Consider the following 56664-nt stretch of genomic DNA (forward strand, 5'->3'; position numbering starts at 1 on the left):
TCGCCGGGCCGGGCGGCGTCGGGGTGCGGCCCGGCGGGACGCGGCCCGCCGCCCTCGCCGTCCGGCCCGCCGGCCGCGGCGTACGAGGCCACCCCGGCGGCCGTGACGGCGGCCAGGGCGGCCGCGGTGAGCAAGGACCTGCGGGACGCTTGGTACGACACGGCCGGACCCTACTGCCGCACCGCGCCCGCGCCGGCGCGGACACTCGGGAGGTCCCCCGGAAGGGGTGCCGCGTACGCCCAGTGCTCCTGCAGGGTCCGTACGGCCTCGGTGATCGCCGGCCGGCGGGCGGCCCCCGTCCGCCACACGGCGTACAACCTGCGTACGGGGCCCGGTTCCAGCGGCACGGCCACCGCCCCCGGCGGCAGCGCCCCCGTGCCCAGCCGGGGTACGACGGCGACCCCGAGCCCGGCCGCGACCAGCGCGACGATGGTGTGGTTCTCCTCGGCCACGTGCGCGATGTCGGGCTCGAACCCGGCGGCGCGCAGCGTCCGCATCAGCCAGTCGTGGCAGACCCGGCCGGGCGGCTGGCAGACCCAGCGCTCGCCGCCGAGATCCGCCCGGCGGATGACCGCCCGCCGCGTGAACGGGTGGTCCTGCGGTACCACCAGGTCGCAGCGGTCGTCCCCGATGACCGCCTGCTCGACGCCCTCCGGGGCCGGCAGCGGGGCGATGTCCCAGTCGTGGGCCACCGCCAGGTCGGTGACTCCGCGGGCCACCAGGTCCACCGACAGGTGGGGGTCGACCTCGGTGAGGCGTACGTCCAGCGCGGGATGCCGGCGCGCGAGATCGGCGAGCGCCCCGGGCATGAGCCCGCGCGCCGCCGAAGCGAAGGCGGCCACCCTCAACAGCCCGCTCGGCTGCCCGCGGCGCTCCTCCAGGGTGGTCTCGGCACGCTCCACGATCGACAGCAACTCCTGTGCGGTCTCGGCGAGATGCCGGGCCTCCTCGGTGAGCGCGACCCCGCGCCCGCGCCGCTCCAACAGGGTGGTCCGGGTCTCCCGCTCCAGCTTGGCGATCTGCTGGGACACGGCGGAGGGGGTGTAGCCGAGGGCGGCCGCCGCGCCCGCGACCGAGCCGTGGACGGAGACGGCGTGCAGGGCGCGCAGCCGGGAGAGGTCGAGCATGCGGCCCATCGTAGGCACCGCCGGGCCGCGAGGCACCCGTAAGCGATGCTTCAACCATTCCGGAAGAGATCCGCGCTGGTGCTACATGGTCACGGCGCCGATGCTCGAAGCATGCGTCCCGTTCACACCGCACTCGCCGTACTCGTCGCCGCCGTCTGGGGCTTCAACTTCGTCGTCATCGAGATCGGCCTCGGCCACTTCCCGCCGCTGCTCCTGTCCGCCCTGCGCTTCCTCGTCGCCGCGCTGCCCGCCGTGTTCTTCGTCGGCCGGCCCAAGACCGCCTGGAAGTGGATCATCGCGGTCGGGACGGCCCTCGGCATCGCCAAGTTCGGCCTGCTGTTCACCGGCATGGCCGCCGGGATGCCCGCCGGACTCTCCTCGCTCGTGCTCCAGGTGCAGTCCGTCTTCACCGCGGTCCTCGCCTCCCTCGTCCTGCGCGAGCGGCCCGGGCGGGTCCGGATCGCCGGCATGGCCGTGGCCCTCGCCGGGATCGCCGTCGCCGCCGTGGACGGGGGTACCTCCGGGCCGGTGCTCGGCTTCACCCTGGTCGTCGCGGCCGCCGCCTGCTGGGGCGTCTCCAACGTGCTGACCCGCAAGGCGTCCCCGCCCGACGCGCTGAACTTCATGGTCTGGGTGTGCACCGTCCCGGTACTGCCGCTGTTCGCCCTCTCGCTGCTGCTGGAGGGGCCCGAGCGCGACCTGGCCGCGCTGCGCGGGCTGGACTGGTCCGGGGCCGCGGTCATCGCGTACGTCGCCTGGGTGTCCACCGTGTTCGGGTTCGGCGCCTGGAACCACCTGCTCAGGCGCTACCCGGCCTCTTCGGTCGCGCCGTTCTCGCTCCTGGTGCCGGTGTTCGGGATGTCCTCGGCGGCGCTGGTCCTGGGCGAGGGCGTCTCGGGGCTGCGCTGGGTGGCGGCGCTGCTGCTGGTCGGCGGGGTGGGCATGACCTCGCTGGCCCCCGCCCGCGCGGGCGCCCGTACGAAGGCGGCGGAGGACGGCGGTGCTGCGGCGGGCGGTGCGGCGGCCGTCAGTGCGGGGAGTCCTCCTGCAGCGGCAGCCGCCAGTCCTGCCCCGTGAGGCTGACGCCGTACGAGCGGTGCGGGCGCTCGGCCACGAGGGTGAATCCGGCGCGCTCGTAGAGGGAACGGGCCGAGGTCAGCACGTCGTTGGTCCACAGCACCAGTTCGCGGTAGCCGACGGAGCGGGCGAACGCGACGACCGCGTCGACCAGGAGGGACCCGACGCCGTGGCCCCGGCCCTCCGGCTCCACGAGCAGCAGCCGGAGCCGCGCCGTGCCGGGCGAGCCGTCCTCGCGGACGCACATCACCGACCCGACCGGGCGGCCGTCCAGCTCGGCGATCCAGACGCGCTCCAGATACGGGTCGTGGTCCTCGGCGAAGTCCGCGACGATCCGGGCCACCAGGCCCTCGAAGTCGGTGTTCCAGCCGTACTCGGCGGCATAGAGCGCGCCGTGCCGCTGCACGATCCAGCCCAGCTCCCCGGGCTCGGGGTCCCGCAGCCGTACCGCTGCGGGGGAGTTGTCGGCAGGGGGCTCCATGGAGCCCCAGGGTAGCGGGCTACTTCTTGCCGCCGCCCAGGATCTGGCCGAGCAGGTCGCCGAGTCCGCCGCCCTCCGCCGGGGCGGCGCCGGGAGCGGCACCCGGGGCTCCGGCGGCCGCGCCCTTGCCGGCCGCCGCGCGCTTGGCGAAGACCGCCAGGAGGACCGGGATCAGCAGCTCGATGACGCGGGAGACGGTGGCCGCGGGGATGCCGGTCTTCTTGGACACCGCCGCGGCCACCGGCTTGCCCACCTTGGCGAGGACCCCGGCCATCAGGCCCCCGCCGAGCAGCCCGCCGCCGAGGGTGGCCACGCCCTGCAGCGGGGGTTCGGCCGCCTCCGCGACCGCCTGGCGGACCTCGTCGCCGTCCTCGTCGTCGGCCTCGACCTTCTCCTGGAGGCCGCCGGTCATGGCGCCGACCGTGGTCGCGACGGTGTCGCGGGCCCCCGACTCGTCGGTGCCGAGCAGGCCGGCGATCTCGCTCAGCCGGTCCGGGCCCAGCTCGCCGAGCACGTCGTCCTGGAATGAAGATTCGCTCATGCCTGAAACGCTACTTCTGTGGTGATTCACTGGCACTTCGGATAGGCAGCGAATCCCGCCAAGGTATTGGAAACGTAAAGTTCCGATTCCGCGTGCAACCCCTGGGCGGGACAGTGGGTCGTATGGTGCGTCGGCACTTCCGGGGAGGGATCTGGGGGGATCGGGAAGTCCGACACGGGAGGGGTAACCGTGAGGGGGTCCGGCCGCGAGGCCGGACCCCCTTCTGGGTTCCCGGGGGTTGTCCACAGGCCTGACGGGCTGTCGGCGCCGCGCGGTAGCTTCGTGCCATGACAACCAACGGGGCGGTGCAACTCGCAGTGGTCGAGGGGGTGCTCGAGCGCATCACCTACGCCAACGAGGAGAGCGGGTACACGGTCGCCCGCGTCGACACCGGCCGCGGCAGCGGGGACCTGCTCACGGTCGTCGGCTCCCTGCTCGGTGCCCAGCCCGGCGAATCGCTGCGCATGGAGGGCCGCTGGGGATCCCACCCCCAGTACGGCAAGCAGTTCACGGTGGAGAACTACCGCACCGTGCTCCCCGCGACCATCCAGGGCATCCGCCGCTACCTCGGCTCCGGCCTGATCAAGGGCATCGGCCCGAAGATCGCCGACCGGATCGTGGAGCACTTCGGCACCGACACCCTCGACGTGATCGAGGAGGCGCCCAAGCGGCTGATCGAGGTGCCCGGGCTCGGCCCCAAGCGGACCAAGCTGATCGGCGCCGCCTGGGAGGAGCAGAAGGCGATCAAGGAGGTCATGGTCTTCCTCCAGGGCGTCGGAGTCTCCACCTCCATCGCGGTCCGGATCTACAAGAAGTACGCCGACGCCTCCATCTCGGTGGTCAAGAACCAGCCGTACCGCCTCGCCGCCGACGTGTGGGGCATCGGCTTCCTGACCGCCGACCGGATCGCCCAGGCCGTCGGGATCCCGCACGACAGCCCCGAGCGGGTCAAGGCCGGGCTCCAGTACGCCCTGTCCCAGTCCACCGACCAGGGGCACTGCTTCCTGCCCGAGGAGCGGCTCATCGCCGACGGGGTCAAGCTGCTCCAGGTGGACACCGGGCTGGTCATCGAATGCCTGGCCGAGCTCGCCGCCGATCCGGAGGGCGTCGTACGGGAATCCGTACCGGATCCGCAGGGCGGGCCGGACCCGCTGACCGCCGTGTACCTGGTGCCCTTCCACCGGGCCGAGTTGTCACTGGTCGGCCAGGTGCGGCGGCTGCTGAACGCCGAGGACGACCGGATGCCGGGCTTCCAGGACGTGGACTGGGACAAGGCGTTCGGCTGGCTGGCCGGGCGCACCGGGGCCAAGCTGGCGCCCGAGCAGCGGGACGCCGTGATGCTGGCGCTGACCCGCCGGGTGGCCGTCCTGACCGGCGGGCCGGGCTGCGGGAAGTCCTTCACCGTCCGCTCGATCGTGGAGCTGGCCCGGGCCAAGAAGGCCAGGGTCGTGCTCGCCGCGCCCACAGGCCGGGCCGCGAAACGGCTCGCGGAGCTCACCGGGGCGGAGGCCTCCACCGTGCACCGGCTGCTGGAGCTCAAGCCGGGCGGGGACGCGGCGTACGACCGGGAGCGCCCGCTGGACGCTGACCTGGTCGTCGTCGACGAGGCTTCGATGCTGGACCTGCTGCTGGCGAACAAGCTGGTCAAGGCGGTGGCACCGGGTGCGCACCTGCTGCTCGTCGGGGACGTGGACCAGCTGCCCTCGGTCGGCGCGGGCGAGGTGCTGCGGGACCTGCTGGCCGAGGGCGGTCCCGTCCCCGCGGTCCGGCTGACCCGTATCTTCCGGCAGGCCCAGCAGTCGGGCGTGGTCACCAATGCCCACCGGATCAACACCGGGGTGCCGCCGATCACCGACGGGCTGCCGGACTTCTTCCTGTTCCCGGAGGAGGACACGGAGGAGGCCGGGCGGCTCGCCGTGGACGTGGCGGCCCGGCGGATTCCGGCCAGGTTCGGACTCGACCCGCGCCGCGACATCCAGGTGCTCGCGCCCATGCACCGAGGCCCGGCCGGCGCGGGGAACCTCAACGGACTGCTTCAGCAGGCCATCACGCCGGCCCGGCCGGACCTGCCCGAGAAGCGGTTCGGCGGGCGGGTCTTCCGCGTCGGCGACAAGGTCACCCAGATCCGGAACAACTACGAGAAGGGCGCCAACGGAGTCTTCAACGGCACGGTCGGCGTGGTCACCGCCCTCGACGTGGACGAGCAGCGGCTGACGGTGCGCACGGAGGAGGACGAGGAGGTCGGCTACGAGTTCACCGAGCTGGACGAGCTGGCGCACGCGTACGCCGTCACCATCCACCGCTCCCAGGGGAGTGAATATCCGGCGGTGGTGATCCCTGTCACCACCGGGGCTTGGATGATGCTCCAGCGCAACTTGCTCTACACGGCGGTGACCAGGGCGAAGAAGCTGGTCGTGCTGGTCGGGTCCCGCAAAGCCCTCGGCCAGGCCGTGCGTACCGTTTCCGCAGGTAGGAGGTTCACGGCGGTCGCGCCCAGGCTGTCCGGCCGGATACCGGTGGGAAACATCACCTAAATGATCGATCATTTTGGGTTCCCGCGCCGGTGTGGAGGGGGCAGGATGAGCAGGTTGAAGGCACTCAGTGCCGTCAAAAGGACCAAAGGCCGACCCCGAGTGCACTCTCCTGCGCCAAATGGGGGAAGGTAGAGGCAGTCAGGGCACCTCGAAGAAGAGGCACTACGTCGGTGAGGGATGACGTGAGCGACAACTCTGTAGTACTCCGGTACGCGGACGGTGAATACACCTACCCGGTGGTCGAAAGCACCGTCGGTGACCAGGGCTTCGACATCTCGAAGCTGAGGGCCCAGACCGGGCTCGTCACCTTGGACAGCGGCTACGGCAACACCGCCGCCTACAAGTCCGCGATCACCTACCTCGACGGTGAGCAGGGCATCCTGCGTTACCGCGGTTACCCGATCGAGCAGCTGGCCGAGCGTTCGACCTTCATCGAGGTCGCGTACCTGCTGATCAACGGTGAGCTGCCGACCGTCGACCAGCTCGCGTCTTTCCGCAACGAGATCACCCAGCACACGCTGCTGCACGAGGACGTGAAGCGCTTCTACGACGGCTTCCCGCGTGACGCGCACCCGATGGCGATGCTGTCCTCCGTGGTCAGCGCGCTGTCGACGTTCTACCAGGACAGCCACAACCCGTTCGACGAGAAGCAGCGGCACCTCTCGACGATCCGTCTGCTGGCCAAGCTCCCGACGATCGCGGCGTACGCGTACAAGAAGTCGGTCGGCCACCCGGTCGTCTACCCGCGCAACGACCTCGGCTACGTCGAGAACTTCCTGCGCATGACCTTCTCCGTGCCGGCCCAGGAGTACGACCTGGACCCGGTCGTGGTCTCCGCGCTCGACAAGCTGCTGATCCTGCACGCGGACCACGAGCAGAACTGCTCGACCTCCACCGTGCGTCTGGTCGGCTCCTCGCAGGCGAACATGTTCGCCTCGATCTCCGCCGGCATCTCGGCCCTGTGGGGTCCGCTGCACGGTGGCGCCAACCAGTCCGTCCTCGAGATGCTCGAGGGCATCAAGAACGACGGCGGCGACGTCGACGCCTTCATCCGCAAGGTGAAGAACAAGGAAGACGGCGTCCGCCTCATGGGCTTCGGGCACCGCGTCTACAAGAGCTTCGACCCCCGGGCGAAGATCATCAAGGCGGCGGCGCACGACGTCCTCTCCTCGCTCGGCAAGAGCGACGAGCTGCTCGACATCGCGCTCAAGCTGGAAGAGCACGCGCTGGCCGACGAGTACTTCGTCTCGCGCAACCTCTACCCGAACGTGGACTTCTACACCGGCCTGATCTACCGGGCCATGGGCTTCCCCACCGAGATGTTCACCGTGCTCTTCGCGCTCGGCCGCCTTCCCGGCTGGATCGCCCAGTGGCACGAGATGATCAAGGAGCCGGGTTCCCGCATCGGCCGCCCGCGCCAGATCTACACCGGCGAGGTCCTGCGCGACTTCGTCCCGGTCGAGGCCCGCTGACCCGAGGCACCTCGAGCAAGCGAAAAGCGCCCCGCCGTCGATCCCCCCACGGGTCGACGGTCGGGGCGCTTTCCTGTCCCCGGAACGGATTCCCCCCACGGGACCCGAGCCGGGGTGTCGGCGAGGAGCGCACGCGCGGTGCGCTCCGATTGGGTGTCTGCCGGGACCCGCACGGGTCGGGAGGGCCGCTCAAAGCACCCCGTTGGGCACGCGTCCCGGCCGGCTGATGCCCCGGACGTCCCCCAAGACCCCCGTGAACGTCCCCCAAGACGTTCCCGGCATCGCCCCATTAGACCCACTGCAGTGCCGGATGGTTACGTTGCAATCACTGTGATCTGCGTCTCCCGTGAAGAAAGTGTGGTCAAGCTGGGGAGAAGATCCATCAGCGGAAGGTTCGCAACCGGAGGCTGTTGCTCACCACGAAAACGGAGGAGAACGCCATCGCGGCCCCCGCAATCATCGGGTTGAGCAGGCCGGCGGCCGCGAGCGGCAAGGCCGCCACGTTGTAGCCGAAGGCCCAGAACAGGTTGCCCTTGATGGTGGCCAGGGTCCGGCGGGAGAGCCGGATCGCGTCCGCCGCCACCCGCAGGTCCCCCCGTACGAGGGTCAGGTCGCCCGCCTCGATCGCGGCGTCGGTGCCGGTCCCCATGGCCAGGCCCAGATCCGCCTGCGCCAGCGCGGCCGCGTCGTTGACCCCGTCGCCCACCATGGCCACCGTCCGGCCCTCGGCCTGCAGTCGGCGTACGACGTCCACCTTGTCCTGCGGGAGGACCTCGGCGATCACCTCGTCGATGCCGACCGCGCGGGCCACCGTCTCGGCGACGGCCTTGTTGTCGCCGGTCAGCAGTACTGGGGTCAGGCCCAGCGCCCGCAGCCGCGAGACCGCCTCGGCGCTGGTCTCCTTGACGGCGTCGGCGACGGTAAGGACCCCGCGGGCCGCCCCGTCCCAGGCCACCAGGACGGCGGTGCTGCCCGCTGCCTCGGCGGCCGCCTTGGCCTCGGCGAGGCCGGCGGGCAGCTCGATCGACCAGTCCGCCAGCAGCTGCTCGCGGCCGACCAGGACGGCGTGCCCGTCGACGACGCCCCGGACGCCGAGGCCGCCGAGGTTCTCGAAGCTCTCCGGGACCGACAGCCCCCCGGTGAGGTCGTTGGCCGAAGCCGCCACCGCCCGGGCGATCGGGTGCTCCGAAGCGTGCTCCAGCGAGCCCGCCAGGCGAAGGAGCTCGTGGGAGTCCACGCCTTCGGCGGGGATGGCTCCGGTCAGGGTCATCCGGCCGGTGGTGACCGTACCCGTCTTGTCGAGCACGACCGTGTCCACGCGGCGGGTGGACTCCAGCACCTCGGGGCCCTTGATCAGGATGCCGAGCTGCGCGCCCCGCCCGGTGCCGACCATCAGTGCGGTCGGCGTGGCCAGGCCCAGGGCGCAGGGGCAGGCGATGATCAGGACGGCCACGGCGGCGGTGAAGGCGGCGGTGGGGTCGTCGGTGATCAGCAGCCAGGTGACCCAGGTGCCGAGCGCCAGCACCAGCACGACCGGTACGAAGATCCCGGAGATCCGGTCGGCGAGGCGCTGCACCTCGGCCTTGCCGTTCTGCGCGTCCTCGACGAGCCGGGCCATCCGGGCGAGCTGGGTGCCCGCGCCAATCCGGGTGGCCTCGACGACGAGGCGGCCCGAGGCGTTGACGGTGGCGCCGGTGACGGAGTCGCCCACGGCGACCTCGACCGGGACGGACTCGCCGGTCAGCATCGAGGCGTCCACGGCGGAGGCGCCCTCGACGACCGTGCCGTCTGTGGCGATCTTCTCCCCGGGCCGGACCACGAACCGGTCGCCGACCGCGAGCTGCGCCACCGGGATCCGTACCTCGGCGCCGCCGCGCAGGACGGCGACGTCCTTGGCGCCGAGCTCCAGCAGGGCCTTCAGGGCGGCGCCCGCCTTCCGTTTGGCGCGGGCCTCCAGGTAGCGGCCGAGCAGGATGAAGCCGACGACTCCGGCGGCCACCTCCAGGTAGATCGAGGAGGAGCCGTCCGAACGGGAGATGGTGAGGTCGAAGCCGTGGCGCATGCCCGGCATCCCGGCATGGCCGAAGAACAGGGCCCACAGCGACCAGGCGAAGGCGGCGAGCGTGCCGACCGAGACCAGGGTGTCCATGGTGGCGGCGCCGTGCCGGGCGTTGGTCCAGGCGGCCTGGTGGAAGGGGAGGCCGCCCCAGACGACCACGGGGGCGGCCAGGGTCAGCGAGAGCCACTGCCAGTTGTCGAACTGGAGGGCCGGGATCATCGAGAGCAGGACGACGGGCAGGGCCAGGGTGGCCGAGACCAGCAGCCGCTGGCGCAGTGCGGCCAGTTCGGGGTCGCGCGGGGCCCCGGTCCCGGGCTCGGGGCGCCCGGTCTCCGGTTCCTGCTCCGGTTCCGGTGGCGGGGGCTCCTCGGCGGTGTACCCGGTCTTGACGACGGTCGCGATCAGGTCGGCGACCTGGACGCCGTTCCCGTACGAGACGCGGGCCTTCTCGGTGGCGTAGTTCACCGTCGCGGTGACCCCGTCCATCCGGTTCAGCTTCTTCTCGATGCGGGCGGCGCAGGAGGCGCAGGTCATCCCGCCGATGGTCAGCTCGACCTGGGCGGCTTCGGCCGCCGCTATGGGCCCGTCGTGCACTGTGCTGCTGCTCATGTCCGGCTCCAGGGGGAGGGCCGGGTCGTACGGAACCAGTATCAGCTGGCCGGCACGGCCCGGCGGGGTACTGCGAAGGAGGAGGGGCGCGGGGCGCTCAGCCGGCCTGGCCGGCGAACTCGTACCCGGCCTCGTCCACGGCGGCGCGCACGTCCACCTCGGCGAGCGGGGCGGCGGAGACCACGGTGACCTCGCCGGTCGCGGCGACGGCCTTGACCGAGCTGACGCCGGGCAGGGCGGAGATCTCGGTGGTCACCGCGCCCTCGCAGTGGCCGCAGGTCATGCCGGTCACCCGGTAGACGGTGGTGGTCTGGGTGTCCGTCTCGGCGGTCATGTCGTTCTCCTCTTCAAGGGCGTATCCGGTCGCCGGGGGCGGCGGTGTCGCGGATGTTCTCACTCCACCGTCCTCCCGACACCCGAAGACTATACCCCTAGGGGGTATCAATGCGAGTGTCCGGAGCGGTGTCGGGAGTGGCGCCCGGAGTGGTGTCCGGAGAGGTTTCCGGGTCAGTGGGGGTGGGAGGCGGCGAGCATCGGCTCCAGGTAGCGCAGCAGTACGGTCTTCAGCTCGGCGACGTACGCGGCGCGCTCGGCGCCCTCGCTCGCCAGGATCAGGTCGAGGGCCGCCTTGAAGATGCCCAGGACCATGCCGGAGACGCGGGTGAGCTCCTCGGGCGAGCCGTCCGGGCAGAAGGTGCGCAGGATGCCCTGGACCCGCTCCAGCAGGCCGGAGTGGAGCTCCTCGCGCTCCTGGGTGATGCCGGGGATGCCGGAGCCGTGCATGAGGGCCCAGAAGGCCGGGTTCTCGCAGTTGAAGGCGATGACCGGATCCAGGACGGCGTCGAGCAGCTCGGGCAGGGGCTTGTCCAGGTTCTCGGGGAGGAAGGCCTGGCCGTGCATGTCGCGGGCGCGCCGGAGCAGCTCGTCGCCCAGGTGGACGGCGATGGCCTCCTTGTTCGGGAAGAACTGGTAGAGCGTGCCCGGTGAGACCTCGGCCTCGCGGGCGATGGCGTTGGTGCTGGCCGCTGCGTAGCCGGTGCGGCAGAACACGCTGGCGGCGGCGTCCAGGAGCTGGGCGATCCGGCGCTCGCCGCGGGCCTGCCGCCGCGGGGCGGCCGCCTTCTCGGCGGCGCGCTCGGCCGTCTTCCCGGTCGTCATCCCGGCCGCTGTGCTCTTGGTGGCCTTTGGGGCCTTCGCGGCGTTTTCGGCCTGGGGCCTCTCGGGCATGTCCCGTCCTTCGCTTCCCGTGGGTGATTGACAAATGCGAGAGGTCGCTCGCATTCTTGGAAAACGCGAGCGAGTGCTCGTGTTTGCCAGTCTAAGTTGTCTGGCAATCACGGTGAAGGGGACACCGAGTCATGTCCGAAGTCAAAAGACCGCCGTCGTCAGGGGAGAGCGGACGGTGGACCCGGATCGTCACGGCCCGGCCGCGGCTCTCGCTGCTGCTCGCCCTCGTGGTCACGGCCCTGGCCGTCCTCGCGGGCGGCGGCGTCGCCGACCGGATGGGCAGCGGCGGCTGGGAGGACCCGGACGCCCGGTCCACCTATGCCGCCGAGGTCCTGGAGCGCGAGTTCCCGGGCTCCCAGCCCAACCTCCTCCTGCTGGTGGACGCCGCCGGACCGGGGGCGGCCGGGGTGGACGATCCGGCCGTCGCGGCCGAGGCCGAGCGGCTGACCGCGCAACTCGCCTCCGAGCAGGGGGTGGCCGGGGTCGGCTCCTACTGGCGCACTCACCTGCCCGCGCTGCGCTCCGAGAACGGCCGGCAGGCACTCATCGCCGCCCGGGTGCTCGGGGACGAGAAGACCCGCGCCGCCGTGCTGGAGCGGATCGCCCCGCGCTACCGGGGCGGTCACGGGCCGGTGAGCGTCTCCCTCGGGGGGCCGGTCGCCGTCCAGCGCGAGGTGACCACCACCATCCAGGAAGACCTGCTGCGCGCCGAGGTGATCGCCCTGCCGGTGACCCTCGTCCTGCTCGTCATCGTCTTCGGCAGCGCCGTGGCCGCACTGCTGCCGCTGGGCGTGGGCATAGTCGCCATCCTCGGCACCAATGCCGTGCTGCGCGGTCTCACCGAGTTCACCGACGTCTCCGTCTTCGCCCAGAACCTGACGACCGCGCTCGGCCTCGGTCTCGCCATCGACTACGCCCTGTTCATCGTGCGGAGGTTCCGCGAGGAGCTCGCCGCCGGGCGGGATCCGGTGGCGGCCGTGGGAGCCACCCTGCGCACCGCCGGGCGCACGGTGCTGTTCTCGGCGCTGACCGTGGCCGTCTCGCTCTCGGCGATGCTGTTCTTCCCGATGTACTTCCTGCGCTCCTTCGCCTACGCCGGGGTCGCGGTGGTCCTGCTCGCGGCGGCCGCCGCCCTCATCCTGCTGCCGGCGGCGCTGGTGCTCCTCGGGGAGCGGGTCAACTCCTTCGACCTGCGGCGGCTGTGGCGGCTGCGGCGCGGCCGGTCCGGGGCGGGCGCCGGGAAGCCGGACGCGGCCCCCGGGGGTGAGACGGGGCGGGGCTGGGCGCGGACGACCGCGCTGGTGATGCGCCGGGCCCCGCTGTTCGCCATCGCCACCACGGCCGGACTGCTGTTCCTCGGGCTGCCCTTCCTCGGGGTGAAGTTCGGCACCGTGGACGACCGGCAGCTGCCCGAGACGGCCACTTCGCACCTGGTCCAGCAGCAGATCCGCGACGGCTTCCCGGGCAGCCCCGGGGCCGGGCTGACCGTGCTGGCCGAGGGCGCGGCCGGTCCCGCCGACCTCGCCGCCTACCGGGAGCGGCTCGCCGCCCTGCCCGGGGTGCGGGTGGACGGGCCGGTCGGCTCCCCGGCCCGGCCGGGTTACGCCTACTTCTCGGTGGTCACCGATGGCGAGCCGGTGGGGCAGCAGGCCCAGGACCTCGTCGGCGTGGTGCGGAAGGTGGACGCACCCTTCGACACCGCGGTGACCGGCCAGGCCGCGGTCCTCGTCGACGCGCAGAAGGCGATAGCGGAGAAACTGCCGGCCGCGCTGGCCCTGGTGGTCCTGGCCACGCTGCTGCTGGTGTTCCTGCTCACCGGGAGCGTGCTGATACCCGTCCAGGCGGTCCTGCTCAACGCGCTGAGCCTGACGGCGATGTTCGGGGCGGTGGTGTGGGTCTTCCAGGACGGGCACCTCTCCGGGCCGCTCTCCTTCACCTCCACCGGGGACATCGAGACCACCCTGCCCGTGCTGATGTTCTGCATCGCCTTCGGACTCTCCATGGACTACGGGGTGTTCCTCATATCCCGCATCAAGGAGGAGTACGAGCGGACCGGTGACCACGAGGGGGCGGTGCGGACCGGTCTGGTCCGCACGGGCGGGCTGATCACCGCGGCGGCCGTGATCCTGGCGGTGGTGATGGTGGCCATCGGCAGCTCCCGGGTGACCAACACCAAGATGCTGGGGCTCGGGATCGCGCTGGCCGTGCTGATGGACGCCCTGGTCGTACGGAGCCTGCTGGTACCGGCGGTGATGAAGCTGACGGGGAGGGCCACCTGGTGGGCGCCGGGCCCGCTGCGGCGGCTGCACGAGCGGTTCGGGCTGAGTGAGGGGGAGTCCGCGCCGACGGCGCCGCAGGCGGCGGGGGAGGCGCCGGGGGAGACCCCCGAGCCGGACCGCATACCGGCGGGCAGCCGCTAGGGGGTGTCTTCTGCGGGCCCGGCCCCGGCCCCGGCGCCGCGTCCGGCCCCGGCGCCGCGTCCGGCGCCGGGGCCGCCGCCGGGGGTCAGTCCTCGCGGCGGCCCCGGTTGCCGGGGCGGCGGGCCACCCAGGTGCGGATCGTGTCGGCGTACCAGTAGGGCTTGCCGCCTTCCACGTGGTCGGGAGCGGGGAGCAGCCCGTGCTTGCGGTACGAGCGCACCGTTTCCGGCTGGACCCGGATATGGGCGGCGATCTCCTTGTACGACCACAGCTGTCGGTCGCTCATCCACGACACCTCCTTGTCCACGGCGCGGGGCCGGCCGGGAGGCCGTCGGGGGAGCCGACGCGTGGACAGTGACGATCAATCGGGTTGTGCCCGGAGAACGACAGAGGTGAAGGCGGGAGAGGTCTTGTCGACGGACTGTGACGGAATGCCCGCGAAATGGGTATATCCGTGACACAAGTGCGACGGCTGTGACACATGCGGCACAACGGGGAGGAGCGGGGGAGGGTTCAGCGGTAGAGGGCGGGTCGCTCCACCAGCTCCACCGGGGTCCGTACTCCGCTGTGCGCGGCGGTGAGCCCCGCCGCGGAGACGGCGGCCGCCGCGTAGCCGTCCCAGGCGTCGGGCCCCGCCACCCGGCCCTGCGCGGCCGCGGCCACCCAGCGCCGCAGCTGGCGGTCGTAGGCGTCGGCGAAGCGCACGGTGAAGTCCTGCGCGATCTCGCCGGAGCTGCGGCCCGCGGACCGGACGACCATCGACTGCCCCTCACCGATCTGGGCGCTGCCGGACTCGCCGACCGCCTCGCACCGGACCTCGTAGCCGAAGCCGCAGTTGACGAAGATCTCCACGTCGACGATGGCCCCGCCCGCGGTCTCCAGCAGGACCAGCCGGGGATCGCGCAACCCCTCGGGGGCCGCCGAGCTGGAAGCGGGCGAGAGCACGGACACCGCCGTGATCTCCTGCCCGAGCAGCCAGCGCGCCGCGTCGACCTCGTGCACGACGGAGTCGGTGATCAGCATGTCGCTGGTGAAGAAGGAGGGCGAGGAGGCATTGCGGTGCCGGCAGTGCAGGAAGAGCGGCCGGCCGATCCCGCCCGCGTCCAGCAGCTCCTTCAACCGCTCGTACTCGGCGTCGAAGCGCCGCATGAACCCCACCTGCACCAGGCGCCGGCCCAGCCGCTGCTCGGCCTCCATCACCCGCAGCGCCCCCGCCGGATCCGGGGTCAGCGGCTTCTCGCACAGCACCGGCAACTCCCGCTCCAGGGCGTGCAGGATCGCTTCCTCGTGGGCGGGCCCGGGGGAGGCGATCAGTACGGCCTGCACTCCGGGTGCCGCGATCGCCTCCGCCGGATCCGTGTGCGCGCTCGCGCCGTCCAGATCCGCCGCGACGGCCTTCACCCGGTCCCCGTCCGGATCGGCCACGGCCACCACCCGGGCGCCGCCCACCGTCCGCCCGATCCGGCGGACATGGTCGGCGCCCATCTTCCCCGTCCCGATGACGGCGATGCCCAGCGTGCTCATGTCGTGTTCCCTCCGGGGAGTCAGCGGGCGCCGCAGGAGCGCAGGTAGGCGCGGGTGCGGCGGGCGATCGGCAGCGGCCGGTCGGGCGGGCACGGATACATGTCCTGCTCCACGATGGCGAAGAGGTCCACGCCGAGCCGCTGGGCGGCCGCGAGGACGGGCTCCAGCGCGGGCACCCCGGACGGAGGTTCGCACATCACCCCGCGGGCCACGGCCGGCCCGAAGGGCAGCTGCTCCGCGCGGACTTCGGCGAGGATCCGCGGGTCGACCTGCTTGAGGTGGAGGTAGCCGATCCGCTCGGCGAAGGTCTCGATGGCCTGGACGCTGTCGCCGCCGCAGTATGCGTAGTGCCCGGTGTCCAGGCACAGGGAGACCAGGTCCGGGTCGGTGGCGTCCAGGAAGCGGGCTACGCTCGAAGGGGTGTCGATGTGGGTGTCGGCGTGCGGGTGGACGACGATCCGCAGCCCGTACCGGTCCTGCACCTCGCGTCCCAGGCGTTCGGTCTGCGTGGTCAGTTCACGCCACTGCGCCGGGGTGAGGGTGGGGTCCTCCAGCATCTTGCCGGTTTTGTCGTCGCGCCAGAAGGACGGGATGACGACGAGGTGGCCCGCGCCCGTGGCCTGGGTGAGCGCCGCGATCCGCGACACGTGCTCCCAGGTCTTCTCCCAGACGGCGGGCCCGTGATGGAGTCCGGTGAAGACGGTGCCGGCGCTGACGCGCAGACCCCGTTTGGACGTCTCCTCGGTGAGGCGGGCGGGGTCGGTGGGGAGGTAGCCGTACGGGCCGAGCTCGATCCACTCGTACCCGGAACCGGAGACCTCGTCGAGGAACCGCTCCCACGGGGTCTGGAGCGGATCGTCGGGGAACCAGACACCCCAGGAGTCCGGAGCCGAACCGACGCGGATACGGGTCAACGCGGGTGGGGAGGACGTCATGACGGCCACCTTAGGGTGCGAGACGAGTGGGAGGACTGCCTGTGACGACCGCGGACGATGTCGCGTTCGACGTGATCACCATGGGGCGGATCGGGGTGGATCTCTACCCGCTGAGAACGGGTGTACCGCTGGCGGAAGCGGACACCTTCGGGAAGTTCCTGGGCGGCTCGCCCACCAACGTCGCCGTCGCGGCGGCCCGGCTGGGCCGCCGGGTGGCGGTGATCACCCGGACCGGAGCAGACCCCTTCGGCGCCTATCTACGGGCTGAGCTGCGCGGATTCGGGGTGGACGACCGGTGGGTGGGGGAGGTGGCGCGGTATCCGACCCCGCTGACGTTCTGCGAGATCTTCCCGCCGGACGACTTTCCGCTGTACTTCTACCGGTTGCCGAAGGCCCCTGACCTGGAGATCGAGCCGGGGGAGCTGGACCTGGCGGCGGTACGGGCCGCGCGGGTGTTCTGGATGACCGGGACGGGCCTGAGCGCCGAGCCGAGCCGGTCCGCGACCCTCGCCGCGCTGGAGGCGCGCTCGAAATCCGGGATCACGGTGTTCGACCTCGACTGGAGGCCGATGCTGTGGGAGGGGGAACCGGACAAGTCCTACGCGCAGGCACTGGCTCTCGCCACCGTGGCGGTCGGCAACGCGCAGGAGTGCGCGATCGCGACCGGCGAGTCCGAGCCGCGGGCCGCGGCGCGGGCACTGCTGGCGGCGGGGGTGGAGCTGGCGGTGGTGAAGCGAGGGCCGGAGGGGGTGCTGGCGATGCGGCGGGACGGGACGGTGGCGGAGGCGGTACCGGTGCCGGTGGAGGTGGTGAACGGGCTGGGGGCCGGGGACGCGTTCGGAGGCGCGCTGTGCCACGGGCTGCTGGCGGGGTGGGATCTGGAACGTGTGCTCCGCTTCGCCAACGCGGCGGGGGCGATCGTGGCTTCGCGACTGGCGTGCTCGGCGGCGATGCCGTACGCCGAGGAAGTGGAGGAGGTGCTGGGTTCGTGACGCTGATCGCTTCGCACGAGATGGGGTTCGCGGCGCTGCGGGTGCTGGAGCTCGGGCCCGGGGAGGCGTTCCCGCACGTGTGCGGGGACCGGGAGTGGATCGTCCTCCCGCTGGCGGGGGGTTGCACGGTCCGCTGCGGGGAGGGGACGGGCCCCGCGGGGACCGGGCCGCAGGTGTTCGAACTCCGCGGGCGGGAGAGCGTGTTCTGCGGCGTGAGCGACTTCGCGTATCTGCCCCGGGACGGGGAGGCGGAGATCGGGTCCGCCGGCGGAGGGCGGTTCGCGCTCGTCGGGGCGCGGTGCGAGAACGTGCTGCCCGCCCGGTACGGGGCTGCCCGGGGCGTCCCCGTCGAGATCCGCGGCGCCGGCCACTGCACGCGGCAGGTCAACAACTTCGCCGCCGCCGACGTCTTCGACTGCGACCGGCTCATCGCCGTCGAGGTGCTGACCCCCGGCGGGAACTGGTCCTCGTACCCGCCGCACAAGCACGACGAGTTCGACCCCGGCCACGAGTCCCGTCTCGAAGAGGTCTATTACTTCGAAATCGCCCCGCACGGCGACACGCCCGGCATCGGCTACCAGCGTGTCACGCCCTCCCCCGCCGGGAAGACCGACATCCTCACCGAGGTGAGGACCGGGGACGCGGTGCTCATCCCGGACGGCTGGCACGGGCCGTCCATCGCCGCCCCCGGGCACGACATGTACTACCTCAACGTCATGGCCGGCCCCCCGGGCCAGCCGCGCGAGTGGCTGATCCGGGACCACCCCGACCACGCCTGGATCCGGGACACCTGGAGCGGCCAGGTCGCCGACCCACGGCTGCCCTTCCACCGACAGCGAGCGGAGGACGAGACCCCATGAGGCTCACCGTCGCCCAGGCCCTCGTACGGTTCCTGGCCGCCCAGTACACCGAGCGCGACGGGCACAGGCAGCGGCTGATCGCCGCCACCTGGGGGATCTTCGGGCACGGGAACGTCGCAGGCATCGGGCAGGCCCTCCTGGAGAGCGGGCCGGACGCGATGCCCTTCCTCCAGGGGCGCAACGAGCAGGCCATGGTGCACGCCGCCGTCGGGTACGCCCGCCGGAGCGGGCGGCTCTCGGCCCACGCCGTCACCACCTCGATCGGGCCCGGCGCCACCAACCTCGTCACGGGAGCCGCCCTCGCCACCATCAACCGGATTCCCGTGCTCCTCCTGCCCGGAGACACCTTCGCCACCCGGCCCGCCGATCCCGTCCTCCAGCAGCTGGAGGTGCCCTACGCCGGCGACATCTCCGTCAACGACACGCTCCGGCCCGTCTCCCGCCACTTCGACCGGATCACCCGCCCCGAGGCCCTGATCCCGGCCGCCCTCCAGGCGATGCGGGTGCTCACCGACCCCGTGCAGACCGGCGCGGTCACCCTGGCGCTGCCGCAGGACGTCCAGGCCGAGGCGTACGAGTGGCCGCCCGAGTTCTTCGCCGAGCGCGTGTGGACCGTACGCCGGCCCCGGCCCGACCGGGACGAGCTCGCGCGGGCCGCCGAAGCCGTACGGGGCTCCGTGCGCCCGCTGATCGTCGCCGGCGGTGGGATCCGGCACAGCGCGGCCCAGGCCGCGCTGGCGGAGTTCGCCGGGGCCACCGGGATCCCGGTGGCCTCGACGCAGGCGGGCAAGGGGGCGCTCCCGTACGACCACCCCGCCGATGTCGGCGGCATCGGGCACACCGGCACGGCCACCGCCGACGACCTGGCCCGCGGCGCCGACCTGGTCATCGCCGCCGGGACCCGGCTCACGGACTTCACCACCGCCTCGGGGACCCTGTTCCAGAACCCCGCCGTCCGCTTCCTCGGGCTCAACCTCGACCCGTACGACGCCCACAAGCTCGCCGGTCGGCCGGTGGTCTGCGATGCGCGAGCGGGCCTGGAAGAACTGCGGGTCGCGGTTGCCGGGTACCGCGTGGACCCCGGGTACGAGACGGCGTACAAAGAGAAGAAGAGCGGCTGGGAGCTGCTGGTCGACCGGGCCTACGCGACCCCCGCCGAGGACGCCGCCCCGACGCAGGCCCAGGTGCTGGGACTGCTCGACGCGGTCGTCGGCGCCGACGACATCCTGATCAACGCCGCCGGCTCGCTCCCCGGGGACCTGCACAAGCTGTGGCGGGCCCGCTCGGCCGACCAGTACCACGTCGAGTACGGGTACTCCTGCATGGGCTACGAGATCCCGGCCGCGATCGGGGTCGCGCTCGCCGCCCCCGGCCACCCGGTGTGGGCGCTGGTCGGCGACGGCACGTACCTGATGAACCCGACCGAGCTGGTCACGGCCGTGCAGGAGGGCCTCCCGATCAAGGTGGTGATCCTCGACAACCACGGCTACGCCTCCATCGGCGGCCTCTCCGGGGCCGTCGGCGCGGAGGGCTTCGGGACCGCGTACCGCTTCCGGGCGGACGACGGTTCGTACACCGGCGCCCCGCTGCCGGTGGACCTCGCGGCCAACGCGGCCTCCCTCGGGATGGCCGTGATCCGCACCCGCACCATCAGTGACCTGCGGAAAGCCCTCGCCGAGGCGCGTGCGGCGGACCGTCCCACATGTGTCTACGCACAGACCCGAACACCCGACACTGTGTCGGGCCCGCCCCCGGCACAGGCGTGGTGGGATGTTCCTGTGGCCGAGACCGCGACACGGAAATCCGCGGCCGCGGCCCGCGAAGAGTACGACCGGCAAGCCGCGCAGCGACGTCGCCATCTGTGAAGGAGCAAGGCAATGAAGACCGTCAACCACTGGATCGGTGGCAAGACCGTCGAGGGCGCGTCGGGCAACTACGGCCCGGTCACCGACCCGGCCACCGGCGACGTCACCACGCAGGTCGCGCTGGCCTCCGCCGATGAGGTCGACGCGGCCGTACGCGTCGCCCAGGAGGCCTTCCAGAGCTGGGGCCAGTCCTCGCTGGCCGCCCGCACCAAGGTGCTCTTCGCCTACCGCGCCCTGCTGGACGCCAACCGCGACGCCATCGCCGAGCTGATCACGGCCGAGCACGGCAAGGTCCACTCGGACGCGCTGGGCGAGGTGGCGCGCGGCCTGGAGATCGTCGAGCTGGCCTGCGGGATCACCACGCAGCTCAAGGGCGAGCTGTCGACCTCGGTCTCGAGCCGGGTCGACGTCTCCTCGATCCGCCAGCCGCTGGGCGTGGTCGCGGGCATCACCCCGTTCAACTTCCCGGCGATGGTGCCGATGTGGATGTTCCCGCTGGCCGTGGCCTGCGGGAACACCTTCATCCTCAAGCCGAGCGAGAAGGACCCCTCGGCCGCCAACAAGCTGGCCGAGCTGGCGACCGAGGCCGGCCTGCCGGCCGGTGTGCTCAACGTCGTCCACGGTGACAAGGTCGCCGTCGACGCGCTGCTCGCCCACCCGGGGATCGCCGCCGTCTCCTTCGTCGGCTCGACCCCCATCGCCCGGCACATCCACACCACGGCTTCCGCGAACGGCAAGCGGGTCCAGGCGCTGGGCGGCGCCAAGAACCACATGCTGGTGCTGCCGGACGCCGACCTGGACGCGGCCGCCGACGCGGCGGTCTCGGCCGCGTACGGCTCGGCCGGCGAGCGCTGCATGGCGATCTCGGCGGTCGTGGCCGTCGGATCGATCGGCGACACGCTGGTGGAGAAGATCCGCGAGCGCGCCGAGAAGATCAAGATCGGCCCCGGCAACGACCCGACCTCCGAGATGGGCCCGCTGATCACGGCCGCCCACCGCGACAAGGTCGCCTCGTACGTGAAGGGCGCGGCCGACCAGGGCGCGGACGTGGTCCTGGACGGCACGGGTTACACGGTCGGCGGGTTCGAGAAGGGCCACTGGATCGGCCTGTCGCTGCTGGACAACGTCAAGACCGACTCCGACGCGTACCGCGACGAGATCTTCGGGCCGGTGCTGTGCGTGCTGCGCGCCGAGACCTACGAGGAGGGCGTGGCGCTCATCAACGCCTCGCCGTTCGGCAACGGCACCGCGATCTTCACCCGCGACGGCGGCGCGGCCCGCCGCTTCCAGCTGGAGATCGAGGCGGGCATGGTCGGCGTCAACGTGCCGATCCCGGTGCCGGTGGGCTACCACTCCTTCGGTGGCTGGAAGGACTCGCTCTTCGGCGACCACCACATCTACGGGAACGACGGCATCCACTTCTACACCCGCGGCAAGGTCGTCACGACCCGCTGGCCGGACCCGTCCGAGGCGCCGGTGGGCGTGGACCTGGGCTTCCCCCGCAACCACTGACCGACAGGCTGACCGACTGTTCGACTGTTCGGCCGGCTGTTCGGCCTCGCGACCCGCTCGCCTCCCGCACCCCTCACGCGGGAGGCGAGCTCGCGTTTCAGAACAGGGACCAGACGTCGGCCGCCGCCGTCCGGCTCCAGACCGCATCGCCGTGGCCGTAGCCCGGGACCACCGTGAAGGTGACCCGGTCGTTGCCGGCCGCGCGGATCAGGTCCGCGCCGCTCGGCCGGTCGCCGCGGCCCAGCGCGGTGTTGACCCAGACCACCTCGGCCCGGATGCGGTCCCAGGCGATCCGGTACGTCGTCCCGTCTCCCGCCCAGATAGCGGCCAGGTCCCGCATCAGGGCGGTCGGGACCAGCCCGCTGCCGAGAGCGGCGGTGGCCGTGTGCCAGGTGGCGAGCGGGGTGTGGGCCAGAGCGAAGCGGTCCTCGGCCGGGGTCGCGCCGAAGGGCGGCCGTGCGGATCAGCGCGAAGTGGGCGAGCCCGGCGTGGGTGAAGCGGAGCGCCGGATCCGGCGGCCAGGGGACCGCTGAGGGCCCCGCCGGGTCGGTGACGGCCCCGGCGATCAGAGCCGCCGGTCCCGGGTCGGTCGCGTACGTGCCCTGCGCGAGCTGGTCGGCGTACGCATCCCGCGCCGCGGCCGCCCGTAGCGCCAGGTCGCCGGTGTACGGCCCGGTCGTGTCCAGGACGAGCACCCGGCGCAGCCGGGGCGACTCGTCGTGCGAGGCGGCGTCGAGCGCGAGGGCGGCCCCGGCCGAGTGGCCCGCGTACGTGTACGGCAGTTCCCGTACGGAATCCAGCGCGCGCACCACCCCGGCCAGGTCCCGGCGGTGCGCCGCGAGGCCCCGGGCGGCGGTGATCCGGGTGGCGGTGGCGGCGTCCTCGCGCGGGGTGACGCCGACGACCAGCAGGCCTTGGCGGCGCAGCAGGTGGGCGAGGTTGTGGTCGTCCGGGCCGCCCGGGGTGAAGAAGTCGGCGGCGAAGTTCAGCCCGCCGCCGGGCAGCAGGCCGGACGCCGCGCCGGTCTCGGTGTGCTGTCGTTCCATCGGTCGTCTCCCCGTGGCCGGTGACGGTCGGATGCCGCCACCGGGTGACACCCTCGCCCGTCAGTGGGTCGCGGCCAAGTCCGGGGCGGGCTCGGCCTGTTCCGTATGGGGTCGGCGGCGGCGCCGCAGGACCAGGAAGGTGAGGGCGGCGCCCGCCAGTGCCAGCAGCGCGCCGAAGGCGGGCCACGGCACGGCGACGAACTCCACCTCGGACGCCGAGGTGAGGTCCGGATAGGCCGTCGCCCCGGCCGAGACCCGTACGGTCACCCAGTCCGACTGCGGCGCGTCCGCCCACGGTTCGGTCAGCTCGATCCGCTGGCCGGGCAGCAGCACCAGCTTCAGCTCGCGCGCCGGCCGGTCCAGCACCGTACGGCCGAACAGGCCCTCCGCGGAGACCGCCACCTTGGGCTCGACGACCACGTTGCCCCGGTTGACCAGCGTGTACGAGACCGTGGCGCGGGCGTCCTCGACCCACGGCAGCAGCGGCGCGGACCGGCTGACCTTCACGTCCTCCACGCTCAGCCCCGGCGTCACCGGCCCCGGCACCCGGAAGTACAGCCGCGAGCCGACCTGCCGCTTCACCCCGACCTGGACCTTGCCCTCCTGCCGGATGCCCTCCACCGCGGTGTTGAGGGCGACGATCCCGCCGACGTGGTCGCCGGGCGTCGCGTCCTCGGGGACCTTCACCGTGAACGGGATGTCCTTGCGGCCCTTGGGCGGGACGGTCACGGTGGTCGCCGCCTCGGGCGCCAGCGCGATCCACGCGCCCACGTCCTTGGGCTTCTGCTCCACCGGCAGCAGCGCGAAGGCGCCGCCGGCCGGGGTGTTCACGGCGTCGGTGGCGAAGACCTGGAAGGTCAGCTCCCGGTCGGAGGAGTTCAGGACGGTCACGCTGTCGCTGATCGTGGTCCCGGCCGCGCCCTGGTGGAAGAAGTACGCGCGGTCGGTCATCGCGGCGCCGGCCGCGGGGGTCGGGAACACCCCCCAGGTGCCGTTGTCCGCGGCCGTCGCCGTCGCGGCCGGCAGCAGGCCCGCGACCAGCAGCAACAGGGTGAGGAGCGGACCGTACGCGGCGATGCGGGGGCGGGGGCGCATGGGCGGTTCTCCAGTCGGCGCGGGTAGGCGGGGCGGGGGTGCGGGGCGGAAGCCGAAGGGGTGGTGGGGGGGGGGCGGGCGGGGCCCCCCCCCGGGGCCCCCCGCAAGCCGGCGGCCGCCCCGCCAAGGGGTTCACCCGCAGGCTCGTGGGGCGGTCCCCGGTGCGGGGGGGGGGGGGGGGGGGGGGGGGGGGGGGCGCCCGCGGGGGGGGGGGGGCCCCCCGCCCCCCCCACCACCCTGGGTGCACTGCTCCTGCCGGGTCAGGCGATCGAGAAGGTGACGACCGTCTGGTAGGTGTCGGCGAACATGAACGGCGGGAGCTGGATCATCCCGGCGCCACCGACGGCGAACTCACCACCGGTCAGCTCGTCCCCGCCGGCCGCCTGCGAGGCCACCTTCATCGGGGTCTCGGAGATCGCGCCCGGCGTGCCCGCGGTACAGGTGCTCGGGCTGTCCGGGTTGGTCACGGTGCAGGACGGCTGGATGCCGATCTGCGCCTTCGTCATCGAGTGGCCGGTCGCCTGGTTCAGGAACGGCGTACGGGTCGCCGTCACGTCCCAGCCGAGGGTGCCGCCGCGGAAGTCCTGGACGGTCGCGGCATTGAAGACGCCGACCACCGACTGGGCCTTGCCGTTGATGGTGACCGAGGGGAAGGCGACGGCCGGCTGGCCGTCCTTCGGGCCGAGCGCCAGCGGGCCGGGGAGGACCTCGATGTCGACCGGGTTCTTCACGCCCGCCTGGTCCTCCAGGTACACGAAGGACTTGTACGGGGTGACCGAGCCGTCGATCTTGATGGCGTCGGCCTTCTTGGTGACCGTGATGTTGCAGGTGGCGGCGCCGCTCGCGTCCGCCGTGCCGGTGCCGGTGTCACCGGTCGCCGCGCCCGCGACGAGGGCGGAGCAGGTGACGGGGCCGGCCGGGAAGTTGGCGCCGTTGACCGCGACGGCCGTGCCGGCCTTGCCGCTGTTGGGCGTCAGCTTGGTGGTGACCGGGTCCTTGGGCAGGGCCTCGACGGCGACCGAGCCGAGGGTGGCGCTCGGGCGGGGCGCCGGGGTGCAGGTCGTCGTGAACACGGAACCGCTGAGGTCCGCGTCGGTGACCGCCAGGTCCAGCTTGACGTCGACCGCGGTGCCCTCGGTGCCGTCCGGGATCTTGATGGTTCCGGAGAAGGACTTCGGGTCGAGCGGGGTGCCGGCGACGACGCTGACGGTCTCGGGCGGGCTGGTGACGACCTGGGTGGTCGTGCCCACCTTGAGGGTGATCTTGGTGGTGTTCACCGTCGTGACGGAGAAGCCGGGGATCAGCGGGCTCGCACCAGGGTCGATCGTGATCGGTACGACGTCGCCGGCCTTGGCCGTGCCGGGCAAGGTGATCGTGTAATTCTGGTTGCCCGAACCGTCCGGCTGCGGTGCCGGGGCGTCGCAGTTCTCGAAGACGGGGGTGGTCACGGTCGCCGCCTGGGCGGTGCCGGTCAGGCCCACCACGCCGCCCGTCAGCGCGAGGGACAGGGCGCCCGCCCCGGCCAGAATTCTTCGTCGGAACGTTGTACTCACTGGGTCGCGACTCCTTCGTCAGACGAACCCCTCCCCCCACCCGCTGTGTGGGGGAGGCCGAGCCGGTGCGGTGGCCGACATTGACGCGTCGCGGTGATGAGAAGTCAATGGCTTGCTTTCGCCCGAAGCGCACAGAAATTGATGTCCCATCAGACCGGGTCGTCAGGGGTGCGGGGCGGATGGGATGGGTGAGGTGCGGGCGGGAGACCGGCCCGGGCGCTGACCTGGGCGGCGTCTTGTCGATCGGGCCGGATCAGGGCGCGGCGTCCGGTGCCGTGGATCGCAAGGCCGAGGAGGGCCGACGCGATGGGGGCACCTCCCAGAGGTGGCTGGGGGACGTCGGCGAGTGACGAGAACGCGGCGAGGCGCGGTGCCGGACGCCGCGAGCCCGGCCTGATCGGCAAGACACCCCCCTAGGTCGTGTCGTCAAAGTCCCGTCTGGCCGGCGGGGCCTGGCACGCACGCTCGCCGCGTTGTCGTCGGTCACCGACGTCCCCCAGCTACCGCTGGGAGGTGCCCCCACCGCGTCGATTCCCTCCTCCGCCTTGCGATCGCACGCACCAGACCCCGCCGGCACCGCCCTCTCGGGCGGCCGACGCCACTTCGACGACACTCCCTAGCCCGCGGCCGGGGGGTGGTGCAGGAGCAGGTTGGCCGTGCCGGCCGGGACCCCGGTGAGGCGGTCCCGTACGGCGTCCCGCACCAGCTCGGCGGAGACCTCGGCGGGGGTCTTCGCCGTACCGCCCGCCGCGATGCCCTCCGCCAGGATCAGGGCCGCGACGCCCGCTGCGTGCGGGGCCGCCATGGAGGTGCCGGAGGCGCGGGCGAGGGTGGTCGCCGAGCCCTTCCAGGCGGAGGTGACGGACACGCCCGGCGCGACGAGGTCCACGCAGCTGCCGTAACTGGAGAACGGGGCCCACTGGTCGGCGGCGTCGGCCGCGCCGATCGTGAGCGCCGAGGGGGCGGCTGCGGGGGAGCCGGTGCAGGCGTCGTCGGCGGAGTTGCCGGCGGCGACGGTGAAGGTGATCCCGGCGGTGACCGCCCGCGCCACCGCCGCGTCGAGGGCGTAGCTGCGGGTGCCGCCCATGCTCATGTTGGCGACGGCGGGGGTGCCGGGGGCCTTGGCGGCGTCCTTCACCATCCACTCCAGGCCGCCCAGGATGGAGGTCAGGGACGCGGATCCCTTGCAGTTGGCGACCTTGACGCCGACGAGGGAGACCCCCTTCGCCACCCCGTACGTCGCCCCGCCCAGGGTACCCGCGACGTGCGTGCCGTGGCCGTTGCAGTCGCTGGAGCTCTCCAGGAACACCCCGTTGTAGCCGACCCGGGCCCGGCCCCCGAACTCCTGGTGGCTCGTGTAGATCCCGGTGTCCACGACGTACGCGGTGACGCCCTGCGCGGTGGTGGCGTACGTGTACGAGCCGTCGAGCGGGAGCGCGGACTGGTCGATCCGGTCCAGGGGCCAGGGCGCCGGGCTCTGTGCGTCGCTGATGCGGAACTCGGCGTCCGGCTCCACCGAGGCCACCCGGGGGTCGGCGGCCAGGACTTTGGCGCGGGCGGCGGTGGTGCGGACGGCGAAGCCGCTGAGGACGGTGTCGTAGACGTCCCCGACCTGGTCGCCGGAGCCCTCGGCCTCGGCGGCCAGGGCGCGGGTCGGGGCGCGGGAGGTGGTGTCCTTGAGGACGACGACGTACGGGGCGGTGCCGGTCGCGGTGTCGGCGGCGGCGGGTGCGGGGTGCGGCGCCACGGCGGTGGCCGCCGCCAGCAGGGCGGCGGCCGGGAGCAGCGCGGTGAATGCGGTCATGCGGCCGATGCTCGGCGAGCCGCGCCCCGCTCGCGCGGAGGGTGCGCCGACTGGCCCCACGACACGCCGCCGAACGGGTCCCCGGCATGATCCGGAAGACCGGGGTCAGCCGGAGAGGGGCCAGCCGCGCATCGCGAAGACGCCCTCGTCGCGGGAGCCGGCGGAGTCGTAGGTGGCCAGGGCGGCCTCGTTGTCGGTGTCGACCCCCACCCACATGCCGTAGCAGCCGCGCGTCTTGGCCTCGTCGGCGAGAGCCGCGGTCAGGGCGCGGCCGATGCCGCGGCGCCGGTAGCCCTCGTCGACGGAGAGCTCGTACAGGCACATCTCGGTGCCCTTGTCGGGGTGGCTCATCTCGACCCCGGAGACCATGCCGGCCGGGATGTCGTCCACGTAGGCGATGAGCATCAGGTGTCCCGGCGCGGAGAGGAAGCGTTCGGACCAGTCGAGTCGGGCGGGGCCGTCGAAGAGCCCCTCCGCGGCCTGGAGTTCGGCGACGGTACGGGCGGGGCGGATGTCCATGGCGGTCACGATAGGGCCGCGCGGTGAGCGGCGACCTTGATTTCGACCCGGCGTGGCGAGCGGCGCGCCGGGGCGTGGCGTCAGGTGCGGAGGGCCAGGGCCGCCGCGTACGCGGCGGGGGCCGGGAGGTCCGTGAGGTGCCAGCCCGGCACCGGGGACGGGTCGGTGCCCGAGCCCACGTAGGGCTCGGCCAGGCCCAGGGCCAGGCCGGTGCCCGTGCCCTTGAAGTAGGCCTCCTTGCGCGACCACAGGCGGGCCAGCGCCCCCGGCCGCTCCTGCGCGGGCAGCGCGGAGAGCTCCGCCGTCTCCGCCGGATGCAGGGCGTTCAGTACGTCTTCCACCGCCGCCGCGCTCGGGACCGCCTCCACGTCGACCCCGACCGGCACCGCTGCGAACGCGAGGTACGCCAGGTCGTCGCTGTGCGAGAGCGAGAACTGCACCGCACCCCCCGCCACCGCCGGCCGCCCGTGCGGGCCGTCGCAGCACGGGCAGTTCTCACGGACCAGCGCGACTTCCTGCGGGGCCAGCCCGAGGTAGCCGCCGAGCAGCACCCGCAGCCCCACGTGGGAGGCGAGGTACCGGTGCCGGTCCCCGGCCCGCAGCAGCCGCCCGGCCCGCTCCCGTTCGCCCGCGTCCAGGAGCGACAGCGCCTCGTCGATCCGCTGGCCGCCGACCACCTCGAGCGTGGTGTCCAGGGACCACACCGCCACGGCGGTCCCCGCCGGAGGTTCGCCGATCCGCGGGGTTTCCTCGCCGAGTCGGTTCACGTACGTACTCACCCGATGAGCCTAGACGAGCGCCAATCCGGACAGGCCCCAGGGAGCGTCCGCGAAGTCCCGCTTGCCCCAAGGGCGGACGGCGCTACTTCGCGGACACGCCTAGCCCCGGCTGCGGGCGTGGGTAGCGGCCGGGGGTTTGTCCTGCGGCCCGGAGCCCGGTGACGGGGTGCCGTCCGTCCAGGCGTAGACGCGCTTGCCGCGCACCGCCACCTGGTACTGGTGGGCGTCCCGGCATTCGGGCCGCTCCTCGGCCCGGGTGCCGTTCGGCCACCACTTCGCGTTCAGCTTCCGCCCGCCCAGGTCCTTCGGCGTGCCCGCCGTGCACTGCGGGCCGTCCAGCGGGGTCGCCCCGAGCGTGAAGCGGATCAGCCTGGCCTCGCCGGTGGTGCGCACCCGTATGCGTATGTCGGTGGCGTCCTTGGGCACCCAGGACGGCAGCGTGAAGGGCGCGTTGGCGCGGGTGGGCGCGTCGGCTGCGGTCGCGAAGTGCTTGCTCTTCTCCTCGAAGACCCGGTCGTTGATGGAGTCGGTCAGCGGGTTGGGCGGGAGGTTGGGCAGCGCCAGGGCGGCGGTGGCGACGACTCCCAGAGTGGCGGCGGCGATGACGAGGGGACGGCGGTTCATGTGATCCAGTCTCGGCTGCCCCCACCCCCTCGCGCGTCCCTCCGTAGGACGAACCCGTTCTCTGCCGGAAGTCTGATACCGCGTGCTACCTGAGAGCTGCACCCGCCGGCAACCGGCCGCGAAGGAGCGCTCCTTGTCCGCGCCTGCCCCCGCGCCCGGCACCCGACACCGGCACCCGGCGAGCGGCGTTATAGCGGCGTTAAGCGGCGGCGATAGGACGTGCCCCGAGGGTGGGATCCGACGCCGTACCGGGGGTACCTCCGGGCGGCCCCCCACCCCCCCGTCCTGGAGGAATGCCATGCGCCGTCGTCTCGTCCCCCTCCTCGCATCCGCGGCGGCCGGTGTGCTCGTCGCCGCCACCCCCGCGTCGGCGGTCCCGGCCGACAAGCCGCAGGTCCTGAGCAGTTGGACGCAGACCAGCGCCGCCAGCTACAACGCCTGGGTCGCCGCGCGCGGCAACCAGGGCAAGTGGTCGGCGTACGGGTTCGACTGGTCCACCGACTACTGCTCCTCCTCGCCCGACAACCCCTTCGGGTTCCCCTTCCAGTCGTCCTGTGCCCGGCACGACTTCGGCTACCGCAACCACAAGGCGGCAGGTGTGTTTCCGGCCAGCAAGGCGAGGCTGGACGACGCCCTCTACGCCGACCTCAAGCGCGTCTGCTCGGCGTACTCGGGTGTGAAGAAGGGCTCCTGCGACAGCACCGCGTGGACCTACTACCAGGCGGTCAAGGCCTTCGGCGTCTCCCCGCAGGACGCACCCGCCGCCTGAGCGCACCCGTCCCCGGCGGACCCCCGCACGTCGGACTACGTCCGGGGCGGCTTCGGCCGACCCGCCCGCGCGACCCGCAGGTCGACGACGTAGTGCTCGTCGAGGATCCCCCCGGGGAACAGCTCGCGCAGCCGCTCCCTCTCCCCGTCGAGGAACTGGTCGGTCCCGGCCCGTCCGATCAGGAAGAGGGAGTGGGTCGCCAACTTGGCGAGGTGGACATCGACGGGGATCCGGCGGGACCAGCGCAGCAACCGGGTGGTGAACTCCAATCCGGCCTGCGAGAGCGGATGTTCGTTGATGTGCCAGCCGGGGCCGAATCGCTCCTCGATCCGCTCCTGCTGGTCGGCGATCCACCCGACGCCCACGTCGGGGTCGTTCGACCAGATGGCCAGCGCCCCGCCGGGCCGCAGCACCCGCAGGGCCTCCGGCCCGGACCGGGCCGGATCGGTCCAGTGCCAGGACTGCGCGTACGCGAGGAGATCAAGTGCCCCTGGTGCGAAGGGCAGCCGATCCCCGTCTCCCCGTACGAGCGGCACGTGCGGGTGGCGCCGCCGGAATTCCGCGGCCATCCCCGCCCCGGGCTCGACACCGACGACCAGCGCCCCCCGGGCGTGCAGCAGCCCGGTGGCGATCCCGGTCCCGGCGCCCACGTCGGCGACCCGGGCCCCGGCCAGCGCCACCCCGGAGAGCTCCTCCAGGGCATCCGCCAGCGCGTCGGGATACGAGGGCCGGTACTCCCCGTACCGCCCGGCCGCCGACCCGAACGACCGCGCCCGCTCATCAGATCCGTCCGCCACCCCTCCACCCTCCCGCATCCCCCACCCCCGCACCAGGGCAGACTGGACGCATGGCCGGACTCGTGTACTTCCGAAAGATCTCCGAGGACGCGGATACGGTCCGCTACGCCTTCGGCCCCGAGCCGGAAGACATGGCCCGCACCCTGACCGTGGACAAGGCCTCCCGCACCTCCGCAGTGGACGACGGCCGGCCGGATTACCTCGCCCTGAAGGCGTCCCGCAAGATCAACGTCCTGGGCACCCGGTCCCCCGACTGGCCGGACCGCGGCATGAGCGCGAGTTGACCGCAGCGGTCACCCGCGGCCGACGGGGTGGGACGGCTTTCCCCGGCGCGTCGCCGCAGGCTCGGCCCACGCGAAAAGCCCTCCCCGGTGGGGAGGGCTCGGGTGAGGCGTGAAGAGTGCCCCCGGCAGGACTCGAACCTGCGGCCAAGTGCTTAGAAGGCACCTGCTCTATCCACTGAGCTACGGGGGCCGGAAGGTGGCCGTGGTGGCCTGGAGCCCCGGGGTGGGGGTGGGACTCTCGTCCGGACCGGGTCAAGGATAGGGCTCCGGCCGCCTTGTCCCGGTTGCTTCACCCGCGTGCCACGATGTGGAGGTTCGGTGAAGCGGTCCCGATAATCGCAGGCAGGTGCGATTCTCGCACCGCTTTTGCGCCGCGGCGGGCCTGGTGTTGTGCACTCGTTATGCCTGAGTCCCACTCGTCCGGTGTGCCTGAAAAGTCCCACTGGACTCGCGATCGGCGCGCAGAGGGCGTATAAGCTTCAAAAATGGTCCCAAATTGGGCATTCTTCGCATGTGGTGACCTTGGATGTTCGGCCTCAGCTGCTCGATGCCCTGTCCGCCCTGCGCGACCGGGTCGCGTCCGTGCGTCTGCCGCTGCCCCTGCCCGGCGCCCCGCGCGCCCGCCAGACCAGAGCCGAGCTGCTCGCGCAGCTCGACGACTACCTCGTACCCCGGCTGAAGGCGCCCGAGGCGCCGATGCTCGCCGTCGTCGGCGGGTCCACCGGGGCCGGTAAGTCCACTCTCGTCAACTCCCTCGTGGGACGCCAGGTGAGTGAGGCCGGCGTCCTGCGGCCCACCACCCGCATCCCCGTACTCGTCTGCCATCCGGATGACCATCACTGGTTCGCCGGCATGCGGGTGCTCCCCGACCTGATGCGGGTCTGGGCTCCGCCCGGCGAGGACGACCCCCTCCCCGGACCCCACCGCGGCTTTCCCCGCGGGTCGGGGAACACCGCCGCCACCCGCGAACTGCGCATCGAGACCGTCGCGGGCCTCCCGCGCGGGCTCGCCATCCTCGACGCCCCCGACATCGACTCCCTCGTGGTCGAGAACCGGACACTCGCCGCGCAGCTCGTCTGCGCCGCCGACGTCTGGGTCATGGTCACCACCGCCTCGCGGTACGCCGACGCCGTCCCCTGGCACCTGCTGCGCACCGCCAAGCAGTACAAGGCCACCCTGGGTATCGTCCTCGACCGGGTCCCGCACCAGGTGCTCGCCGAGGTCTCGCGCCAGTACGGGGCCCTGCTCACCCGGGCCGGGCTGGGCGACGTACCGCGCTTCACGGTGCCCGAGCTGCCCGAATCGGCCGGCGGGGGCGGGCTGCTGCCCGCCAGCGCCGTCGCCCCCCTGTTCGCGTGGCTCGCCCACCACGCGCAGGACCCCGCCGCACGCCAGTACGCCGTCGGACGGACCGCGCTCGGCGCGCTGGACTCGCTCGGGCGGCGGATGCCGGAGCTGGCATCCGCCGTCGCCGCCCAGCACGCCGCCGCCGTACGGCTGACCTCGGCCGTCGAGGACGCGTACAAGAGGGAGGGCAAGCGGGTGCGGAGCCGCCTCGACCAGGGCGCGGTACTGGCCGGCGACGCGCTGACGCGGTGGCGCGGCTATCCCCTCGACACGAGCACCGACGAACTGCTCGACTCGCTCGCCGAGTCGCTCGCGGCGCTGCTCCAGTGCGCCGTGGCCGCCGCCGACGAGCGCATCGCACAGGCCTGGCGGCGCGAGCCGGCCGCCGGGGCGGTGCAGCTGCCCGCGCCCGACCGGGAGGCGGCGGAACGTATCGGCATGGCCGTACGGCGCTGGCGGCGCGTACTGGAGGATCTCGCCGAGGAGGAGGTCGCCCGGCTCGACAAGCAGCCCGCGCCCGACCCCGACGGGATCGCCGCCCTCCTCGTCGCGGCCCTCCTCGGCGGCAAACGGGCCCGGCCCGCCGGGGAGAAGCTCGCGGAGCGGATCGGCGTACAGGCCGCCGTACGACTGCGCGACCGCGGCGGCGAACTGGTCGCCGAACACCTGGAACAGGTGCTGCGCGCCGAACGGGACCGCCGGCTGGCCCCGCTGGAGGCGCTCGAAGTGACGCCGGAACCGCAGGCCGAGCTGATCGCCGCGCTGTCCCTACTGCAGAAGGAGAGGTGACGCGGTGACCGCTCTGACCGACCGCGACCGCGACCGCACCGATGAGCGTTGGGACGACGGGTTCATCGCACGTTCGCGCCGCGCAGGCGTCGGTGGCGACGTCGAGGACGGCAGCGAACACGGGGACGGGGACGACGGAGGCGACGGGAGCGACGACGCGCTCGTCCGCGCCGTCTCCGGTGCCGGAAACGACGGGGGCAAGGCGCCCTCGCAGCCGCTCAGCTCCGAGGGACAGGCCCTGCGTACCCGCCTCGAAGCACTGCGCGAGCTGGTCGGGCTCTCGCGGACCCGGCTCGACGGCAAGACCCTCGCCGAGGCGGGCCGGGTGCTCGACGAGGCGGCCGCGCGGCGCGGGCTGTCGACGCAGCACACCGTCGTCGCGATCGCCGGAGCCACCGGAAGCGGCAAGTCCACGCTCTTCAATTCACTCGCCGGAGTGCAGATCTCGGAGACCGGGCTGCGCAGGCCGACGACCGCCGCGCCCATCGCGTGCAGCTGGTCCGACGGCGCCGCGGGGCTGCTCGACCGCCTGGAGATCCCGGGCCGGCTGCGCCGTCGGCCGCGCGAGACCTCCGAGGCCGGCGCGCTGCGCGGCATGGTCCTGGTGGACCTGCCGGACCTGGACTCCGCCGTCGGCGCCCACCGCGACCACGTGGACCGGGTGCTCGCCCTGGTCGACGCGGTGGTGTGGGTGGTCGATCCGGAGAAGTACGCCGACGCCGTGCTGCACGAGCGGTACCTGCGGCCACTGGCCGGGCACGCCGAGGTGACGTTCGTCGTGCTGAACCAGGTGGACCGGCTGCCCGGCGAGTCGGCCGACCTCGTATTGGACGACCTGCGGCGGCTGCTCGACGACGACGGCATCGCCCTCGGCGAGCACGACGAGCCCGGCGCCACCGTCCTCGGACTGTCCGCGCTGACCGGTGAGGGCGTCGGGGAACTGCGCGACCTCCTCGCACAGTTCACCCAGGAGAAGGGCGCCGCGACCCGCCGGATCTCCGCCGATGTGGACCGGGCCGCCGGGCGCCTGCGCCCGCTGTACGTGGCCGACGGCCATCCGTCGCCGGAGATCGGGGAGGCGGCGCGCGCCGAGTTCGAGGACCGGCTCGCGGAGGCGGTCGGGGCGTATGCGGCCGGGCTCGCCGCCGAGCGGGCCTGGCGGCGCAACGCCGGGAAGGCGTGCGGCACGCCGTGGCTGAGGCTGTGGCGGTGGTACGAGAGCCGGCGCACCCCGCGCGGGTTGGCCGGACTGGCGGCCCTGGCGGTGATCGGCAGCGGCCGTGGTCCGGTGGGCGCGGAGGCGCCGGCCGAGGAGGAGGTGACCGCGCGCCAGCGGGTGGAGCAGGCCGTACGCACGGTCGCCGACGCGGCGGCCGACGGGCTCCCCGACGCCTGGGCGCAGGCGGTACGGGAGACCGCGGTGCGCGGCGCCGACCAGCTCCCGGAGGCGCTGGACGAGATCGCGGTGACGCTCGGGTCGGCGGTCACGGTGCCCAGCGCGAAGCCCCCGCGGCCGACGTGGTGGCCCGCGGCGGTGCTGGCGCAGGCGGCGATGACACTGCTGCAGATCTACGGCGGACTGTGGCTGGTCGGCCAGATCGTCGGGGTCCTGGAACCGCGCCTGATGCCGCCGGTGCTGCTGATGGTGGCGGGCATCGTCGGCGGCCCGCTGGTGGAGTGGGCCTGCTCGATCGCGGCCCGGGGCCCGGCGCGGCGGTACGGGCAGGACGCGGAGCGGCGGCTGCGGCAGGCGGCGGCCGGCTGCGGGCGGGCCCGGGTGCTGGAGCCGGTGGCGGCGGAGCTGCTGCGCTACCGGGAGGTGCGCGAGCAGTACGCGACGGTGGCCGCAGGGGGGACGAAGTTGTCCACAACCCGCGAGTAGTCCACAGGCCGGAGCGGGATCCGGGGGGTCGCGCCAGCATGGTTCGTACCTCGTGCGGATGGTCCGTGCGGGTACCGATGCAGGTACGGACATGGGGGAGGGCCGCCGGGATGAACGACACCCTGGTGACGCTGGTCGGCTGTGTGGCCACGCAGATCGACTACAAGGAGACGGCGACCGGGCCGTCGGCGCGGTTCCGGTTCGCCGTGACGCCGCGGTACTTCGACCGGCGCAAGGAAGCGTGGGCGGACGGGCCCACCAGCTTCTACACGGTGTGGGCGCGGCGCGCGCTCGCGGTGAACCTGGCCGGTTCCGTCGCGGTCGGAGAGCCGCTGGTGGTGCACGGGCGGCTGCGGGTGCGCGACGATCCGCCCGACGGCGAGGGCAACCGGTGGTTCTCGGCGGACATCGACGCGACGGCCATCGGACACGACCTGAACCGGGGGACGGCGGCGTTCCGCCGGGTCGTCAAGGCGGACCCGCCGCTGATGGCCACTCAGAAGGCGGCGGTGGTCTGAGTGTTCGAGGCGGTTAGGATTCCCCGGTACTCACGGGCACCTGGGTCATTGGCCCGAAGGGGAAGACTGTGTCGATTGCCGTTCCCGCATCCTCCGCTCCTGATTCCGCTCCTTCTTCGCTTACTCCCTGCGTTACTCCGTCCGTCACTTCCGCACCACCGGCCGCTGCGCTTGCGCCCGCCGCGTCCGTGGTCGGCGTGGTGGGGGTGGCGCCGGTACGGGCCTGCGCACGGCGGCCGTTGGCGGCGGCGCTGCTCGCCGCCGCCCTGGCCACGGCACCGGCCGCCCAGGCGGCCGCCGACTCCGGGTCTCCCGCGCCCCGGACACCTGAAGGCGCGAGCGCCGTGCTGGACGGGCTGAAGACGTACGGGCAGGCCGTCCTGCGCGGCAAGGACGGGTCGGTCCGACAGATTCCGGCCGGGCTGTACGAGATGCGGGTCGACGGTGGCGGGATGCTCCAGACCTACGGGGTCGGCGTGGCGGGCAACGCCCAGCCACAGGCCCGGTACACGGAGAGCGGCTGGAGCGGCAGCCTGCTCGCCGGGAACGGGGAGGCGGGCCGGATCCGCTGGATCCTGGAGCACTCCTATCCGCAGCTGAACGATCTCGCCGGACTGGCGAAGGCGGCCGGGGCTGGGGCCCTGACCGCGGAGAGCGCGGCGGCCGGAACACAGGTCGCGATCTGGCGGCTGGCGGACGGGGCGCAGGTGGAGGCCGCCGACCCGGCGGCGGAGAAGCTGGCCGACTACCTCCAGCGGTCGGCGGGCAAGCTGCCGGAGCCGCCGGCCTCGCTGGGGCTGGACCCCGGGAGAGTGTCGGGGCCGGTGGGCACCCGGCTCGGGCCGGTCACCGTGCGGACGGGGGCGCAGAGCGTGACGGTCACCCCGGACGCGGCAGCCGCGGCGATGGGGGTCCGGGTGGTCGACGCCGAGGGGCGGCCGGTCACCACCGCGGGGAACGGGAGCCGGCTGTACTTCGAGGTGCCCGCGGGCACCCCGGACGGCTCGGCGTCGGTCACCGTCCAGGGCTCCACGAAGGTGCCGGTCGGGCGGGTCTTCACCGGCGAGACGCCGAGCCAGACCCAGGTCGTGGCCGGCTCGAGCGAGTCCGCCATGGCGGCCGCGGCGAGTGCGGTCTGGCCGCAGCCGGTGGTCGTCGCGGAGGCGGGAACCACGGGGGACGGGCCGGCGGTGACGCAGGCCGCGGCGGCGGCAGCAGCAGCCGCCGCGGCCGCCGCGTCGTCGGAGTCCAGCCCGGACGAGGAGCGCCTGGCCACCAGCGGCAGCTCGGCCGCGACCCCGGTCATCGCCTCGCTGGCGGTGGGCCTGGTGGTCCTGGGCGGCCTGGTGGTCCTCCTCCTCCGCAAGCGCCCGCTGGACGAGGAGGACCTGGCGTAAGCAGCGTCCGTGTCCCCCCCCCGGGGACGGAGCCCGGGGGAACGGCGCGTCGGCCGTGAGGTCGCTCCGCGGCGGGCAGGCGGGCAGGCGGGCAGGCGGCCGGACAGACGGGCGGCCGGGTCTGGGCAGGGTTCCGGCTTGGTCCGTACGAGTGCGGCTTCGGCAGTCGTCGGGTGGGGTGGCGGTTTCAAGGCGGGCGTGCGGGTAGGCGTGGGCAATGGGCGATCAAGAGTTGACGTGGAGAGGCGCCGCCGCGCGGTGGGACCGGGCGCTGTTCGACGGGGTGGCCCGTCGGCACTGGCCGGCGGGCGACCGGGTGCTGCCGGGGCTGGGGCGGGCCGCCAACCACGGGGTGCTGTGGGGCGGGGCCGCCGCGGCGATCGCGGTACTCGGCTCGACCGGGGCCCGCAAGGCCGCGCTGTGCGGAGCCGCCTCGCTGGCGCTGGCCTCGGCGACCGTCAACACCGTCGGCAAGTGGTCCGTACGCCGGCCCCGGCCGCTGCTGGAAGGCGTGCCCGAGGCGCGGCGGCTCGTGACGCAGCCGACGACCACCTCGTTCCCGTCCGGGCACTCGGCGTCCGCGTTCGCGTTCACCACAGGGCTCGCACTGGGGGCGCCGGGCTGGGGCGCCGTACTGGCCCCGGTGGCGGTGTCGGTGGCGTTCTCCCGCGTGTACACGGGGGTCCACTACCCGTCCGACGTGGCCGCCGGGGCGGCGCTGGGCGTGGCCGCGGGTCTCGTCGTACGCCGCCTCGCCCGCGCCGTCGAGGAGGCGCGGATCGTACCGGGCGACGAGCGGACGGCCGCCGAGGCGCCCGCGCTGCCGGACGGGGCCGGGCTCACCGTCGTGGTCAACAACGGGTCCGGCACGGCCGCCGCCGCGGGGATCGACGTACTGCGCGCCCGGCTGCCCCGGGCCGAGGTGGTCGAGTGCGAGGGTCCGGAGCTGCCCGCGGAGCTGGCGGCGGCCGCCGCCCGGTCCACGGTCCTCGGGGTGTGCGGCGGCGATGGCACGGTCAACGCGGCCGCCACCGCCGCGCTGCGGGCCGGGGTGCCGCTGGCGGTGTTCCCCGGCGGCACGCTCAACCACTTCGCCCTCGACCTCGGCCTGGGCGGCGCCGAGGAGACCTGCCGCGCCGTCGCCGCCGGCCGTGCGGTCCGGGTCAGCGTGGGCCGTTTCACCCCCGGCCCGGGCGCCGAGGACGGCGGCTCCGGGTACTTCCTGAACAACTTCAGCATCGGCGCCTATCCCGAGCTGCTGCGGCACCGCCTGCGCTGGGCGCCGCGGATCGGCGGCGGCCCGGCCGCGCTGCTGGCCGCGTGCAAGGTCCTGCGCGCGGAGCACCCCGTACGGCTCCGGCTGGCAGGGCGGCCCCGGAGCGTCTGGCTGCTCTTCGCCGGCAACGGCACCTATCACGGCACCGGAGCGACCCCCCGCCGGCGTGACAGCCTCGGCGAGGGCCTGCTCGACGTGCGTGCCGTCCACGGCGGCGGCCGTCCCGGCCCGCGCCTGCTCGCGGCCGCGCTCACGGGCCCGCTGAGCCGTTCCCCCGTCCACACGGCCACCCGGCTGCGGAGCCTGCGCATCGGCGACATCCCGCCGGACACCCCGCTCGCGTACGACGGCGAGTACACCCCCGCCCCGCCCGCCCTCGTCCTGGACACCCTCCCGGACGCCCTGACGGTCTACCGCCCCCGCTGACGGTCCGCCGTGGTCCGGAGGGCGGCTCGTGGCCGAACGGCGCGAACGCGAGCCGTCCCGCAGTCGCCCGGCCGCCCGGAGAGCGCCCGCCGCCCGGAGGGGGTGGCGGAGCACCGCCACCCGACGCACCGGACACCCCCTGGCGCAGACGCACCGCGGCCGGGGCCCGGCCCTCCTCGACATCCTCACGCCGATCGTCGAGAACCGGGCCCCGGGCACCTTCCGCCCCGCGCTGAGCTGCTGCGCCGATCCCCTCCGCCCGGCCCTCCGCCGACCCCTCCGCCGACCCCTCGGCCGGCCTCTCCGCCGTCCCCGTGGCACCCTCGGCCCGCCTCGTGGCCGAAGGTGACCGGGGCGTCACGGGGTCCCGCCGGGCACGGCACGGGAGGTGCGGGGGCTGACCTACCCATTCGCCCGCAGGGGTGGACGACTGGCAAGATGGGGTGTATCTGCCCACCCATCGATCTGCCGGACGGTTTCTCTTGGCTGAGTTCATCTACACCATGCGCAAGACGCGCAAGGCGCACGGCGACAAGGTGATTCTTGATGACGTCTCCTTGAACTTCCTGCCCGGCGCGAAGATCGGTGTGGTCGGCCCGAACGGCGCCGGTAAGTCCACCGTTCTGAAGATCATGGCGGGCCTGGAGCAGCCGTCCAACGGCGACGCGTTCCTGTCGCCCGGCTTCACCGTCGGCATCCTCATGCAGGAGCCCCAGCTCGACGAGTCGAAGACGGTCCTGGAGAACGTCCAGGACGGCGCGGCCGACACGATGAAGAAGCTCAAGCGCTTCAACGAGGTCGCCGAGCTGATGGGCGTCGAGTACACCGACGCCCTCATGGACGAGATGGGCAAGCTGCAGGAGGACCTGGACCACGCCAACGCGTGGGACCTGGACGCCCAGCTGGAGCAGGCCATGGACGCGCTGGGCTGCCCGCCCGGCGACTGGCCGGTCACCACCCTCTCCGGTGGCGAGAAGCGCCGCGTCGCGCTGTGCAAGCTGCTGATCGAGGCCCCGGACCTGCTCCTCCTCGACGAGCCCACCAACCACCTCGACGCCGAGTCGGTGAACTGGCTGGAGCAGCACCTCTCGCAGTACAAGGGCTGCGTCATCGCCGTCACCCACGACCGGTACTTCCTGAACAACGTCGCCGAGTGGATCCTCGAGCTCGACCGCGGCCGCGCCATCGCCTACGAAGGCAACTACTCCACCTACCTGGAGAAGAAGCAGACGCGCCTCAAGGTCGAGGGCCGCAAGGACGAGAAGCGGCAGAAGCGGCTCAAGGAAGAGCTGGAGTGGGTCCGCTCCAACGCCAAGGGCCGTCAGACCAAGTCCAAGGCCCGTCTCGCCCGCTACGAGGAGATGGCGGCCGAAGCGGACAAGATGCGCAAGCTGGACTTCGAGGAGATCCAGATCCCGCCGGGCCCGCGTCTGGGCTCGATCGTGGTCGAGGTCAACAACCTCTCCAAGGCGTTCGGCGACAAGGTCCTCATCGACGACCTGTCCTTCACCCTGCCGCGCAACGGCATCGTGGGCATCATCGGCCCCAACGGCGCCGGCAAGACCACGCTGTTCAAGATGATCCAGGGCCTCGAGACGCCGGACTCCGGCGCCATCAAGGTCGGCGAGACCGTCAAGATCAGCTACGTCGACCAGTCCCGCGCCAACATCGACCCCAAGAAGACCCTGTGGGCCGTCGTCTCGGACGAGCTGGACTACATCAACGTCGGCCAGGTCGAGATGCCGTCGCGCGCCTACGTCAGCGCCTTCGGCTTCAAGGGCCCCGACCAGCAGAAGCCGGCCGGCGTCCTGTCCGGCGGTGAGCGCAACCGCCTCAACCTGGCGCTGACCCTCAAGGAGGGCGGCAACCTGCTCCTCCTCGACGAGCCCACCAACGACCTCGACGTCGAGACCCTGTCCTCGCTCGAGAACGCGCTCCTCGAGTTCCCGGGCGCGGCCGTGGTCATCTCCCACGACCGCTGGTTCCTCGACCGTGTCGCCACCCACATCCTCGCCTACGAAGGCGAGTCCAAGTGGTACTGGTTCGAGGGCAACTTCGAATCCTACGAGAAGAACAAGATCGAGCGTCTCGGCCCGGACGCGGCCCGTCCGCACCGTGCCACCTACAAGAAGCTCACGCGAGGCTGAGGCCGGAACCATGGCCAGACACCACTACCGGTGCCCCCTGCGCTGGGCGGACATGGATGCCTTCGGGCACGTCAACAACGTCGTCTTCCTCCGCTATCTGGAGGAGGCGCGGATCGACTTCATGTTCCGCCTCGCGCCGGGTGAGGGCAGCGAGTCCTTCACGGGCGGCTCCGTCGTGGCCCGCCACGAGATCGACTACAAGCTGCCCCTCGTCCACCGTCACGAGCCCGTCCTCATCGAGTCCTGGGTGACCCGGATAGGCGCGGCGTCCCTGACCATCCGCTACGAGGTCAAGGACGAGGCCACCGAGGACGCACCCGAGACGGTGTACGTGCGTGCCGAGACGGTGGTCGTGCCGTACAACCTCGCCGAGGAGCGGCCCCGCCGCATCACGGCCGAGGAGAGGCACTTCCTCGAGGAGTACCTCGACGTGCCGGCCGGCAAGTCGAAGGCCAAGGCCGCCGAAGGGCGCCTGGCGGCATGACCGAGCAGTTGCGCTTCGCCGATTCCGGGGAGGCGGCGGACCTCGCCGCCTTCCTGGGCCGGCTGGTGCACTACGACCGCGCCGCCGCGGTCCGCCTGCAGGCGCAGGCGGGCGGCGGCGCGCTCGCCGTTTTCGGGCGGCCGGCCTCCTTCGAGGTGCTGGCCATCCGCACGGTGCGCCTCGACGTGCCCGTCACCCGCCCGCTCGACGTGACCGTCTCCGCGGGTGAGCTGCTGGAGTCCGTGGACGAGGCCGCCGCGAGCGCCGCCGTCCCCGCGCCGGTCACCGGCCCGCCGTGGACCGGGGTGCTCCCGCCCCGCGGCGGCTGGCGTCGGCTGCCCGGGCTGCCCGGCCCCGAGGCGATACGAGGCGCCCTGAGCGCGTCCGTCGCCGAGTTCCGGGCCCGTGACGGGGCCCTGCCCCCGCAGCACCGGACCCGGTCCGAGCGGGACCGCATCGGCCGCGAGATCTGGTCCCGGACGCTGGGCGACACCGAGCTCCCGCTGCGCGCCGTGCACGCCGCGCAGTCCCTGGGCTTCCTGAGGCCGGTCCTGTCGGCCGTGACGAGCGGGGCCGGTGCCCCCGGCACCGCACCCGACCCGGTGGCCCTGCTCGGCTCCGGAGGCTGGCTCCGGCTGCGCACCCCGTACGGCTCGATCGCGATGCGCCGCCCCGGCGGCACCGTTGGCCTCGGCGCCCTCCAGGTGCGGCCGGTCTAGACGATCCGGCCTCGGCCCGCCCCTCCGCTTGCGGTTCCCGTACGGGCTACCCGGCGGTGTTGATCATCGAGGCGGCGGCGTACGTCAGGTACCGCCACAGCTGCGCCTCCAGCTCCGGAGCCAGAGCCAGCTCGTCCACCGCCACGCGCATGTGCGCCAGCCACGCATCGTGCGCCGCCGCGTCCACCTGGAACGGGGCGTGCCGCATCCGCAGGCGCGGGTGGCCGCGGTTCTCGCTGTACGTGTTCGGGCCGCCCCAGTACTGCATCAGGAACAGGGCGAACCGCTCCTCGGCCGGGCCGAGGTCCCCCTCCGGGTACATCGGGCGCAGCAGCGGGTCCTCCGCGACCCCTTCGTAGAAGCGCCGCACCAGCCGGCGGAAGGTCTCCTCGCCGCCCACCTGCTCGTAGAACGTCTGCTCCTGAACCGTGCCCCGCGGAATCTCATTCACCCGACCATCGTCTCAGACGCCCGGACGGAGGACGGAGGTCTTAGGACCACCGTTCGCCGACCACCGTTCGCCTCCCGGGCCCGGTCGCAGGACAGTGGAGCCATGGGTGCACACGCCGCTCACTCCGCACGTCCCGCACGTCCCGCACGCCCGTCGCGCGCCGCGCACGCCGAGGCGCGCGACTTGCGGGACGCCGCCCACGCCGCGCAGGTGAGGGAGCTGACCGCCGCCGGCGTCCTGGAGGATCCCGCCTGGCGGGCCGCCTTCGCGGCGGTGCCCCGGCACGTCTTCGTCCCGTACTTCTTCACCGGCCGCGGGGCCGGCCACGAGCGGCTGTGGGGCGAGGACCCGGACCCGGCCCACCGGGCCCGCTGGCTGCGCGGGGTCTACACGGACGCCCCGCTCGCCACCCGGCTGCGCGACGGCGAGCTGCTCTCCTCCAGCAGCCAGCCGTCCCTGATGGCGAAGATGCTGGAGGCGCTGGACGTCCGCGACGGGGACGACGTGCTGGAGATCGGCACGGGCACCGGCTACAACGCCGCGCTGCTCAGCCACCGGCTCGGCGACGAGCACGTCACCACGATCGACCTGGACGAGGAGATCACCGAGTCCGCGCGGGCCCACCTGGCCCTGCTCGGCCACCGGCCGACCGTGGTCACCGGCGACGGGGCGCGCGGCTGCCCCTCGCGGGCCCCCTTCGACCGGATCCTGGTGACCTGCACGCTGCCGCTGATCCCGCACGCCTGGCTCGGCCAGTGCCGACCCGGAGCGCGCGTCCTGGCCCCGCTGTCGACCGGACTGATCGCGCTGACGGTCCGGGACGCCGATTTCGCGGAGGGCCGCTTCCTGCACACCTCGGCGTACTTCGTCCCGCTGCGCGGGGCCAAGGCCTCGCCGACCGCGCCCGGACTGCCGTACGGGCTCCCGTACGAGCTGGTGGAGAACGAGCGGTTCCAGTTCATGCTCGTACTGACGGCGGGCGTGCTGCATCCGCGCGAGGCCCTGGACCTGTGGCGGGGCGAGGACCGGCCGGGCCGCGAACGGTTCGGGGTGACGGTCACCGCGGAGGGGCAGTGGTCCTGGCTCGACGACCCCCAGGGGCCGTACGTATGGCCCCTGGGGGAGTGAGGAGTCGTTCACCCGCGGTGTGTCACCCGCGGCGGATCGTGATCGTCGTCCAGGCGCCCACGTGGACCCGGTCGCCGTCGGTGAGGGGCACCGGGACGTAGGGCTGGATCGGTTCCTCACCGCCGTTGACGGTGGTGCCGTTGGTGGAGTTCTGGTCCACGACGGCCCAGCTGAGGTCCGGCTGCTGGACGAGTACCGCGTGCTGGTGCGAGACGCCCGGGTCCTCCGGGGGCACCGACAGGTCGATGTCCGGGGACTCGCCCGTGGAGGCGCGGCGGCGGCCGATGGTGATCTGGCCGCCAGAGAGCGGAAGATGCTGCTCCGGGGAGTACGCGGGCAGGTTGAGCGCCGCGGCCTCGGGGCCGCTGCGCTGCATCATCGCCATGAAGTACGAGCGGTCGGGGCCGATCGTCGCGCTCCAGGCGCCGGTGCTCTGGGGCGGGAACGGCTGCTGGGGCTGACGCTGTTGCTGCTGGGCCTGCGGCGCCTGCTGGTACTCGTGGGGCTGCGGCTGCTGCTGGTACTCCGACGGCTGCCGGTACTCCGGCTGCTGGTACTCCCGGAGCGGCGGCGGGGGCTGCTGCGGGTACTGCGGAGCCTGGGGCTGCTGTGGGGCCTGGGCCTGGGCCTGGTGCTGGTGCTGGTGCTGCTCATGCGCCGGCGGCGGCAGCAGCCAGTCGTCCTCGCGCTGCAGCGGCTCGGCCGGCCGGTTGACCCGGGACGGCCGTGAGCCCTGGTACTCGAAGTGGTCCTGGGAGAACGGAGCCGAGGCGGGCACCTGCGGTGCGGGCGGCGGCGGCGGAGGCGGCGGGACGGTCCCGGCGCCGTTCCCGCCCGCGGCTCCCGCATCCGTGCCCGGAGCCGAGAGCGGCGTGTACGAGGTCGCCGAGCGCGTCAGGAAGTTGTACCGGCACTCCTCGCAGAACGGGGCCATCGCCTCGCGCGGGGTCCGGCACTGCGGGCAGAGCTCGGCCTGGGCGGTCGGCTCACCGGCGCTGGGAGGGTAGCCGTAGCCGTAGGAGGGCGCCGCGGGCGCGGCGGCAGCCATGCGGTGGCCGCAGACCTCGCACCAGTCGTCGGAGGCGGACTGGTGCCCGTTCGGGCAGGTCGGCATGGCGGCTCTTCCCCCTTCAGCCTGCGTCATCACGTCAGGTCTTCTCAGGTCTCTCGGATGGTCTCAGGACTTCTTCACACGGACGGTCTGGATCGAACGCGTTTCGAGGGTCATCTCGTCGGCATCCGCGACCTTCGCCTTCAGCCGCACAGTACCCGCCGCCGCATCGACGACATCCACCACCTTCGCGAGCAGTTTGGCCGTGTCCGCGTTTCCGGAGGCACTGGCCAGTTGAACGGCACGGCCGAGCTTGGCCGTGGCGCCGTCGACATCGCCCAGTTTGCGCGCTTCCAGCCCCTGTTGGATAGCCTTCGCGAGCTCCGCCTGCCCCGTGTAGTGGGCCACCTGCGGGTTGATGGCGGTGGATGCGGCCAGATCGTCCGTCCACACCGCCCGTACGAGGCCCTGCGCGAGCGTGGCCGGCGGCTCGCCCGGCGCGCCGGGCAGCAGCAGCGTGGCCCGGGCGGCCAGCATCTCCTGGCCGACGGACGCGGCCGGGACCCGGACGCACACGTGGTACTCGCGGGACTCGTCGCCCCAGGATCCGGTCGGGTAGTCGCCGGCGCGCGGGCCCGCCTCGGTGCGGCGGTCGCTGAGGTCCTGGACGGTGGGCGCGACCTGCTTGACGTACTGGATCTCCACGCCGACCGGGGTCCACAGGCGCAGCGCGACGTCCGCGACCTCCTTCCCCATGACGTTCTCCATCATGAGCGTGAAGTCCTCGGTGAGGTGCGCCGGATCGGCCACGATGTCGGCCGTGCCGAGGAGCGCGCTCGCGATGCCGGTGACCTCCTTGACCTCCCAGTCGGTCCCCACCCCGCGGGCGTCGCAGGTGAAGCGGCCCGAGCAGGCATCCAGGGTGGCGCGCAGGACGGCCGGGTCCTCGTGCTCGTTGCGGCCGTCGGTGAGCAGGATGCCGTGCCGGATGACGGCGGAGGACCCGCGCAGCAGGCCGTCGGCGAGGCGCAGCCAGGTGCCGATGGCGGTGCCGCCGCCGGCGCCCAGGCCGCGCAGGGCCTCCTTGGCCTGGGCGCGGGTGGCCGGGTCGGCGACGGCGAGGCGGCCCTGGCCCGGGTAGACCTCCTTGGCCACGTGCGTACCGGCGATGACGGCGAACGCGGTGCCGTCGCGCAGGGTGTCGATCGCGGCGGCGGTGGCCTCGCGGGCTCCGCGCATCTTGTCCGGCGGGTACTCCATGGACCCCGAGCAGTCCACCATGACCACGACGGCGGCCGAGCCCTGGGCGGCGGCCGCGCGGGTGGCGGCGCCGCCCGTGGACGTGACCGTGACGATGGCGTGGACGTCCCGCCCGCCCTCGGGGAGGAACTCGTTCTGGTACACCTCCACGCTGAAGCGCGGGGCGCTCGGCTTGGCGAAGTTCGCCATCGGCTGGACTCCTAGGAGAGGACGGGGTGCGGGCGGATGGATCAGGCCTGAGGGCGTGCTTCCGGTTCCACTTGCCCTTCCGGTTCCGACCCCGCCCGCGCAACTGCGGCTGCCGCGGTCGTCGTCGCTCCCGGACCGGCGGGGGCGGCGAACGGGACGACGGCCACCGTGACGTTGTCGTGGCCGCCCCCGTCGAGGGCGTGCCCCACCAGGACCTGTGCGCTGTGCAGGGGGCGGGCGGCGGCGTCGGCGGGCAGGACCTGGGCCATGTCCTGCGCGGACTCTGCGTAGTTCCACAGGCCGTCGGTGCAGACGACCACCACGCCCGCGTGGTCCGGCTTGAAGCTGGCGGTGTGCGGCTCCAGGTCGTACGCGTCGGCCCCGAGCCAGCCGGTGATGGCGTGGGCGCGGACGTCGGCGTAGGCCTCGGCCTCGCCCATCAGCCCGGCCGCGACCATCTGGGCCGCCCAGGAGTCGTCCTCGGTGAGGCGGCGCGGCAGCGCGTCCCGGTCGTCCGGGACCCAGTACGCGCGGCTGTCGCCCACCCAGCCGACGGTCAGCAGATCGCCGCTGACGACGGCGCCGACCAGGGTGCAGGCGGGGGCGTTCTGCGCGCCCGGGACCTCCGGGGCCAGGGCGTTCACGGCGGCGGCCGCGGCCAGGATGGCGTCGTGCATGGCCTCCTGGGGGTGGGCGCCGCGGGGGAGGGCTTCGAGCAGGGCCTCGTTGGCGGCGCCGGCCGCGGCGGCCGATGCCTCGTCGGGGCGGCTGGCGGAGGAGACGCCGTCGCAGACGATGGCCACGGTGGCGGCCGATCCGTCGGGCAGGGCCGTGGCCGCGACCGCGAACGAGTCCTCGTTGCGGTGGTGGCGCAGCCCGCGGTCGCTGACGGCGGCGACGCTGCCGAGCTCCTCCTCCAGGTGGTCCCGCTCGCGGGGCTGGGCGTGCCCGCAGTGCTCGCAGTACCCGTCGGTGTCGACCCGCCCGGCCCGGCAGGCCACGCAGGTCTTCCCGCCGTCGCCGGCCGTGGGACCGCTCGCCTGCGGGGTGCCGGAGGCGTACGGGTCCTCGTGCCCGGGCCCGGCGCCGCCGTACGGGGCTTCGGGCGCGTGCCAGGGCGTCCCCTCGGGTGGGGTGGGGGTGCCGCCGGGGCCGCCGGGCCGGTCGTGGCGGATCTCGCCGCCGTACGCCGGATCGGGCGCGCCGTACGAGGAGCCCTGCGGAGGTACGGGGGCCGGTACGGGAGCCGGGGCCGGGGCAGGGGCGGGCGCCGGGTCCGGGATCGGCCCGGGCCGGGCCGCCGACTCGGCGGAGGCCGGCTCCGCCTGTGCCGACCACCCGGCGGCGTCCCCGACCAGCGTCGGCGCCGCACCGGTCGCGACGCTGCCCCAGCCGGGCGCGGGCTCCGCCAGGGCGTAGCCCCCCGTCGGGCCGGTCGGCGGGGCCGGGAGCGTCGGGATCGGGAGGGTCGGATCGTCCCGGAACGGGGGAGGGGGCGCGGCGGACACGGGAGAGCCGCAGACGCCGCAGAAACGGTCACCCTCCTCGAGGGGCTCCGCGCAGCTGGGGCAGCCAGACGGCCGATGCATCGACATCACTCACACCCACGTCCGGGGACGGAAACGGTTTGCCCGTTCCACCAGTTCGATCCTGTCCTCGCCCCGCTGCGCCAGCCGCGCGAGCACGCGGTACGAGCGCTCCAGGCCGAAGCGCAGGCCCCGCTCGTCCAGTTGACTGCCGAGCAGCGAGGTCCGCCCGGGGTCGGAACCCCGGCTACCCGACAGTACCCAGTCCAGGGCCGAGCCCAGAACCTCGGTCGACAACCGTTCGTGCCGCACCGCGTCCAGCCCGAACCGCTCCAGGGCCTCCACCTGCGCGGCAGCCGCCGCCAGATCCGGAAGAAGCGCCTCCTCGGGAGACCGGTCGCGCAGGCGTGCCCGTACCGCCGCCACCCGTGCGGCGGTGTAGTGGATCGATGCCTCCGGCACGGACTCCAGCGTGCCCACCGCCCCGGACCGGTCGCCCGCGGCCAGTTGGACGCGTGCAAGCCCGAAGGCCGCGCTCACGAAACCCGGGTCGGTGATCCAGACCAGCCGGTAGTACTCGGCTGCGTTGTCCAACTGCCCCAGGATCTCCGCGCACAGGCCGAGCGCCAGCTTCGGCGCCGGCTCGCCGGGGAAGGCGTCGTAGATGGCGTCGAACGACAGGGCCGCTATCTCGTCGTCACCGGTGGCCAGCGAGGCGAGCCCGCGGGCCCACACCACCCGCCAGTCGTCCGGATACCGGCCTTCCAGATCGGCCAGGGCGGCTCCGGCCGCGGCGAGTTCGCCGAGCTCCAGGCGGGCCCGCAGCTCGCGCAGCCGCAGCTCGGCCGAGTCGGCGGGCGCCGAGCGCAGGGCGCCCAGCAGGTCGCCCGGGGCGGAGGCCAGCAGTCCGGCCAGGAACCCGGCATTGGGGTCGGCCGAGTCCACCAGTGGCACCGGCAGGGCCAGCGCCATGTCCCGGGCCTCCAGAGCGGCCAGTTCGGTGGCGCGTACGCCCGGCCCGGGCAGGGGAGCAGCCACCGGCCCCGCGGCGCCCTCCGCCGGCGCCTGCCGGGGAGCCGGCACCGGGGCCTGTCGCGCGGCCGCGCCGACCCGGTGCGTCGCCGTGGTCCCGAGCGGCGCCGGGAGGGCCGCCGCCCCCGGAGTCCCGGGTGGAGCGCCCGCCCCACCCGAAGCCGCCGCGGAAGCCGCGGCCGAGGCCGGCGCCGGCAGGATCGCCGACAGCCCGGGCCCGCGCCGGCGCCAGGGCCCGCCCGCCGCGGGACCCGGAACCGCCCGCGCCCCCAGCCGGGACACCTCTGCCCCGGCCACGTCGGCGAACAGCCGGGTGTCCGGAACCCGCAGCTCCGGCCCGAAGAGCGTCGAGAGCTGAGGCCGCGGCCGGCCCGTCTGCAGCGCGACGACCTCCCGCAGCACGCCCGTCAGCTGGTCCGCCATCTCCTGCGCGGACGAGAACCGCCGATCCGGATCCGGGTCGGTCGCCCGGACCAGCAGCCGGTAGAAGGACTCGTACCGCCCGAACACCTCGATGTGCTCCGGGTCCGGCAGCGAATCCACGAACACGTTCGTGTAGCCCTGGAAGTCGAAGGTCAGGACGGCCAGCGTCCGCGCCACCGTGTACAGGTCGGAGGCGACCGAGGGACCGAGCTCGGCCACCTCCGGCGCCTGGTAGCCCACCGTGCCGTAGATGGCCGACTCCTCGTCGTCCATCCGGCGCACCGCGCCCATGTCGATCAGCTTCAGCTGGTCCTGCTGCTGGATCGCGTTGTCCACCTTGAAGTCGCAGTACAGAAGGTTTCTGCTGTGCAGGTGTCCGAGCGCCTCCAGCGCCTCGATCCCGTACGCGCAGGCCTGCTCCACCGGCAGCGGATCGCGCCGGCCGTCCGGCCGCCGCCGCTCGTTCGCTATCTCCTTCAGCGATTTGCCGCCCACGTACTCCATGACGATGTACCCGTCCAGCGAACCCGTCCGCTGGTCCAGGTGCTCCACGAAGTTGTAGATCCGCACGATGTTGGAGTGCTCGATCTCCGCGAGGAAGCGCCGCTCCGAGATCGCCGCGGCCATCGCGTCCTGGTCCCCGGTGTCCAGCAGGCCCTTGAGCACCACCCACCGGTCCGAGACGGCCCGGTCCACCGCGAGGTACACCCAGCCGAGCCCGCCGTGCGCCAGGCAGCCCGCCACCTCGTACTGGCCGTGGACGACCTCACCCGCGCGCAGCTTGGGCACGAAGGAGTACGGGTGCCCGCACTTGGTGCAGAACCCCTCGGTCCGGCCCGGCCGGTCCCCGCGCGAGCGGCCCACCGGAGCCCCGCAGTCCGAGCGCGAGCAGAACCGCTTGCGCTCGGGCACCTCCGGGTTCTCCAGCACCGCCGCCGAAGGGTCCGGACGCGGCACCTCCGGGATGTTCACCAGCCCGGCGCCCAGCCGGCTGCGCCCCGAGGGCCCGGCCGCCGAACCCGAACTGCGCACCGACACCGAGCGGCTGGACCCGGCCCCCGACAGGGAGCGCGAGAGCCGGCCCGACACCGAGCGGCGCGAGGACGAGGAGCGCGAGGACCGCGAGGAGCGGGCCGAGGCGGACGTCGAGCCCGAACGGCCGGACCGGGCCGACCCGTGCGAACCTTGTGCCCCGTGGGATCCCTGCGAGTCGGGATACCGGGCCGCGCTCGTCATCCCCGTCGGCGGCGAGACCAGTTCCTCCGCACCCGCCGCGACGGAGCCGATCGGCGCCAGACCGCAGGTGTCGCAGTACAGCTCGCCACCGCCCATGTCCTCGTACGACCCCGGGCAGCCGGGGCGAACGCACGCGGTTCCGACCAGACTCATGCGTCCTCCTCCTTCCCCGGCCCGTCGGGCCGGTACTGCGGCTGCGGCGGTGCCAGTGACTCGGCCGCCGCCTGTTGGTAGCGCAGCACGGCCTGCTCGGCGGCCCGCAGATCGCAGGGCGCGCTCCACAGCATCCGCCGGGCCGTGTCGTACCGCTCGATCAGCAGCGGATCCTCCGCCATACCGTGCCGGGCCACCTTCGCCTTGTACGCGTCGAGCCGCCCGCGCAGCTCCGCCCGTACCGCCAAGGGCGCCGTCACAGCCGTCAACGATTCGCGGGCCCGGCGCAGTTCCTCCTCGGCCCGCTCCTCCAGCGATTCCAGCAGCGGCGAGAGCCGGTGCCACCGGGCCTGGCGGCGGTACTCGGCCGCCGCGGCCAGCTGCTCCTGGAGCGCCGTCGGCGGCCCGCTGACCACCGGCACCTCCGAAGCCGCGATCTTCGCCAGCACCTCGCCGCGCGCCGTCCGCGCCTCCGCCAGGGTCCGGTCGGCCCGCGAGAGCACGTCCCGCAGGCTGATCAGCCGCTGCTCCGCGTCCTGCCGTACGGCCAGGACCGCCTCGATCTCCCGCCGTACGTCCTCCAGCGCCACCGCGGCCCGGTCGTACCGGACGGTGTCCGGACGGCCGCCACCGGGCGCGGAACTGCCCGCCACCGGCTGCCAGAAGGCCAGCGGGTCCGCGATCACCTGCTCCCGCAGCCCGGTCAGCTCGGCGGTGATCGCCTCCAGGTCGTCGCCCGAGGGGTGCTCGCCCGGCCGGACCCCCACCGAGTGGGCCAGCGAGCGCGTGCGGTGCAGTTCGGCCGCGAGCAGGTCGATGCGGGCGGGCAGCGCCGACCACACCGAGTCGGCGGCCACCACCACGTCCAGCGAGCTCGCGTACAGCTCGTTCATCCGCGACACCAGCTCGGCGAGCGAGAGCCGCTCCGCGAGCGCCACGCCCTCCGCCCCGGCCCCGGCGATCAGCACCCCGGGTCCGCTCAGCCGCTCGGTCAGCTCGATCAGCTCGTCGCGGCCGGGCCAGCGGCGCCGCTCGCGGATCTCCCGGGCGGCGCCCAGCGCCCCGCTGTAGGCGTCGAAGTACGTCCAGAGCCGGGTGATGGCGGCGTCGGCCGCCGCCCACCGCTCCTTGGTGAGACCGGTCAGCCCGGCCCCTTCCAGCAGCCGGCGCCCGGCGTGGTCCTGGAGGGCGAGCAGGGAGGTCTCGACGGCTTCGTGCTCCGCGCCGAGCCGGGCCAGGGCACGGTCGACGTCGTCCCGGTCCATCACTGCCGACTGCGCCTCCACAAGTCCCGCCTCCGCTTCCCCGACATCGGGCTCCGACTCTGCCACCTGTCTCAGCCGTCCCGGTACTTCGGCGCGGGCGGTCCGGCCACGCCGGGCAGAACGGGCTTGAGGTGCGCCACGTACGCCTGCATCCAGGGGCTGTTGTCACCGCCGGCGCGGTAGTTCTCCAGCACCTTGTTGACCCGGCGCACCAGGTCGGAGGCGTCCTTGTTCATGGCCACCCCGTAGAACTCCCTGGTGAACGGGGAGCCGACGAGGCGCACCGACGGGTCCTGAGCGGCCTGGCCGGCCGCGAGCGCGTTGTCCGTGATGATGCCGTCCACCTCGCCCAGCTGGAGCCGGACCAGACAGTCCAGCTGGTTGGGCACGCTGACCGGCACCGATCCGTACGGCTGGGCCTTGAGCGCCGCCTCGGCCGTGGAGCCGGCCGCGGTGCAGATCCGGCGGTCCTTCAGCGAGGCGTCGTACCCCGTGATCGGCGAGCCCTTGGGGGCCAGGACCTGCTGCCCGGCCTCGAAGTACGCCGTGGAGAAGGCGACGTCCTCCAGCCGCTTGCAGTTGATCGTCATGGTCCGTACGACGACGTCGACGCGGCCGTCCTGGAGTGCGGGGACGCGCTGGCTGGTGGGGATGGCCCGGTAGATCACCGCATTCTCATCGCCCAGGATGTCCTTCGCGATGGCCTTGACCAGGGCGATGTCGAACCCGTCGAGGCGGCCGTCGACCGGGTTGCGATAGCCCCACTTGAAGCTGTTCTGGTCCACGCCCGCGACGAGCTTGCCCGCCTTGCGGATCCGCTCGATCGTCGGCCCGTCCACGCCGTTCGGGTGCAGGCTGGCCTCCGGGTCCTGGCAGGTGTCGGTGAGCGACCAGGGGGCCGGGGCGGCCGCCATGGAGGCGGGTTCGCGGACCACGGCCGGGTGGCCGCTCTCCGGGGCCGCCTGGGCCAGCGGCAGCAGGACGGCCGCGGCCGTCACCGCGCAGGCGGTGGCCATCGCGCTCACCCCGCCCCAGCCGCGCAGCCGCGCCGCCGCGCGCCGCGGCCCGGAGGCACGCGGCACCGGGCCGTGCACCCCGGCCGCACCGGACGCTCCGCCCTCGGGGCCCTCGGAGCGGCCCTCGTCGTCGGACTTCACACGTATCCGCATCGCTGTCACCTGTACTCCGAAAGCCGGCGCCCGATGCCGAGCAGTGCCGCCGCCGCGCCGAGGACCGCCAGGGCCGCCGAACCCGTCACCAAACCGCCCAGCGCGCCGAGCCCGTCCCGGGCCGCCCGGGTGAACTCCTTCTGCTCATGGGCCACCGCCTGCTCCAGGGACGCGTCCACCGTGTCGAACGAGGCCCCACTGCTGTCCTTGTGGTCCTTGTCCCCGATGACCTGGGGCAGAGCGGCCTGGTAGTCCCCGCGCAAGTCGGTCTCCCGGGCCGCCGCGTGCCGCTGCTTCCACTCCTTGACGCCGTCCGCGGCGCGGACCACCGGATCCCGCCCGCTGCTGTCGTCGGCCAGCTTCCGCGCCGTCGCCAGACCCGCGTCCAGCTCCTTCATCTCGGCCGTGAAGTCCACGTCGTACTTGTCGGACTTGTTGTCCGCGGCCAGTACGGCGCCCCGCGCGATCAGCGTCAGGTTCTCGCTGGCGCGCGCCTGGAGGGAGGCGATCCGCGCGTCGTTGAGCACCTTCAGGGACTCCTGGCCGTCCGCTCGCGCCTCCGCCAGCCCCGACCGGGCGACCGTGTGCCCCACGGCCAGCCACAGCAGCACCACCAGCGAGGCGGCCGTCGCCGCCACGAGCCCGTGGTTGAAGACCCGGTTCGTGCGGCGGTAGTTGCGGCGCTGCGCCCAGGCCAGGGCGGCCAGCGCGAGCAGGCCCGTGCCGAGCGAGGCCAGCGGCAGCGCGCGGGCGTCGTCGTAGTCCGTGTAGAGCCGGTCCGTCTCCGCCTCGTACAGCCGCTGTGCGGCGGGCAGCAGCTGGGTGCTCATCTGCTCGTTGGCGTACCGCAGATAGGCGCCGCCCAGCGGCAGGCCCTGCTTGTTCGTGGCCCGGGCCTGCTCGATCAGTCCCGTGTAGCGCGGCAGCTGCTCGCTCAGCAGCGCGATCTGCTGGCGCGAGTCCTCGTCCGCCCCGGTGTTCGCGGCCGCGTTCACCAGCAGCTTCGAGGCGTTGGAGATGTCCTTCTCGTACCGCTCGCGGACCTCGCGCGGCTCGTCGCCGCCGGCCAGGAACCCGCTGGAGGATGCCGTGTCGGCATCCGCGAGGGAGCGGTAGATGCTCGCCGCGTCCGCGCTCAGCGGCTGGCTGCGGCCCACCACGTCGTCCGCGGCGCCCACCCGGGCGGAGATCTCCCAGACGGTCACCAGGCCGAACAGCAGCACCAGCGCCGCCAGGACGGCCCCGATGATCCGCAGCCGGCCGGGCTCGGTCGTGGCGGCGGCGCGCAGCCGCTCCATGCCCTCGGCCCAGGCCGTACCCGGCCGCGCCGGACCCTGCGGCGGCCCCCCGGGCGGACCCGGGGGCGGCACGGCGACGGCGCCCCCCGGCGCGGGCGCGCGTGATGTGATGGCCACCGTGACCTCCCCCTTGGTCCTCTGTTCCGCAGCAGTATGGCCGTAGTCACGGCCGACCACAGCACCCGGTGCCGGATCTCGGCGATCCACCCCCCCTGTACGCGGCGACCCCACCCCTTCACCGTGAATACGTCCCCACGGCCGCCACGGTTCCAGACACGGGGCCTCCCGGGGCGGGTTCACCCGAAATGGGCACGGAGTTTTCCATGGGCCTCGGGCAGGGCCCCGAGCGCGTCCAGCCCCAGCAGTCCCGCACCCAGTACGGGCGGGGCCGAGACCACCGACACCCGGGCCCGCGGCGCCCGCCGGGCCAGCCCCGCCGCGATCCGCCCGTCCAGCTGCGCGTGACCGGCCGTGAGGACGCCGCCGCCCAGCAGCACCGGAGCCTCCTCCTCCAGCAGGTCCAGCCGGGCCAGCGCCACCGAAGCCAGCGCCACCACCTCGTCCGCCTGCCGCTCCACGAGCGCCGAGGCCACCGCGTCGCCCGCCGCGGCCACCGAGAACAGCACCGGCACCAGCTCGTGGGTCCGCCCGTGCGCCAGGCTCCCCAGGTGCAGGGCCTCGATGAGCTCGGCCATCGAGGCGAGCCCGAAGTGCCCCGGCAGCGCCGCCGCCAGCTCCGTCGGGCCGCCGCGGCCGTCCTCCGCCCGCGCCGCCCACCACAGGGCCTCCGCGGCCAGGCCGCTCCCGCCGCCCCAGTCCCCGGAGATCTGCCCGAGGGCCGGGAAGCGGGCCGTGCGCCCGTCGGGCCGCATCCCCACGCAGTTGATGCCGGCCCCGCACACCACCGCGACCCCCCGCGGCGGCTCGCCCGCGGCCAGCCCGGCCCGCAGGATCGCGAAGGTGTCGTTGAACACCCGGGTGGCCGAGCCCCAGCCGCGCGCGCCGATGGCCTCCGCGAGCTGCCTCTCCTCCACCGGGAGGTCGGCATTGGCCAGGCACGCCGAGACCTGGTCGGCGTACGGCGCCCCGGGCGCGGGCCGGGGCAGCGCGGCCGCCCCGACGGCCTCCGCGACCGCCTGCCCCAGGACGTCGACCGCCTCCCCGACGCCGGTGCGCGGCGGCTGGAAGCCGCCGGAGCGCCCGGTGCCGAGGACCGTGCCGTCCGCGGCGATCAGGGCCGCGTCCGTCTTGCTGTTGCCCGCGTCGATGGCCAGGACGGCCGGCCGGGCGGGAGGGGCGGGAGGGGTCACGCCCATGCCAGGTGCTCCTTGTTGTGCGCGAGGAGACGGTCGGTCAGCCCCTCCGCGAGGTCGAACTGGCCGACCAGCGGGTGCGCCAGCAGCGCCTTGAAGACCCGCTCGCGACCGCCCCGTAGGGCCGCGTCCAGCGCCAGGTCCTCGTACGCCGTGACGTGCGCGACCAGTCCGGCGTACAGCGGGTCCAGCCGGGGCACGGCCAAAGGCACCGGGCCGGACCGGTCCACCCGGGCCTGGACCTCGATCACCGCGTCGTCCGGGAGGAACGGCAGGGTGCCGTTGTTCAGCGTGTTGACCACCTGCACGGCGGCCGGGCCCGGACCGCCGTCGCCCAGCAGCGCCGCCGCCAGGTCCACGGCCGCCTCCGAGTAGAAGGCCCCGCCCCGCTTGGCCAGCAGCTCCGGCTTCTCGTCCAGCGCCGGATCGGCGTACAGGGCGAGCAGCTCCCGCTCCATCGCGGCGACCTCGGCGGCCCGCGAGGGCTTGCCGCCCAGCTCGCGCACCACCGCGTCGTGCGCGTAGAAGTACCGCAGGTAGTACGAGGGCACGACGCCCAGGCGGTCCAGCACCGCGCGCGGCAGCCGCAGGTCCTCGGCGACGGCCGCGCCGTGCTCGGCGAGCAGCCCGGGCAGCAGGTCCTCGCCGTCGGGGCCGCCCTTGCGCACCCCCAGTTCCCAGGTGAGGTGGTTGAGGCCCACGTGGTCCAGATGGATGTCGGACGGGGCCAGGTCCAGCAGCGCGGCGAACTTCCGCTGGAAGCCGATGGCCACGTTGCACAGCCCGACCGCCTTGTGCCCGGCCCGCAGCAGGGCGCGGGTGACGATCCCGACCGGGTTGGTGAAGTCGATGATCCAGGCATCCGGGTTGGCCCGCCGGACCCGCTCGGCGATGTCCAGCACCACCGGAACCGTCCGCAGCGCCTTGGCGAGACCGCCGGCGCCCGTGGTCTCCTGCCCCACGCAGCCGCACTCCAGCGGCCAGGTCTCGTCCTGGAGCCGGGCCGCCTGCCCGCCGATGCGCAGCTGGAGCAGGACCGCGTCGGCCCCCTCGACGCCCGCGTCGAGATCGGCGGTGGTGGTCACCCGCCCCGGGTGCCCCTGCTTGGCGAAGATCCGCCGGGCCAGCGCGCCGATCAGGTCCAGCCGGTCGGTGGCGGGGTCGATCAGCACCAGCTCGCCGATCGGCAGGGTGTCGCGCAGCCGCGCGAAGCCGTCGATCAACTCGGGCGTGTAGGTGGAACCGCCGCCCACCACTGCGAGTTTCATGGTCACTAGCCTTTCACTCCCGTCAGGGTGACGCCCTCGACGAACGCCTTCTGGGCGAAGAAGAAGAGGACGATCACCGGCGCCATGACCAGCACGGTCGCGGCCATGGTGAGGTTCCAGTTGGTGTGGTGCGCCCCCTTGAAGGACTCCAGTCCGTAACTGAGGGTCCAGGCGGCGGGGTTGTCCGAGGCGTAGATCTGCGGGCCGAAGTAGTCGTTCCAGGCGCAGAAGAACTGGAACAGCGCGACGGCGGCGATCCCCGGCTTGGCCATCGGCAGGACGACGCGCAGCAGGGTGCGGACCTCGCCGCAGCCGTCGACCTTGGCCGCGTCCAGGTACTCGTCGGGGATGGTCAGCAGGAACTGGCGGAGCAGGAAGATCGAGAACGCGTCGCCGAACGCCATCGGGATGA

47 protein-coding genes, 1 tRNA gene and 1 pseudogene (1 of these 49 only partly in view) are annotated in these 56664 nt (G+C 73.4%); 20 read left to right on the forward strand and 29 right to left on the reverse strand.

Annotated elements, in window-relative coordinates:
• Positions 1–170: 170 nt before the first annotated feature.
• A complete protein-coding gene (locus ACFXGI_RS29335; protein WP_384712911.1) occupies positions 171–1127 on the reverse strand; it encodes a LysR substrate-binding domain-containing protein in 957 nt (318 codons plus the stop codon).
• Between the two features lie 111 nt (positions 1128–1238).
• Between ACFXGI_RS29335 and ACFXGI_RS29340 the strand changes: the two genes are divergently transcribed.
• Entirely contained in the window at positions 1239–2204 is a 966-nt protein-coding gene (locus ACFXGI_RS29340) for an EamA family transporter (protein ID WP_384712914.1), read from the forward strand.
• Here ACFXGI_RS29340 and ACFXGI_RS29345 read toward each other — a convergent pair.
• Positions 2155–2652: pseudogene (locus ACFXGI_RS29345) on the reverse strand (GNAT family N-acetyltransferase); the annotation flags it as partial. The gene ACFXGI_RS29340 and the pseudogene ACFXGI_RS29345 overlap by 50 nt on opposite strands.
• A 52-nt stretch (positions 2653–2704) precedes the next feature.
• Entirely contained in the window at positions 2705–3226 is a 522-nt protein-coding gene (locus ACFXGI_RS29350; RefSeq protein ID WP_384712917.1) for a DUF937 domain-containing protein, read from the reverse strand.
• Positions 3227–3513: 287 nt separating this feature from the next.
• Between ACFXGI_RS29350 and ACFXGI_RS29355 the strand changes: the two genes are divergently transcribed.
• The gene (locus ACFXGI_RS29355; RefSeq protein ID WP_384712920.1) at positions 3514–5760 is read left to right on the forward strand and encodes an ATP-dependent RecD-like DNA helicase; all 2247 of its coding nucleotides are present in this window, start codon (positions 3514–3516) and stop codon (positions 5758–5760) included.
• 182 nt (positions 5761–5942) lie between these two features.
• Positions 5943–7232 carry a citrate synthase gene (locus tag ACFXGI_RS29360; RefSeq protein WP_030161574.1) on the forward strand — a complete coding sequence of 430 codons (1290 nt, stop codon included), beginning with the start codon at positions 5943–5945 and terminating at the stop codon, positions 7230–7232.
• Positions 7233–7614: 382 nt separating this feature from the next.
• On the opposite strand, the gene ACFXGI_RS29365 is transcribed toward ACFXGI_RS29360, so the two are convergent.
• The 3 genes from ACFXGI_RS29365 to ACFXGI_RS29375 form a co-directional block, all read right to left on the reverse strand.
• On the reverse strand, positions 7615–9900 hold the full coding sequence (locus tag ACFXGI_RS29365; RefSeq protein ID WP_384712923.1) for a heavy metal translocating P-type ATPase: 2286 nt from the start codon (positions 9898–9900) through the stop codon (positions 7615–7617).
• Between the two features lie 97 nt (positions 9901–9997).
• Entirely contained in the window at positions 9998–10234 is a 237-nt protein-coding gene (locus ACFXGI_RS29370) for a heavy-metal-associated domain-containing protein (protein WP_384712926.1), read from the reverse strand.
• A gap of 173 nt (positions 10235–10407) precedes the next feature.
• Entirely contained in the window at positions 10408–11127 is a 720-nt protein-coding gene (locus ACFXGI_RS29375; RefSeq protein ID WP_384712929.1) for a TetR family transcriptional regulator, read from the reverse strand.
• Between the two features lie 131 nt (positions 11128–11258).
• On the opposite strand from ACFXGI_RS29375, the gene ACFXGI_RS29380 reads away from it, so the two are divergent.
• Complete coding sequence (locus tag ACFXGI_RS29380; protein ID WP_384712932.1) at positions 11259–13547, forward strand: MMPL family transporter; 2289 nt, start codon at positions 11259–11261, stop codon at positions 13545–13547.
• 85 nt (positions 13548–13632) lie between these two features.
• On the opposite strand, the gene ACFXGI_RS29385 is transcribed toward ACFXGI_RS29380, so the two are convergent.
• From ACFXGI_RS29385 to ACFXGI_RS29395, 3 genes are all read right to left on the reverse strand, one after another.
• Positions 13633–13833, reverse strand: coding sequence for a helix-turn-helix transcriptional regulator (locus tag ACFXGI_RS29385; protein ID WP_384712935.1), 201 nt, complete (start codon positions 13831–13833; stop codon positions 13633–13635).
• Positions 13834–14060: 227 nt separating this feature from the next.
• Positions 14061–15071, reverse strand: a complete 1011-nt coding sequence (locus ACFXGI_RS29390) for a Gfo/Idh/MocA family protein (RefSeq protein ID WP_384712937.1) — start codon at positions 15069–15071, stop codon at positions 14061–14063.
• Positions 15072–15091: 20 nt separating this feature from the next.
• Positions 15092–16006: a sugar phosphate isomerase/epimerase family protein gene (locus tag ACFXGI_RS29395; RefSeq protein ID WP_384712939.1), complete on the reverse strand. Its 915-nt coding sequence runs from the start codon at positions 16004–16006 to the stop codon at positions 15092–15094.
• Between the two features lie 80 nt (positions 16007–16086).
• Here ACFXGI_RS29395 and iolC point away from each other — a divergent pair, with 80 nt between their 5' ends.
• From iolC to ACFXGI_RS29415, 4 genes are read left to right on the forward strand one after another with little or no spacing between them, the layout of a single operon-like run.
• Positions 16087–16998 carry a 5-dehydro-2-deoxygluconokinase gene (gene iolC / locus ACFXGI_RS29400; RefSeq protein WP_384713086.1) on the forward strand — a complete coding sequence of 304 codons (912 nt, stop codon included), beginning with the start codon at positions 16087–16089 and terminating at the stop codon, positions 16996–16998.
• A 20-nt stretch (positions 16999–17018) separates the two neighbouring features.
• Positions 17019–17858 (forward strand): 5-deoxy-glucuronate isomerase, encoded by an 840-nt coding sequence (iolB, locus tag ACFXGI_RS29405; protein ID WP_384713089.1) that lies wholly within the window; start codon positions 17019–17021, stop codon positions 17856–17858.
• The gene (iolD, locus tag ACFXGI_RS29410) at positions 17855–19723 is read left to right on the forward strand and encodes a 3D-(3,5/4)-trihydroxycyclohexane-1,2-dione acylhydrolase (decyclizing) (RefSeq protein ID WP_384712942.1); all 1869 of its coding nucleotides are present in this window, start codon (positions 17855–17857) and stop codon (positions 19721–19723) included. Before iolB ends, iolD begins: the two co-directional genes overlap by 4 nt.
• A 12-nt stretch (positions 19724–19735) precedes the next feature.
• Positions 19736–21235, forward strand: a complete 1500-nt coding sequence (locus tag ACFXGI_RS29415) for a CoA-acylating methylmalonate-semialdehyde dehydrogenase (RefSeq protein WP_384712945.1) — start codon at positions 19736–19738, stop codon at positions 21233–21235.
• 97 nt (positions 21236–21332) lie between these two features.
• Here ACFXGI_RS29415 and ACFXGI_RS29420 read toward each other — a convergent pair whose 3' ends face one another.
• Complete coding sequence (locus ACFXGI_RS29420) at positions 21333–21575, reverse strand: hypothetical protein (protein WP_384712948.1); 243 nt, start codon at positions 21573–21575, stop codon at positions 21333–21335.
• A gap of 418 nt (positions 21576–21993) precedes the next feature.
• Here ACFXGI_RS29420 and ACFXGI_RS29425 point away from each other — a divergent pair, with 418 nt between their 5' ends.
• Entirely contained in the window at positions 21994–22305 is a 312-nt protein-coding gene (locus ACFXGI_RS29425; protein WP_384712951.1) for a hypothetical protein, read from the forward strand.
• Positions 22306–22341: 36 nt separating this feature from the next.
• Here ACFXGI_RS29425 and ACFXGI_RS29430 read toward each other — a convergent pair whose 3' ends face one another.
• The 6 genes from ACFXGI_RS29430 to ACFXGI_RS29455 all read right to left on the reverse strand — a co-directional run bounded on the left by ACFXGI_RS29430 (position 22342) and on the right by ACFXGI_RS29455 (position 28655).
• Positions 22342–23376, reverse strand: coding sequence for a WxL protein peptidoglycan domain-containing protein (locus tag ACFXGI_RS29430; RefSeq protein ID WP_384712954.1), 1035 nt, complete (start codon positions 23374–23376; stop codon positions 22342–22344).
• A gap of 260 nt (positions 23377–23636) precedes the next feature.
• Entirely contained in the window at positions 23637–24929 is a 1293-nt protein-coding gene (locus tag ACFXGI_RS29435; RefSeq protein WP_384712957.1) for a hypothetical protein, read from the reverse strand.
• A gap of 616 nt (positions 24930–25545) precedes the next feature.
• The gene (locus ACFXGI_RS29440; RefSeq protein ID WP_384712960.1) at positions 25546–26733 is read right to left on the reverse strand and encodes a S8 family peptidase; all 1188 of its coding nucleotides are present in this window, start codon (positions 26731–26733) and stop codon (positions 25546–25548) included.
• A 105-nt stretch (positions 26734–26838) separates the two neighbouring features.
• Positions 26839–27252: a GNAT family N-acetyltransferase gene (locus ACFXGI_RS29445; RefSeq protein WP_384712963.1), complete on the reverse strand. Its 414-nt coding sequence runs from the start codon at positions 27250–27252 to the stop codon at positions 26839–26841.
• 80 nt (positions 27253–27332) lie between these two features.
• Complete coding sequence (locus ACFXGI_RS29450; protein WP_384712966.1) at positions 27333–28031, reverse strand: 4'-phosphopantetheinyl transferase family protein; 699 nt, start codon at positions 28029–28031, stop codon at positions 27333–27335.
• 99 nt (positions 28032–28130) lie between these two features.
• Positions 28131–28655: a hypothetical protein gene (locus ACFXGI_RS29455; protein WP_384712969.1), complete on the reverse strand. Its 525-nt coding sequence runs from the start codon at positions 28653–28655 to the stop codon at positions 28131–28133.
• Between the two features lie 298 nt (positions 28656–28953).
• Between ACFXGI_RS29455 and ACFXGI_RS29460 the strand changes: the two genes are divergently transcribed.
• Positions 28954–29424, forward strand: a complete 471-nt coding sequence (locus ACFXGI_RS29460) for a phospholipase (protein WP_384712972.1) — start codon at positions 28954–28956, stop codon at positions 29422–29424.
• A gap of 35 nt (positions 29425–29459) precedes the next feature.
• Here ACFXGI_RS29460 and ACFXGI_RS29465 read toward each other — a convergent pair whose 3' ends face one another.
• A complete protein-coding gene (locus tag ACFXGI_RS29465; protein WP_384712975.1) occupies positions 29460–30239 on the reverse strand; it encodes a class I SAM-dependent methyltransferase in 780 nt (259 codons plus the stop codon).
• 32 nt (positions 30240–30271) lie between these two features.
• Here ACFXGI_RS29465 and ACFXGI_RS29470 point away from each other — a divergent pair, with 32 nt between their 5' ends.
• Positions 30272–30505: a hypothetical protein gene (locus ACFXGI_RS29470; RefSeq protein ID WP_384712978.1), complete on the forward strand. Its 234-nt coding sequence runs from the start codon at positions 30272–30274 to the stop codon at positions 30503–30505.
• A gap of 117 nt (positions 30506–30622) precedes the next feature.
• Here the strand turns inward: ACFXGI_RS29470 and ACFXGI_RS29475 are convergent.
• Positions 30623–30695: transfer RNA gene (locus tag ACFXGI_RS29475), tRNA-Arg, on the reverse strand.
• A gap of 332 nt (positions 30696–31027) precedes the next feature.
• Here ACFXGI_RS29475 and ACFXGI_RS29480 point away from each other — a divergent pair.
• From ACFXGI_RS29480 to ACFXGI_RS29515, 8 genes are all read left to right on the forward strand, one after another.
• Entirely contained in the window at positions 31028–32641 is a 1614-nt protein-coding gene (locus ACFXGI_RS29480) for an ATP-binding protein (RefSeq protein WP_384712981.1), read from the forward strand.
• A 4-nt stretch (positions 32642–32645) separates the two neighbouring features.
• The gene (locus tag ACFXGI_RS29485) at positions 32646–34523 is read left to right on the forward strand and encodes a GTPase (RefSeq protein ID WP_384712984.1); all 1878 of its coding nucleotides are present in this window, start codon (positions 32646–32648) and stop codon (positions 34521–34523) included.
• Between the two features lie 110 nt (positions 34524–34633).
• Positions 34634–35041, forward strand: a complete 408-nt coding sequence (locus ACFXGI_RS29490) for a single-stranded DNA-binding protein (RefSeq protein ID WP_351781612.1) — start codon at positions 34634–34636, stop codon at positions 35039–35041.
• Positions 35042–35238: 197 nt separating this feature from the next.
• The gene (locus ACFXGI_RS29495) at positions 35239–36438 is read left to right on the forward strand and encodes a thioester domain-containing protein (RefSeq protein WP_384712987.1); all 1200 of its coding nucleotides are present in this window, start codon (positions 35239–35241) and stop codon (positions 36436–36438) included.
• A gap of 232 nt (positions 36439–36670) precedes the next feature.
• Positions 36671–38140 carry a bifunctional phosphatase PAP2/diacylglycerol kinase family protein gene (locus ACFXGI_RS29500; RefSeq protein ID WP_384712990.1) on the forward strand — a complete coding sequence of 490 codons (1470 nt, stop codon included), beginning with the start codon at positions 36671–36673 and terminating at the stop codon, positions 38138–38140.
• 482 nt (positions 38141–38622) lie between these two features.
• Positions 38623–40287 carry an energy-dependent translational throttle protein EttA gene (ettA, locus tag ACFXGI_RS29505; RefSeq protein WP_384712993.1) on the forward strand — a complete coding sequence of 555 codons (1665 nt, stop codon included), beginning with the start codon at positions 38623–38625 and terminating at the stop codon, positions 40285–40287.
• Positions 40288–40297: 10 nt separating this feature from the next.
• Complete coding sequence (locus ACFXGI_RS29510; protein ID WP_384712996.1) at positions 40298–40771, forward strand: acyl-CoA thioesterase; 474 nt, start codon at positions 40298–40300, stop codon at positions 40769–40771.
• Positions 40768–41490 (forward strand): hypothetical protein, encoded by a 723-nt coding sequence (locus tag ACFXGI_RS29515; protein ID WP_384712999.1) that lies wholly within the window; start codon positions 40768–40770, stop codon positions 41488–41490. Before ACFXGI_RS29510 ends, ACFXGI_RS29515 begins: the two co-directional genes overlap by 4 nt.
• 46 nt (positions 41491–41536) lie before the next feature.
• Here the strand turns inward: ACFXGI_RS29515 and ACFXGI_RS29520 are convergent, their stop codons facing one another.
• Positions 41537–41941: a globin gene (locus ACFXGI_RS29520; protein ID WP_384713002.1), complete on the reverse strand. Its 405-nt coding sequence runs from the start codon at positions 41939–41941 to the stop codon at positions 41537–41539.
• A 102-nt stretch (positions 41942–42043) separates the two neighbouring features.
• On the opposite strand from ACFXGI_RS29520, the gene ACFXGI_RS29525 reads away from it, so the two are divergent.
• On the forward strand, positions 42044–43069 hold the full coding sequence (locus tag ACFXGI_RS29525; protein WP_384713005.1) for a methyltransferase domain-containing protein: 1026 nt from the start codon (positions 42044–42046) through the stop codon (positions 43067–43069).
• 22 nt (positions 43070–43091) lie between these two features.
• Here ACFXGI_RS29525 and ACFXGI_RS29530 read toward each other — a convergent pair whose 3' ends face one another.
• From ACFXGI_RS29530 to ACFXGI_RS29575, 10 genes are all read right to left on the reverse strand, one after another.
• Positions 43092–44183: an FHA domain-containing protein gene (locus ACFXGI_RS29530; protein WP_384713008.1), complete on the reverse strand. Its 1092-nt coding sequence runs from the start codon at positions 44181–44183 to the stop codon at positions 43092–43094.
• A 63-nt stretch (positions 44184–44246) separates the two neighbouring features.
• Entirely contained in the window at positions 44247–45569 is a 1323-nt protein-coding gene (locus ACFXGI_RS29535; protein WP_384713011.1) for a VWA domain-containing protein, read from the reverse strand.
• A gap of 41 nt (positions 45570–45610) precedes the next feature.
• Positions 45611–47164, reverse strand: coding sequence for a protein phosphatase 2C domain-containing protein (locus tag ACFXGI_RS29540; protein WP_384713014.1), 1554 nt, complete (start codon positions 47162–47164; stop codon positions 45611–45613).
• A gap of 3 nt (positions 47165–47167) precedes the next feature.
• Positions 47168–49939, reverse strand: coding sequence for a tetratricopeptide repeat protein (locus ACFXGI_RS29545; RefSeq protein ID WP_384713017.1), 2772 nt, complete (start codon positions 49937–49939; stop codon positions 47168–47170).
• A complete protein-coding gene (locus tag ACFXGI_RS29550) occupies positions 49936–51204 on the reverse strand; it encodes a hypothetical protein (RefSeq protein WP_384713091.1) in 1269 nt (422 codons plus the stop codon). The genes ACFXGI_RS29545 and ACFXGI_RS29550 overlap by 4 nt, the downstream gene beginning before the upstream one ends.
• 71 nt (positions 51205–51275) lie before the next feature.
• Positions 51276–52373, reverse strand: coding sequence for a glutamate ABC transporter substrate-binding protein (locus ACFXGI_RS29555; protein WP_384713020.1), 1098 nt, complete (start codon positions 52371–52373; stop codon positions 51276–51278).
• Between the two features lie 5 nt (positions 52374–52378).
• Positions 52379–53671: a hypothetical protein gene (locus ACFXGI_RS29560; protein ID WP_384713094.1), complete on the reverse strand. Its 1293-nt coding sequence runs from the start codon at positions 53669–53671 to the stop codon at positions 52379–52381.
• Positions 53672–53967: 296 nt separating this feature from the next.
• Complete coding sequence (locus ACFXGI_RS29565; RefSeq protein WP_384713023.1) at positions 53968–54987, reverse strand: N-acetylglucosamine kinase; 1020 nt, start codon at positions 54985–54987, stop codon at positions 53968–53970.
• Positions 54978–56252 carry a 6-phospho-beta-glucosidase gene (locus tag ACFXGI_RS29570; protein ID WP_384713026.1) on the reverse strand — a complete coding sequence of 425 codons (1275 nt, stop codon included), beginning with the start codon at positions 56250–56252 and terminating at the stop codon, positions 54978–54980. Before ACFXGI_RS29570 ends, ACFXGI_RS29565 begins: the two co-directional genes overlap by 10 nt.
• Positions 56253–56257: 5 nt before the next feature.
• On the reverse strand, positions 56258–56664 hold the 3' portion of the coding sequence (locus tag ACFXGI_RS29575) for a carbohydrate ABC transporter permease (protein WP_384713029.1). The gene runs 514 nt beyond the window's last position; only the last 407 of its 921 coding nucleotides appear in the window; its start codon lies beyond the right edge, outside the window; the stop codon is at positions 56258–56260.

Source organism: Streptomyces sp. NPDC059355, from assembly GCF_042752335.1.
Lineage (GTDB): Bacteria > Actinomycetota > Actinomycetes > Streptomycetales > Streptomycetaceae > Streptomyces.

Coding starts and splice junctions, on each gene's coding strand:
- ACFXGI_RS29335 (WP_384712911.1), bottom strand. CDS start 1,127: ATGCTCGACCTCTCCCGGCTGCGCGCCCTGCACGCCGTCTCCGTCCAC.
- ACFXGI_RS29340 (WP_384712914.1), top strand. CDS start 1,239: ATGCGTCCCGTTCACACCGCACTCGCCGTACTCGTCGCCGCCGTCTGG.
- ACFXGI_RS29350 (WP_384712917.1), bottom strand. CDS start 3,226: ATGAGCGAATCTTCATTCCAGGACGACGTGCTCGGCGAGCTGGGCCCG.
- ACFXGI_RS29355 (WP_384712920.1), top strand. CDS start 3,514: ATGACAACCAACGGGGCGGTGCAACTCGCAGTGGTCGAGGGGGTGCTC.
- ACFXGI_RS29365 (WP_384712923.1), bottom strand. CDS start 9,900: ATGAGCAGCAGCACAGTGCACGACGGGCCCATAGCGGCGGCCGAAGCC.
- ACFXGI_RS29370 (WP_384712926.1), bottom strand. CDS start 10,234: ATGACCGCCGAGACGGACACCCAGACCACCACCGTCTACCGGGTGACC.
- ACFXGI_RS29375 (WP_384712929.1), bottom strand. CDS start 11,127: ATGCCCGAGAGGCCCCAGGCCGAAAACGCCGCGAAGGCCCCAAAGGCC.
- ACFXGI_RS29380 (WP_384712932.1), top strand. CDS start 11,259: ATGTCCGAAGTCAAAAGACCGCCGTCGTCAGGGGAGAGCGGACGGTGG.
- ACFXGI_RS29385 (WP_384712935.1), bottom strand. CDS start 13,833: ATGAGCGACCGACAGCTGTGGTCGTACAAGGAGATCGCCGCCCATATC.
- ACFXGI_RS29390 (WP_384712937.1), bottom strand. CDS start 15,071: ATGAGCACGCTGGGCATCGCCGTCATCGGGACGGGGAAGATGGGCGCC.
- ACFXGI_RS29395 (WP_384712939.1), bottom strand. CDS start 16,006: ATGACGTCCTCCCCACCCGCGTTGACCCGTATCCGCGTCGGTTCGGCT.
- iolC (WP_384713086.1), top strand. CDS start 16,087: ATGGGGCGGATCGGGGTGGATCTCTACCCGCTGAGAACGGGTGTACCG.
- iolB (WP_384713089.1), top strand. CDS start 17,019: ATGGGGTTCGCGGCGCTGCGGGTGCTGGAGCTCGGGCCCGGGGAGGCG.
- iolD (WP_384712942.1), top strand. CDS start 17,855: ATGAGGCTCACCGTCGCCCAGGCCCTCGTACGGTTCCTGGCCGCCCAG.
- ACFXGI_RS29415 (WP_384712945.1), top strand. CDS start 19,736: ATGAAGACCGTCAACCACTGGATCGGTGGCAAGACCGTCGAGGGCGCG.
- ACFXGI_RS29420 (WP_384712948.1), bottom strand. CDS start 21,575: ATGCGGGACCTGGCCGCTATCTGGGCGGGAGACGGGACGACGTACCGG.
- ACFXGI_RS29430 (WP_384712954.1), bottom strand. CDS start 23,376: ATGCGCCCCCGCCCCCGCATCGCCGCGTACGGTCCGCTCCTCACCCTG.
- ACFXGI_RS29440 (WP_384712960.1), bottom strand. CDS start 26,733: ATGACCGCATTCACCGCGCTGCTCCCGGCCGCCGCCCTGCTGGCGGCG.
- ACFXGI_RS29445 (WP_384712963.1), bottom strand. CDS start 27,252: ATGGACATCCGCCCCGCCCGTACCGTCGCCGAACTCCAGGCCGCGGAG.
- ACFXGI_RS29455 (WP_384712969.1), bottom strand. CDS start 28,655: ATGAACCGCCGTCCCCTCGTCATCGCCGCCGCCACTCTGGGAGTCGTC.
- ACFXGI_RS29460 (WP_384712972.1), top strand. CDS start 28,954: ATGCGCCGTCGTCTCGTCCCCCTCCTCGCATCCGCGGCGGCCGGTGTG.
- ACFXGI_RS29465 (WP_384712975.1), bottom strand. CDS start 30,239: ATGCGGGAGGGTGGAGGGGTGGCGGACGGATCTGATGAGCGGGCGCGG.
- ACFXGI_RS29470 (WP_384712978.1), top strand. CDS start 30,272: ATGGCCGGACTCGTGTACTTCCGAAAGATCTCCGAGGACGCGGATACG.
- ACFXGI_RS29490 (WP_351781612.1), top strand. CDS start 34,634: ATGAACGACACCCTGGTGACGCTGGTCGGCTGTGTGGCCACGCAGATC.
- ACFXGI_RS29510 (WP_384712996.1), top strand. CDS start 40,298: ATGGCCAGACACCACTACCGGTGCCCCCTGCGCTGGGCGGACATGGAT.
- ACFXGI_RS29515 (WP_384712999.1), top strand. CDS start 40,768: ATGACCGAGCAGTTGCGCTTCGCCGATTCCGGGGAGGCGGCGGACCTC.
- ACFXGI_RS29525 (WP_384713005.1), top strand. CDS start 42,044: ATGGGTGCACACGCCGCTCACTCCGCACGTCCCGCACGTCCCGCACGC.
- ACFXGI_RS29530 (WP_384713008.1), bottom strand. CDS start 44,183: ATGCCGACCTGCCCGAACGGGCACCAGTCCGCCTCCGACGACTGGTGC.
- ACFXGI_RS29535 (WP_384713011.1), bottom strand. CDS start 45,569: ATGGCGAACTTCGCCAAGCCGAGCGCCCCGCGCTTCAGCGTGGAGGTG.
- ACFXGI_RS29540 (WP_384713014.1), bottom strand. CDS start 47,164: ATGTCGATGCATCGGCCGTCTGGCTGCCCCAGCTGCGCGGAGCCCCTC.
- ACFXGI_RS29545 (WP_384713017.1), bottom strand. CDS start 49,939: ATGAGTCTGGTCGGAACCGCGTGCGTTCGCCCCGGCTGCCCGGGGTCG.
- ACFXGI_RS29550 (WP_384713091.1), bottom strand. CDS start 51,204: ATGGACCGGGACGACGTCGACCGTGCCCTGGCCCGGCTCGGCGCGGAG.
- ACFXGI_RS29555 (WP_384713020.1), bottom strand. CDS start 52,373: ATGCGGATACGTGTGAAGTCCGACGACGAGGGCCGCTCCGAGGGCCCC.
- ACFXGI_RS29560 (WP_384713094.1), bottom strand. CDS start 53,671: ATGGAGCGGCTGCGCGCCGCCGCCACGACCGAGCCCGGCCGGCTGCGG.
- ACFXGI_RS29565 (WP_384713023.1), bottom strand. CDS start 54,987: ATGGGCGTGACCCCTCCCGCCCCTCCCGCCCGGCCGGCCGTCCTGGCC.
- ACFXGI_RS29570 (WP_384713026.1), bottom strand. CDS start 56,252: ATGAAACTCGCAGTGGTGGGCGGCGGTTCCACCTACACGCCCGAGTTG.